This window comes from Olsenella sp. oral taxon 807 (genome assembly GCF_001189515.2).
Classification (GTDB): Bacteria; Actinomycetota; Coriobacteriia; order Coriobacteriales; family Atopobiaceae; genus Olsenella_F.
Window position 1 is genome coordinate 576,716 of sequence record NZ_CP012069.2, and the last position, 57,671, is coordinate 634,386.

Below are 57,671 nucleotides of genomic sequence, written 5' to 3' on the forward strand. Positions count from 1 at the left end.
GGAGCTTGTCGTCGAAGATGACAGGATCTTCGTGACGAACGCCCTGCTGGACGTCCTGCAGCTTGAGCCTGGGCCTGACTTCGACCCCCTGCGGCCCGTCTGGTACGGCGCCCTGGAGGACATCCTTGCCTATCTGCTCGATGACGCGGTCTCACGTGGGGTCTGCGAGGATGGTACTGCAAGTCGTGACCTCTTTGACACGCGGATCATGGGTTGCATCACGCCGCCACCAAGCATGGTGAGGTACCTGTTCGAGAAGTACCGTCTATTTTTTGGCACAAAAGCCACAGACTTCCTCTACAAGCTCGCGCAGGACTCAGACTACATCAGAACCTACCGCGTGCGCAAGAATCGCACGTGGGCGAGCGACACGCGCTATGGCAAGCTCGACATCACGATAAACCTCTCCAAGCCCGAGAAGGACCCGCGTGCCATTGCCGCAGCTCGCACGAAGAGCGGGGACTCATATCCCCCCTGCATGCTCTGTCGCGAGAACGAGGGCTATGCGGGTCGTCTGGACTATCCTGCCCGTCAGACCCTTCGCCTCGTGCCCGTTAGGCTTGCGTGGGAGCAGTGGTTCCTTCAGTACTCGCCCTACGCGTACTACCCGGAGCACTGCATCGTGCTCTCGAAGCGTCACGTGCCGATGAGCATCACGTCAAAGACCTTCATCCGGCTGCTCGACTTCGTCAGGACCTTTCCACACTACATCATCGGCTCCAATGCCGATCTGCCCATCGTGGGTGGGTCCATCCTTGCACACGATCACTTTCAGGGAGGGCGCTACCAGTTCGCGATGGCGCGGGCAAAGGTTAAAAGGCACATCGAGTTCCCCGACTTCACGGACGTGCGTGCGGCCATCATTGACTGGCCGCTCTCGGTTATTCGCCTGAGCAGCAAGCGGCAGTCTAGCCTGGAGGTCCTTGGCAACCGGATATTCGAGGCCTGGCGTGCCTACAGCGACGAGTCCGTGGGCGTGCTCGCCGCGTCTGGAGGCGAGCCGCACAACACCGTCACGCCCATAGCCCGCAGGCGCAGTAACCGCGAGTTCGAGCTTGACATCGTGCTGCGCAACAACCGCACGAGCCAGGAGCATCCGCTCGGCATCTTTCACCCGCACGCGGAGCTGCACCACATCAAGCGTGAGAACATAGGCCTCATAGAGGTGATGGGGTTGGCGGTGCTGCCTGCGCGCCTGCTCGACGAGATGGAGCGACTGCAGGAGGCCATCCGTGCGGGCGAGGACATGGAGGGCATTCCCGAGCTTGCGAGCCATGTGCCTTGGGCACACGAGATACTGGATCGCCACCCGGAGCTTGTGCCCGGTGTGGACACTGAGGTCGTGAGGCAGGTGATCCAAGACGAGATCGGTCAGGTCTTCGCTCGTGTCTTGGAGGACTGTGGCGTCTTCAAGGACGATGCGGCGGGAAATGCCGCCTTCGTACGCTTCGTGAGGAGTATGGGTGGAAGGGAGCTGACATGAGGGGCGTGAGTCTTGGGGGCTTGGAGCGCGTCTACGGCGATGACGCTGTGCGGGCGCAGGCGCGCTATGAGGCGCTTGCCAGGGGCTTTGTGGAACACTTCGGGGAGGCTGGCGCGGTCTCGTACTTCTCGGCCCCCGGTCGCAGCGAGATCATCGGCAACCACACCGACCACAACGGTGGGAAGATTCTGGCTGCGAGCATCACGATGGACAGCATCTGCGTCGCAGCGCCGACTAAGGGCTCGCTCGTGCGCATCGTGAGCGAGGGCTACGGAGAGCCGATTGTCGTGGACCTCGCGAGGCTGGACGCAATAGGTCCAGGCGCGGGTTCGACCCCGCTTGTCGCCGGTCTCATGGTCGCGCTGCGCGAGCGGGGCTGCCGACTTGGCGGCTTTGACGCGTACGTCTCGTCAGAGGTCATTCCCTCTGCGGGGGTGAGTTCCTCGGCATCGTTCGAGATGCTCGTTGGCGCGCTCGTGAGCGGGCTCTTCAACGGCGGCTCCCTTGATATTGCCACCATCGCGCGGGCGGGCCAGTTTGCCGAGAACCGCTACTGGAACAAGGCCTCCGGCCTCATGGACCAGATGGCCTGTGGGATGGGGGGCACGATACTGCTTGACTTCTCCTCGGGCGTGAGCTGCCGGAAGCTGGACTTCTCCTTTGATGACGTGGGCTGTGGCCTGGTGATCGTGAACACGGGTAGGGGCCACGCCGACCTCTCGGCGGAGTACTCGGCGATACCTGGCGAGATGCGTCTTGTGGCAGCGGCCCTTGGTGTAGACCTGCTCTGCCAGACCAGCGAGGAGCGTCTGCTCGCAGAGCTGCCCCGCATCCGGGACGAGCTGGGCTGCGATCGCGCCCTTTTGCGGGCCCTGCACTTCTTCGAAGAATGCGACCGTGTGGACGAGGCGGCCCGGGCGCTCGACGCAAAGGATGGACGCCGGGTGCTGGACCTCATTCGCGCCTCGGGCAACTCGTCATGGAAGTGGCTGCAGAACACCGTGGTGCCCGGCTCCTCAAAGGAACAGCCCATACCGCTAGCCCTTGCCCTCACGGAGACCTACCTCTCTCGCATTGGGGCAGGCGTCTGTCGCATCCATGGTGGCGGCTTCGCGGGCGTGCTCATGTGCGTCCTTCCCACGGAGGAGGTCACAGGCTACGTGGAGTTCATCTCTCGCTATGTCGGGCGGGGCAACGCGTACCCCTTGGGCATCCGTCAGGCAGGTGCGACGCAGGTCAGCTAGCCTTCGTTAACGCAGGGCTCCGACTTGCTGCGCAGGGCTCAAGGCGGGTGCGTGCGCCAAAGACAGTGCCAAGGACGCCGCCGGAGCGAGCCTCAACGTGTGGGTTTCGTAACGTCGATGAGCTGGGAGCCGTAGACGTTGAGGATCCTCGTGCCGCTGGGGTGGATGAGCTTACGCTCTATGCGCCCATAACTCATGTGTACGTGCCCGTGCAGTAGGTAGGAGGGCCTGTACTTGTCCATGAGCTCGTTGAAGGCCTCGAAGCCTCGGTGGGGAAGGTCATCGAGGTCCCCGTAGCCGCGTGCCGGCGCGTGCGTCACGAGGATGTCGAGGCCTCGGGCAAGCTGTCGGCGTAGGACGAACCTTCGCACACGCCTTCTCATCTGTGACTCGGTGTACATGTAGGTGCCGGTGCGGTAGCGCATGGAGCCGCCTGCCCCAAAGATGCGCAGTCCCTTGCCCTCCCAGAGCCTGCCATCGATGTTGATGCAGCCCTCGGGAGGTGCGCTCACGTAGGCCTCATCGTGGTTGCCGGGCACGTACAGAAGCGGCACACGCGCCATCGTGGCGACAAACTCAAGGTAGCGTGCGGATAAATCGCCGCAGGAGATGATCAGGTCGGCCTCGTCCAGGCGGTGGCGGTCCAGATGATCATAGAGCCAGGGCTCCTCGACGTCGGCTATTGCAAGTATTCTCATGCGGCCGTCCCATCCACGCCTGTTTTGCTCATGTTGCCCCCGTAGGCTTTCGGCGCGGCACGGCTTCAAGGGGTGCGTCAATGATGCCGCTCACGCGGACGATGGCCTTGCCGTCGTCTGTGAGCTCGTCGTAGGTAGGCAGACGTCCCTCGACGTTTGCGCAGAGCCAGCGCATACCCGCGATCTCTGTGTTGGCGAGGCAGGCGCCGTCTTTTCCCACGAGGCCTTCCTGGGTGCGTATGGGCCCCTCGAAGGGGCTGGTCACGTGCTCCACGATGGCCCTGCGAAGGAGTAGGGCCAGGCGGCGCGAGCCCGCCGGTAGCTTGTCTGCGAGCCGTATGTCCACCGCGCCCGAGTCCATGCCCCACCAGTAGTTGAGTGCCTGGTGGCGAACGGAGCCCCCCCGTTCCCAGAGGTCATCGATGAGGTAGCGGCTGACGAGCTCAAAGCAGCGGCCCCAGCCCCAGAGCGGATAGGCAAGCTGGCAGGTACCCTCGGCATCCTCGACCCACACGCCAAATGAGCGCAGAGCGCCACGTGGGTCGTAGTAGTCCTGACCCGAGATCACCCGAGCGCCCTCGGCGAGCATCTCCTTATGCCAGTCATGGCCCTTCAGGGACGACCACCGCAGGTGCACGCGGGCCTTTGGGTCAACCATCTGGGCTCCCAGCGCGAAGGCATTCACCTCCGAGAGGGTGCCGTAGAGGGGGTGGTTCGCCAGGTAGCCTATGTGATGGTTCTCTGCTACGCTTGCAGCGATGGCACCAAGGATGAACTTGGGTTCGTACATCTTCGAGTAGAGCGTTCGCACGCGTGCGCTCGTGAGGTTGATGGAGCAGTTTAGGAACTCCATCTGCGGGTGCGCCACGGCGGCGGCGAGCGTCATGCCCATCTGGCGTGGGGATGTGGTGATCACGAGGTCATCCTCGTCCAGCTCGGCGGCGGCTATGGCGGCGTCAAAACGCTCTTGGTTGCCCCGATCGTAGAAGGGCAGGGTCTCGACGTCGTCCCCCATCTGCTCTTCCAGATACCTGCGGCCATCGTCGTGGGAGCGCGTCCAGCCTGATGTCTCGGGATTTCCCTCAAAGAGGAAGGCGATGCGCAGGGGCCGCGCCTGCCTCGTGCGCTCCTGGTAGTTGCGCACGAGGCCCGTGATCACGCGCGTCGCCGCAGAGGTCTCCCTTTGCGGCTCCTCGACGAAGGTGACCTCAGATTCGCCCAGGCTCACGTCAAGCTCGCTCCAGATGGACGAGAGCCGTTCCTCCACCCGCTTGGGAGAGAGCTCACGCACCGCAGAGGCACCGAAGAGCTTGAGGTAGACAAGAAGCGCGTCACCCACGGCGAAGGATTGACCATCGTCCGTCATGGACTGTGCCACCTCGGTGAAGATGCCGAGAAACGTGCGGAGTGCGCGCACCTCGTCCTCGGGCCACGGGTGCGCGAGGTCACGTCCCAGAAGCTGTGCAAGAAGGCCGTACGATCCCGGACGCGAGAAGAAGAGGCCATAGAGCGGGCAGACCCTCCAGAAGTCCAGAAACTCGAAGTAAAGGCGGCTTTCCAGGTCGTCGCTGCGGTGTGGCAAGATGCGAGTGACCTCGGCCTGGATGGTCGGCATGTGAAGGAACTTCAGGACTGAGCAGCGCTTGTTTCCCTCAAGCACGTAGAATCGCTGGAGGTACTCATATACCTTGATGGGGTCCCGTATCCCCTCGTCGAGCTGCGACTGGAAGAGCGCCGACCATTTCTCGGCAAACTCGGAGTTACTATCTGCGAGCGGCATGAAGCTGCGGGAGAAGATGCTCTGGCGGCCGCGCGTGCGCGTGCCCATGATGAGCTCGCAGCGTATCTCCATGAGGCCGATCGGCAGCTCGTGCAAGGTGGCGATGTCATCGACCATGGCGTCGAGCGCCGGCAGATAGGGGTAGATCCCCCTGGCTATGTCATCCCTGACCTGCCTGCGCCCGAGGGCACGGGCCTTACGGTAGTGTTCTGACACCCCTGATCGCCTCCCTTGGGGCTGTGGGTTACCTCCCATGGGACTGTGGGCCAGGTACCTGCGCACGCCAGCGTCCCAGTTCTGTGGACGCCACAATCATGCGTGCCACCGGACCCAAGCATAGCACGCCTACGGGCGGCAAGGCCGGTGGAGCGCGCGAGGCCTCGCATTCCATCGAGACGCTGACATCTGAGTCTTCATAGGACACATGTGCCGACACCCCGCCCTGCAGACGCTGATATGATAGGCACAACGGGATCTGACATGTCACGCCCGCCTCAGCTGGGCCGAAGGGAGCGCACGTATATGAAGTTTGACAACAAGATCATGCTCATCACCTATGCCGATAGCTTGGGCAAGAACCTGCGCGAGCTCGACGAGGTTCTCGCGACGTACTTCGATCAAGCTGTGGGAGGGGTGCACATCCTGCCATTCTTCCCAAGCTCCGCAGATCGCGGTTTCGCACCGATGCGTTATGACATTGTGGATCCCGCGTTCGGCAGCTGGGATGATGTCAGGCGCATCGGACAGAGACGCTACCTCATGTTCGACTTCATGATCAACCACATCTCGCGCCACTCTCCCTACTTCGAGGACTTTTTGGCCAAGAAGGACGCCTCCGAGTTCTCGGATTTCTTCATCCGCTACAAGGACTTCTGGAGAAGGGAGGGCGGCTTTCCCACGCAGGAGGAGGTCGATGCCATCTACAAGCGCAAGCCACGGGCACCCTACGTGGAGGTGCCGTTCGCTGACGGCACGAGCGAGAAGCTCTGGTGTACCTTCGGTGAGGAGCAGATAGACATCAATGTGAAGAGCGAGCGCGCACAGCGCTTCTTCAAAGAGACGCTCGAGCATATGGCCAACAACAACGCATCGATCATACGCTTGGACGCCTTTGCTTACGCGGTCAAGAAGGCGGGTACGAGCTGCTTCTTCGTTCAGCCCGAGACGGGGAAGCTGCTTCAGGAGATGCAGAAGGTGATCGACCCCTTTGGGACGATGGTCCTGCCGGAGATTCATGAGCACTATACCATCCAGATGAAGGTAGCGCAGATGGGCTACTGGATCTATGACTTCGCGCTGCCGGTTCTCACCTTGCATGCGCTCTACTCCGGTGACGGGCGCTACCTCAAGCGTTGGATTGACATGAGTCCCAAGCACCAATTCACGACGCTTGACACCCACGACGGCCTGGGCATCGTGGATGTCAAGGACCTCCTGCCCGATGAGGCGGTGGACTTCACCAAGGAGAAGATGTTCTCCGAGGGAGCTAACGTCAAGAGGATCTATAACACCGAGGCCTACAACAACCTCGACATCTATCAGGTGAATACCACCTACTACTCAGCACTGGGCAATGATGATGACGCCTACCTGCTGGCCCGTGCCATCCAGTTCTTTGCCAAGGGCATTCCCATGGTGTACTACGTGGGACTGCTTGCAGGCGCCAATGACCTCGAGCTACTCGAGGCAACAAAGGAGGGGCGCAACATCAACCGCCACTACTACACGCTCGAGGAGATTGCACGCGAGGTCGAGCGGCCCGTGGTGCGCAGGCTCATCGAGCTCATGGAGCTCAGGAACGCCCACCCTGCCTTCGATGTCGAGGGTGAGTGCGAGGTTACCGTCGGCGAAGGCGGTGCGCTGACGATCCGCCGGACGAGTCCTGATGGCAGCGCCTGGGCGCAACTTGACGCTAGGCTCGCTGAGCACAGCTTCACGCTCACACACTCATAGGAGGAGTTGTGGGCGGGGTTTTGGTTGAGACTCACGGTTAGCGCGCACGCAGACTGCGCCTTTTGGTGACGCCGCGACCGCAGACTGCGCTTTTTCGTTATGCCCCACATGCAGAATGCGCTTTTTCGTAGAGTGCGCCTTTCCTCACCTGGGCAAACGTGGCGCCACCTCACGGAAAAGCGCATTCTGGTCCAGACGCCTCACGGAAAAGCGCATTCTGTCCTGATCGACTCACGGAAAGGCGCACTCTGCGATCCCCAGATCGCGCAAACTGCGCCTTTCCGTCACGCTGCGGCGCCCGGGAGGTGTCGGACAACCCCCCGCCAGGCTGCGGGGCACTATGGAAAGAGGCTCAACTGGGCAAATGCGCTCGAGCAACCCCCCCGCCAGCCTGCGGGGCGGGTTGTGCCAAGTAGCAGAAACGGGGACGACCACGTCTGTGACCGCCCCCGTCCGTCGTGCACCTCTACACGCCCGCTCAAATCGTGCGGGCTCGTTCAAACTACCGCTACGCGAGTCCAGACTCCGACGCGGGAAGTGCCTTTTTCCATAGCGAGATGATGAGGGTACCCACTACAGAACCGATAAGTACGGATGCAGCGTACATCAGGGGATTACCGATGACAGCAATGACCCAGATGCCGCCATGCGGGGCAGGCAGTGTGCAGCCAAAGAGCGCGGAAAGTCCGCCCGCGATAGCCGAGCCGATGATGCAGGACGGCAGCACGTGTCCGGGGTCGGCGGCGGCGTAGGGAATGGCGCCCTCAGAGATGAACGAGAGGCCCATGATGTAGTTTACGAGGCCAGCATCACGATTCGCCTTCGTCCACCTGTTCTTGAAGAAGGTTGTGGAGAGGGCGATGACCAGAGGAGGTACCATGCCGCCCGCCATGACGGAGGCCATGATGATCTGGCCAGTAGTCCCGCCGGGGGTGACGAGCGCCGCTGTGCCGAAGACGTAGGCAGCCTTGTTGAACGGACCACCCATGTCGATGGACATCATGCCACCGACGACGGCTCCCAGAAGCACGATATTGCCCGTACCCATGCCGTTCAGGAAGTCGGAAAGGCCGGTGTTGATGGCGCCAAAGAGCGGGTTCAGGACCAGCATCACGATGCCGATGGCCAAGATGCCCAGCAGCGGGTAGAGCAGGATGGGCTTGATGCCCTCAAGCGAGGCAGGGAGGTTGTCGCACATCCGCTCGATGCCCAGCATGAGGTAGCCTGCTGCGAAGCCTGCGAAGAGCGCGGCGATAAAGCCGCCCGAGATGGTGGTGGGCGGGGTGGCGGCGTTAATGTTGGCAAGATAGGCCAGGTCATAGCCCGTCTTCGCAAAGAGACCGCCGACGAAGCCAGGCGCAAGTCCCGGCCTGTCTGCAATGGACTCCGCGATGTAGGCCGCGAGGATGGGAAGCATCAGGCCAAAGGCCTCGCCGCCGATGGTCTTGAAGAGCGCGGCGGCCGGGATCGTCGAGCCATAGGTAGCGGTGCCTGCCGCCTTGATATCGACCAGGAAGGCGATGGCGGTGAGGATGCCGCCGCCGATAACGAAGGGCAGCATGTGGCTGACGCCGTTCATTAGGTGCTTGTAGAGAATATGTCCGACGGAGTCCTTCTCGCCCGATATCGCTGAGCTTGCTGTGGCGACAGAGCCTTCCTGTACGGGCGCCTCGCCGTTCAGGATGATGTTGATGAGCTTCTCGGGCTCTTGGATGCCTGCGGAGACGTTCGTGGAGTAGACCGGCTTACCCGCGAAGCGCTCGCGCTCGACGTTTTTGTCTGCCGCTATGATGATGCCCTTGGCGTGGGCGATCTCCTCGGCGGTGAGAACGTTCTTCGCGCCTGCGGAGCCCTGGGTCTCGGCCTTGAGCTTGATGCCCATCTCTGTGGCCTTCTTCTCTAAGGCCTCTGCTGCCATGTAGGTGTGCGCGATGCCGGTGGGGCAGGCCGTGATGGCAAGGACTTCGGGTAGGTCACTCTCCGCCTTGGGTGCCGCGTCCTTTTTGGCCTCCTGAGCCTTCTCGGCGTCACGCTCGGCCTCGCCCCGGTCAATGGTCGCGAGGAACTCCTCAGGCGTCTTCGCCGAGCGCAGGGCGTTAGCGAACTCCTCGTGCATCAGGAGCTGAGAGAGCTTTGCCAGCATCTCCAGATGCACGTTGTTCTGTCCCTCAGGTGCGGCGATCATGAAGGCGAGCGTCGCGGGTGCATCATCAGGTGCTTTCCAGTCAACGCCCTTGGCAAGCGTCATCGCGGCTAGGCCGGGCTTCTTGACGGCCTTCGTCTTGGCATGGGGTATCGCGATGCCATCTCCCACCGCTGTGGAGAACTCCCCCTCACGTGCAAGAATCGCCTTCTTGTACTCCACAGTGTCGGCGATGTTGCCCGAGGCATCCTGCAGGGCGACGAGCTGATCTATGGCGTCCATCTGATCGGACGGAACGGCATTGATCTTGATACCCTCGGGTCTCAACAGGTCGGTGATCTTCATGTACCCACCTTTCTCTTGTCCGCCTGCGTGACCGGCGGATGCCAGTTACCTTGTTGGGTCAAGTATGGCTCATTGTCTGTGCGTCCGAGCGGTCTTTTACGCGCACGGTCGGCCTGGTGGGTGTGCGGTGATCAGCGGCTGTTCTGTGGCATCTTGCGCAAGGTTCGAGTGGCAGATACCTGGATGAGAGGCAGATTCCTGGGTCCTGATTCAGGGGCTGGTGGTCAGCGCAGCACGCTTTCGGTTTTTCTGATCACTGGGTCTTAGGGCTCTTGGTCACGGAGGTGTCCGTAACTTTGGTGAGAGGGTCCGTTCCGCCCCGGACATATCGTTATGCTATCGTACTATGCAACTGTGGCCTTAATGCAGAGAGCAAGGAGTGTTCCAACATGTCCGAATACAAGTTCTGTCGCAGGTGCGGGACGCAACTCGGCCCTGACGACAACTTTTGCACGGCGTGTGGGGCACCCACAGATGAGGACTTCTTGGTAGCGGGGGATGGTCTGCCGGTTATGCCGGTGGGTCAGGTTGCGCCCGAGGCCCCCTTGCCCGAGGCCGCTGCTCCCGTACCAGGTGCGCTCGACGTGGCGGCCGCGAGCGGAGAGACCGTGTCATCCGACAATCCGACGGCTATCTGGGGTGGGGCAGACACGGCCGCGATCCCCGAGCCTATGGCCCCCTCTGTGTCGCCAGCCATGGGTTGGGGTCCGTCCCCAGAGCAATCCGGTGTTGCGCCCGATGCTGGCACCGTAGATACTCCCAGTGGTCCCCTTCCTGCCAGTGATGTCTTGGGTCCGTCAGACGTCTCAGGTGGCGCTGAAGCGTTCAACACAGATGGTATTGCTAGCGCGAGCGCCCAGCCATTCGCTTTCGTTCCCCCATACGGTGGGGGTGTTACCGGGGCATCCGATGCCGTTGCCCAGGCACCTGTGACAGCCACCTCGCCTTCGGATGCCGATATCTCTAGCGTGTCTGCTGATACTGATGATCGGTGGTTCGCTAAGGTACTTGACGTCGACGACGCGCCTGCAGCTTTCGCCTCAGCCTCCGGTGGCGACGCGCCCGCTGATGTGCCCGTCGACGCGCCCGCCCCGCCCGCTGATGCGCCCGTCGACGCGACTGTCCCGCCTGCAGCTTTCACCTCAGCTTCCGGTGATGACGCGACTGTTCCGCCCGCTGACGCGCCCGCCATCCCGCCCGCAGCTTTCGCCGCAGCCTCCGGTGGCGACGCGCCCGCCTCGCCCGTAGACGCGCCCGCCCCGCCTGCGGCTTTCGCCTCAGCCTCCGGTGGCGACGCGCCCGCCTCGCCCGTAGACGCGCCCGTAGACGCGCCCGCCCCGCCTGCGGCTTTCGCCTCAGCCTCCGGTGGCGAGGCGCCCGCAGTCTCCGGTGGTGCCCCTATTCCATACCTCGGCGTCTCTGAGCCAGATACGAATGCTCCTGCCTCGTCTGCCAATGCACCCATCATGCCGGTAGACTTGCGGCCGACGGGAGACTCCCCGATGCCGGGAGCTTCGACCGCAGCTACTGTCGATTCAGCTGCCACGAGGAGATCTCCCAAAAGAAAGGTGGCGGCGGGCATTGGAGTGGTCCTCCTTGTCGTCTTAGCGGTACTTGGATTTTTTGTGTACAAGCATTCGCGTGAGGAGGCCGCACGCGACGCAATCGTTGCCACGACGCAATCCATGGTTGCATGTGACGAGGGTCTCCAGCGTCTCGATAGCGTTGCCGAGCTCAACCACTCATACCTGCTCCCTGATAAGACCGACACGGCGAAAGCTGATAAGACCGACACGGCGAAACGCGGACTCGACGAGGCATCCTCCAGCTTGACTGACGCTCGCAGGAGCCTTGAGTCGGCGAAGTCTGATGGGTGGGCTCTTGATGATGACGCGAGGCATACCCTCGACGTGCTCCAGGATGGACTTGATGCCCGTAGAGGTATGATCGACGCCGGTAGCCAACTCGTTAACTCGCTGGCCGACGTCCAGTCGGCTGCAGAGGAGCTGGCTCACCTCATGGCAGATAGCTCGCTCTTCCTGGACTCATCCGATAATGCGGTGAACACCCTGAACAGCTCGTCGCGCTATATCGACCAGATCGACACTACGACTATGATAAACGACCTCGAGAGTGCCAAGAAGTACCAGGCCAGTATGTCGGATGACCTCAGGGCGGCGCGAGAGAAGCTCCCCTCGGCGAATCTCTCTAGCTATCAGACGACCGTCGAGAGGGCGAGCACCATGGTCACTGCGCTTCAAGATATCCTTGATGCCATACAGGCCCAGGATGCGGCGAAGGCCAATGATGCTGCCACGGCGCTCAATGCTGCGATCGATTCGTTCAACGACGCACGCAGGGGGTTGCCTTCGTTGGCTGAGGGTATTGAGTCTCTCGTCCCAGACAACGCGAAAGGCTATGCTAAGGACTATCGCGCTCAGCGCGAGCGGGTGGTTGAGACGCTCGCGGAGCTGGGAGGCAATCCACTGACGAGGGACGTTGTGAACGGCTCGAAGCTTCTCCAGGGAAGTCATGCCTGAGGGACTTACGCCTTTCCCGTGCTGTTGGGGCCTATCGGTGTGACACGGGATAGATCAAGCCCAACCGACTGAGGGCTACCGATCGTAGGGTCATAGCGGTGCGAGAGGAGCTTCCAGGAGTCGTTCGGTCTGGCTCTATGTTGCGCCTCCGCTTCCTTGGCGACAGGCCTCCACAAAGTGTCGAATGATCCTCTGCTGCCTGTCATCATGTCGCCACATGAGCTCGGGATGCCACTGGACGGCGCGGACAAAGCGCCTCTCGGGCATCTCGATGGCCTCGATGATCCCGTCATCAGAAACCGCTGCCCGCGCCAAACCATCAGCAAGCTTGCGAATGGCCTGGTGGTGCCTACTGTTGACGCCGATTGTCTCTTCGCCCAGCAGATGCTTGAGGTAACCGCCCTCAAGCAGGGTCACACGGTGTGACATGCGCTCGAGGGGCGGCTCCATGAAGTGAGGGCACCCTGTGTGGTACTGGCTGGGAAGGTCCTGGTAGAGCGTACCTCCCAAGGCGACGTTGATCGCCTGCATGCCACGGCAGATGCCAAAGACGGGCAGATCCCTGTCGATCGCACGTCTGATGAGGGAGATCTCGAACTGGTCAAGGTCATCGAAGGGTGGATTGACCTGGGGGAGAGGCTCTTCTCCGTAGGTCGCGGGATTTATGTCGACCCCTCCGGTGACAAGGATGCCGTTCACGAGGCCAAGCAGCTGGTCAATGTCGCGTGCGTCATCGGTCAAGGGCAGCATGAGGGGCAGGCCGCCGCAGGCTCTGAGGACGGAAAAGTATCCCGGTCTCACCCCGAGCACCCTTTCGTTGCCCTCATAGTGTGGCGTAACCCCGATGATTGGCTTCATGCGCGTCTGCTCCTGACTGTGTGCTGTCGTGAGATGACTGCCTGCGCGTCTAGCCTAGCGCGATCATTGGAGACTGGCGTGGAGGCTTATGAAATCGCTCAGAATCTATCACCTTGACGCCAGACGCTTGGGAATGCCATTGGCTTGGCCGTGCGTCGGTAATGACCCTGTAACAGCTTCCTTCCAAGACATGCGACTCTCTGGCCAGCCCATTCATGTCAAGAACCTGTCGACACAGATCTAAGTGTGTATAGCTAAGATTTTGGACTTTCCAGCGTTTGCGTGGTGAGCGGGTGGGTAGAACCTTCCTTGGTATACGTGCGGTGGGTGTGACGCCAGGCCACGTCGCTGCCTTTGAGGGAAAGGACCACATGACCTATGAAGCAATTCAAGACAGAGAGCAAGAAGCTGCTCGACCTCATGATCAACTCGATCTACACCAACAAGGAGATCTTCCTGCGTGAGCTCATCTCCAACGCCTCGGATGCCCTCGATAAGTTGAGCTTCGAAGCGATCAAGAACCCTGACCTTGGTGTCGACCAGTCCACGCTTGCTATCAGGCTGTCCTTTGACAAGGAGGCCCGCAGCGTTACGGTAAGCGACAACGGCATTGGCATGACCAAGGCGGAGCTCGACGAGAACCTCGGTACCATCGCCCACTCCGGCTCCGAGCAGTTTAGGGAGGCCAACGCGGACCGCCAGGGCGAGGACATCGACATCATCGGCCAGTTTGGCGTCGGCTTCTACTCGAGCTTCATGGTTGCGACCAAGGTGCGTGTCGTGAGTCGTGCGCTCGGGGCTGACGAGGCCTTCGTATGGGAGTCCGATGGCGTGAGAGGCTACAGCATCGAGCCTGCGGGGGAGGGGGAGCGGAGCGGCGCCGAGGAGCATGGCACCGACGTGATTCTCTTTCTCCGTGAGTCCAGCGAGAGCGACGACACTGACCAGTACCTCTCTGAGGGAGGGCTCAGAGACCTTGTGACGCGCTATTCAAACTACGTGCGCCATCCCATCCAGATGATGGTCACCAAGAGCCGCCAGAAGCCCAAACCAGAAGACGCGCCTGACGACTACAAGCCCGAGTATGAGGACTACCAAGAGCTCGATACCCTAAATTCCATGACTCCCATCTGGAAGAAGCGCCAGAGCGAGGTCAAGCAGGAGGACTACAACGAGTTCTATCAGTCGACCTTCCACGACTGGTCGGATCCAGCTCGCACCGTCAGCTTTCATGCCGAGGGCGCACTCTCGTATGACGCCCTGCTCTTCATTCCCAGTCGGCGCCCCTTCGACCTCTACAGTAAGGACTACGAGAAGGGCCTTGCGCTCTATAGTTCGAACGTCCTCATCCAAGAGAAGTGTGCGGACCTCGTGCCTGATTACTACAACTTCGTGCACGGCGTCGTGGACAGCCCGGACGTCTCGCTCAACATCTCCCGCGAGACCCTGCAACAGAACTCTCAGCTTCGCGCCATAGCCCGCCGCGTCGAGAAGAAGATTCACTCCGAGCTCGAGGATATGCGTGACAACGATCGAGAGTCCTACGAGACCTTCTTCGAGAACTTCGGGCGTGGGATCAAGTTCGGCATCTACAACTCCTATGGCATGAAGGCGGCTGATCTCGCAGACCTCCTGCTCTTCTGGTCGGCCCAAGAGGGCAAGCAGGTGACCTTCGCCGAATACGCAGACGCGATGCCTGAGGGGCAGGACAAGATCTACTTTGCCGCAGGGGACTCGCGCGAGCGCCTAGAGCAGGTGCCTGCCGTGCGCTCCGCGCTTGACCATGGCTTTGACGTGCTCCTGTGCACACAGGACGTGGACGAGTTCATGTTTCAGGTCATGCGAAGCTGGCACCAGGATGGCACTGAGGGCGACTCTGAGCACGAGGGTGCAAAGGAGCGCGACCTCGAGCTCGCGAACGTCGCAAACGCCGACCTCGACTTTGCGACCGATGACGAGAAGGCCGAAGCCGAGAAGGCCACGAGCGAGCACCAGGAACTCTTTGACGACTTGAAGGAGAGTCTCGGCGACAAGGTCACAAGTGTGAGGGTCGCGGCGGGACTCGGCGACGCCCCAGCGACGATAGCGTCCGAGGGACCCGTCTCCCTCGAGATGGAGCGTGTCATCAGCCAGGGTCCCGACGCCGACGCGGCAAGCGCACCCAAGGCCCAGCGCGTCCTGCAGCTCAACGCCACCCATCCAGTCTTTGCCAAGCTCGTTGCGGCTAAGGAGGCAGGTGACAAGGACCGCCTTGCGCTTCTGGGATCGATCCTCTACGATCAGGCGCTGCTTGTCGAGGGACTTCCCGTTGATGACCCCGTTGAGTTTGCGAGAAACGTCGCCAAGCTCATGTAGGGTGAGGGTGCCTGCTGTGGAATCCTGCCTTTTCCCGGTCGGTCTCGTTGCTACCGACGCAGCGATGGTGACGCTCACTGCTTGATCGCTCGCTGCTGATGTGAAAAGTAGGTTTCGAGAACTGGTGTGTATAGATATGTATATGTAGTTACGCTACATTTCTACCAGCGGTAGTAAAATATCCGTGAGAGTTGATGAGTGTCAAACAGAGTGATTGGATACAGCATGCGTAAGGTCAAGACTTTCGAGGGCAAGCGGCGCACTTACGATACCGAGAAATCGACTGAGGTTGCGAAGCGCACCATCGGTGAGTTCGGCGATTCTGCGGGCTACGAGGAGATTCTCTACCAGACTAAGCAGGGCCTGTACTTCGTGGTGGGTCTCGGTGGAGCGGACTCGCCATATCCCAGCGAGGACATCAAGCCCCTCACGAAGAGTGAGGCCGCAGACTTCGAGGCGTAGGTCTCGTGTCAATCGTTAGATTCGAGTTGCAGCAAAGGCCTTGAGGGGGGACCGGCAGCGCTGTTGTTGGTCCCTCTCTTTTTTGGCCCTTAGCTCGTTGACGTTTCGTTTGAGAGATACCCTCTGAGGTTGATGCGCTATTGCGCCAGACGTTCCTATGAGGAGAACATGTTCCTTTCGGCAAACTCTGCTTGAACCGTGCGGAACATGAGGTCGACGTCCTCGAGGCCGAGATGCGTCTCCTTTTGGTTGGCCTTGAGCGTACCGCGTCGCCGTGCCCAGTTCTCGAGCGTGGCGGGCTTCGAGTCGTGGGGGAGGGTCTTGTATTCGGGATCGATGCGTCGACAGATGTCGCGCGTGTCGATGGGAGTGATTCGACCTGCCTTGCGGGCCTCCGCGTAGCCATCGATCTGCATCATGAACCAGGAATCCTCGAAGGACGCGTTGTGTGCCATAAAGGGGTACATCTCGAGTGTCGCAAGGATGGCCCGCTGCATCTTGTTGTGCTGGCGCAGTGGCTTCTTACCTGCGAGATCGTCCCAGCTGATGTGATGCACGAAGGCAAGGGGAACACCCTTTTCCCGGTAGAGCTCAGGGATACCGCAATAGGAACTAAAGGGATGCTCGGGCTTTGCCGCCGGCGTAAGCCTCATGAATTCGATGCCTATGTTGATGATGTAGCCACGCGAGGGATCGCGATCGGTTGTCTCTATGTCAATGCCGCAAACGATGCCCGAGACGGGTGCCTCCACGTAGGCCACGCCAAGATCTTGGCCACTGGGACCTGCGACCTTTATGACCTCCTCCACACTGCGGTGCTGGAGGGCCGCCACACCACGGATCAGGTCATCACCGGAGAGTTTGCGCGAAAGGGTGGTTGGGGCGACGTCGCGCAGGCGCTCGACTCCATAGCTGTCACAGCTCGTACGATTGCGATCGGCAAGGTTGCGAACGAGGTCAAACGAAAAGGGCTCCTTGCCCGCAGGCGCGTTCGCCCACGCGTCCATCAGAAGGCCGATGGCCTCCTCGTTCTTCTCGCGCTCTGCGGTGAGCGTCTCGTCATCCGAGAGAAAGCCGGGAAAGACGAGGGCGTTCGCGTGTTCAAGTGCCTGGGAGAGGTTCATGTGGATACCCTTGTGGTCGTGTTTGCTTGTGACGCATCACAGAGCCGAGGCTCTTGATGTCAAGTGTAGCTGCATGGGGACTTCTTCGTCCGAGATACCCATCCGCCACGCCCTCACCACTCACGCCCTCACCACTCACGCCCTCACCACTTTGTGCCAGTCGGTCTGTGCAAAGCAGCGGATAATATCCCAGAATCCGCAGGCACTCACATAAAGGCGTTTGCCCAGTTGGGGCCAAAGCTATTGTGCCTCAGAACCTGCGGGGCATGGGTTAGGCTGCGGTGGTCGCGGTTACGGGAGCAGCAGTAGCTGCTGTGGGGTCCCAAACATCACCCAAGGCACGGTGGGCGTCGAGGATGGCCTCGCAAAACACGTTGCCGTGGGGTGTCGACGTCCGCCGTAGCCTACCGTCCTTGTAGGCGATGAGGCGGTGGCGTGGCACAGGGCGCCATGCGTTCCTCTCGTTCTCGCCCCCAAGCGGGAGGGTGGAGAAGATGATGCCCGATGCGCTCGCAGTGTCCCTCGTATCGCTGCCTACCTTTCCGGTGTTGCCTATACCTGCCTCCTCAGCTGTGACCTCGCGAGCATACAGCGTGACCTCAGAGGTGTTGGTATGCACGTAGGTGTACGCACCGTCATCCAAGATGAGGTTGAGCTTGTTGTGGTTACCGAGCTGGACTATCGCCCCGGCGAGCACGTCGAAAGTATCAATGAAGTCAAGCCTCCCACCCTGGCGCGCCGCCGCCTCGTCAATGACATCGATCAGGAAGAGTAGGATGCGCTCCGAGTCGGTCTGGCCCACCTCACGCTGCTCGTATCCCCAGAGCAGTCCCTCGTTAAAGAGAATGCCATTGTGGATAAGTGTCCAGCTGCGCCCCGTGACATCAGTCGCCAGGAAGGGATGGCAGTTGGCGACATCGAGCGTTCCGCAGGTAGCCTTGCGAATGTGTGCCTGTAGGTGACGGGCCTCCATAGGCCTCGACAAGAGCCGTGCTGCGAGTGCAGACTCGTATGCGGGAAGGGGCTCGCGCCAGAGGGTGACGCCATCGTCGCCCACCATGCCTTCGGCTGGCGTACGAAGAGAAACGCCCCAGCCGTGCGGATTCGCATGACTGTGTCCAAAAAATTCTGTAAGGTAGCGATTGACACGTACAGGAGTAGCCGAATTGACGGCAAAGAGCTCGCACATGGGAAGTCCGATCGACGACGGATTACAGGACGTAGGCACGTTCGCACATCCGACAACAGCATGTGTCACTGCTTATCATTGCGAATTGCATACGTCCACTTCCCTTCTACAAACGCCGCGCACCATTGAGCTTACTTCATCTGACGCGCTACGATTCTATCCATATGTATCTATCAATAAGCCGTAAAGCACATTACGTCTTCGTTACATTTTGTCGAGTAGACGCGTAGACGCCCCTACGTTGCCCGAAGGCTACAGGAGCCTCAAGGAACTCTCCCACGCTGGCATGCAGCCAATCCAGCGCTGGCATGCAGTAAAAAGGGGTAGCCCATCAAGGCCACCATGCGTCTTGGAGCGCCTTAGTGGACTGACGGGCTACCCGGTTCCCATGACCTGACGTGGGGTCGAAGGACGTTTGTCCTTTGTCTCTATTCGTCACCGAAGCTGATGCCCATGAACTTGGCCTCCCTGACGAGGTCGCTCTTGGGGTCTACATACTTGAGCTTGCCCGCTACCTCCTTGAGTGGGACGCGACACATCTTGTTGTTGACCTTGGCGACCATGAAGCCGTACGTGCCCTCGAGACAACCGCGGGCTGCCTCGACGCCGCACTGTACCGCAAAGATACGATCCTGGGCGTCAGGCGCGCCACCACGCTGGGTATGTCCGGGAACACCCACGCGAACCTCGCGCCCTGTGCGCTCGGCTATTTCGTTGGCAATGTCATAGGCAACGGAGTACTTGCGCTCCGCAACGATTTTCTTGTACTCCTTTTTGGGGAGTGCGGCTTCCTTCTTCGAGATAGCTCCCTCGGCTACGGCGACGATTGCGAAGCGGCCGCCCGCCGCCTCGCGCCGCTCGATGGCCTCGATAACGTTCTTCATCTCGTAGGGGATCTCGGGAAGCAAGATGACATCCGCGCCGCCCGCGACTCCCGCGTGAAGGGGGATCCATCCCACCCTGTGTCCCATGATCTCGATCACAAAGACACGACCGTGCGAGCTTGCCGTAGTTTTGATCTCATCAATGAAGGTGGTTGCGACGTCGATCGCGCTTGTGAAGCCAAAGGTGATGTCTGTGCCCCAGGTGTCGTTGTCGATGGTCTTAGGTAGGGCGATGACGTTGAGCCCCTCCTCGCGCAGGCGGTTTGCCGTCTTGGTTGAACCGTTGCCGCCGAGCATGAATAGGCAGTCGATTTGCAGCTTGTAGTAGGTCTGCTTCATGGCTGCGACCTTGTTGACACCGTCCGCCTCGGGTGTGTCGAGCAGCTTGAAGGGGGTGCGGCTCGTGCCGAGGATGGTACCGCCTTGGGTGTGGATGTTTGAGAAGTCCGCCCAGGTCATCTGCAGGAATTTGCTATGGATGAGGCCGTGGTAGCCGTCAAGAAAGCCGTAGATCTCAACGGGACCCTTGGATTGCCGGATGATGGTCTTCACGATGCCGCGCATGGTGGCGTTCAGGGCCTGGCAGTCTCCTCCGCTGGTCAGCAGTCCGATCCTGAGCATGGTGCTTCCTCTCCCCTAGGCGCCGGAGTGTGGCGGCGCGTTGCAGTCCATTTGATTCTGGCACAACTGAGCGACCATGCTGCCGTGGACTCTCCGTGTATCTGCAAGTGGTTGCTCGAGGTACGTTGACAGAGGCCTTGTGGGGTAGGGCAGTGAGGTGTCCAGCGATTGGCGCATGCGTAGCCCGCACGCAAGCTCTATGTTCGAGCATGAGGTTTGAGGACGTTGGCGTGCGCGACGCATCTGTCGCCTATGCTCCGTTGACATACATTGTCAAGCTGTTAATTCCCACCATGACACTTGACATTACTCGTTCCAGACCGTAGGGTAGCAATGTGCGTAAGGGGGTAGGACCCCTTGGCGATAGACAAGATGAGGAGGGGCGGCATATGCGTGAACCAATGATGGCATTGCAGGGTTGCACATGTTGTCGCGAGAAGTTCTTGCCCCTCTTGTCCTGTGTGGAGGGTGCCTGTCGCTGACGCGCGAAGTCGCTGTCCGTGTTCGGGACACCCATCAAAAACAGACAGTCGAGAGGGGACGCGTGAGCGTCCTTTTTTATTGTGCACGGGTTCGACCATCCGGCGTGGCTGTTGCCGGTATGGCGCCCGTCGCAGGGATCGCGGCGCCCGACTGGGCGGGCCTCACGGGCTTTCGCACAATCCTTTGGAGGATATCATGAGATACGCACATACAATTGAGGCAATCATCGGATCAACCCCACTTATCGATCTCTCTGCCATTGCGGGTGGCAAGGCTACCATCCTTGGAAAATACGAGGCAAGCAATCCTGGGGGTTCGGTGAAGGACCGCATCGTGCTCACCATGCTGGACGCTGCAGAGGCCGACGGCAGCCTCATGCCTGGTGGCACCGTGATCGAGCCTACATCTGGAAACACCGGTGTCGGTCTGGCGATGCTCGCAGCGAGGCGAGGGTACAAGGCAGTTCTCGTTATGCCCGAGACCATGTCCGTCGAGCGTCGCAAGCTTGCGGCGAGCTACGGGGCACAGATTGTCCTTACGCCAGGCGGCGAGGGCATGAGCGGTGCCGTCAGGCGCGCTGACGAGCTGAGGGACGAGACACCCGGCGCCATCGTTGTGGGTCAGTTCGTGAATCCGGCAAACCCACAGGCGCACTACGAGATGACCGGTCCCGAGATCTGGGCCGACACCGAGGGTGACGTGGACGTCCTCGTTGCTGGCGTGGGCACGGGCGGTACCATCTCCGGTGCAGGGAGATTCCTCAAGGAGAAGAGGCCCTCCGTTCGCGCCATCGCCGTCGAGCCCTCCGAGAGTCAGGTGCTGGCCGGCAAGCCCGCTGGGGCTCATCGCATCCAGGGCATCGGTGCGGGATTTGTTCCTGTGACCTATGATGCCAGTGTGGTAGACGAGGTCGTGCCCGTGACCTCCGAGCGTGCCATAGCCATGAGGCGACGCCTTGCAGAGGAGGTGGGTCTGCTCGTGGGCATCAGCTCGGGCGCTGCAGTCGAGGTTGCGAGGGTGTTGGCCGAGCGCCTCGACTACGCTGACACGACGATAGTGGCTGTGCTCCCCGACACCGGAGAGCGCTACCTCTCGATGGGGCTGTAGGTGAGTTTGATGCCTGCGATGATGGGCGTGGTGTCACCGCCCGAGAGGCACCCTCCTTTGTGGTCACGAGCGTGGGAAGACGTGCGGGCGGTGCTCAGGCGCGATCCGAGTGCGAGCTCTGCGCTTGACGTCGTACTCTTTGCGACGGGTCTCCACGTCGTTTGGGCCTACCGGTGGCAGCACTGGCTCTGGGAAAGGGGCCTGCGCCGTCTCGCGATCCTCTTTGCGCAGCGCACGCGTAGGCGCTATGGGATTGACATTCATCCGGCGGCCACCATCGGAAGGCGCTTTGTTATTGACCACGGCTTTGGTCTCGTGATAGGACAGACGTCTGTCATCGGTGACGATTGCATGGTCTATCAGGGAGTCACCCTCGGCATGACCGGCCATCACGGCGGCAGGCGCCACCCGACGCTCGGTGACGACGTGATGGTGGGCGCAGGGGCCATCGTCCTGGGCGATATTCATGTCGGCAGCCACAGCAAGGTTGGCGCAGGCGCGGTCGTGATCCACGACGTGCCCGAGGGCGTGACGGTAGCGGGCGTTCCCGCGCGCGTCATAGGCGATCGCTGTCGTGGGGGGTGCTGCGAACTGTCGCTCGTGCCGCCCGTCAATACGGATAGCGAGGATGTGCGCTGGTCCTGCGCGCTATAGCGCCGTCGCGGTCATCGGATGGTTATGGAGAGTTGTACGTATGTTTGATAGGGTGAGTCGCTTACGGTATGGTATTCGCTCGGGTGAGGCGGGGACGTACGCAGGAGTGTGAGTGCAGATGGATGGACAGAGTCGCAGCATTGTGCAGAGGCGCAGTTTTACGGATACCTTCTTCATCACGGCAATCCTGACGGTCGCGCTGTTGAGTGTGGGGCAAATCGTCGGTTCTGTGCTCATATCCCTTCTGCCACTGCCAGACTACGATCCGGTGGTGGAGACCGGACGCATGTATTACGTGTTTGTGGGGATTTGGCTGGTCTTTGCTGCCTACATGATGTTCACGCAGAAGAACCGACCGATACTGAGCTGGCTCGGTTCGAGGGCAGAGGGAAACCGGCCCTTGATGTTTGCGTTGGGGCTCCTCATCGGCTTTGTCCTGAACGGATTTTGTGCCCTGGTCGCTCTGCTTCATGGCGACATCCGTCTTTGCTTTGATGGCGTTGACCTTCTACCCACGGTGATCCTCTTTGTTGGCGTGCTTATACAGTCCTCTGCCGAGGAGCTGGCGTGCAGGGTGTTCATGTACCAGAGGCTTCGGGATGCCTATGCGCGCCCAGCCGTGGCCCTCGTGGGAAACCCCGCGCTGTTTGCGGTGCTTCACCTCATGAACAATGGCGTGACCGCCCTCTCGGTACTCAATATCTTTCTTGTGGGCCTCTTGTTCTCGATGTGTGTCTACTACTTCAACAGCTTTTGGATGGTGGCGGCGATACACACGTCGTGGAACTTTACACAGAACATACTGCTGGGGCTGCCAAACAGCGGTAGCGTCGCTCCCTTTTCCATCTTCAAGCTCGACGAGGGGGCAGCCGATAGCCTTGCATATAACGTGGGCTTTGGCATTGAGGGCACGGCGCTTGCGTGCGTGGTCTTGGTCGCTGCATGCGTCTGTGCCTATGTGGTCGGACAGAGGGTGGGCCGCCCTGCCGCAGGTGGTGTCGTGGGGGTCAGCGCGTGCGAGTCGACGGATGGGCAGGTCGCAGGCGAGCTGGCCGATGAGTGTGGGCAGAGTTCTTCTGGCGATGAGATTGGCTGAGCTCAGAGCGGGCTGTTGTCGTGTCATACGAGGCCCGTGTCGCCTATCAGCGGCTGCTTTACGATGACGCATGTTGTCGTGAAGAGCGTGGTGACCCTGCATGAAGCGGCGTATCTCATCGGCAGTAGACACCGTGTTCGGGTATCCTCTTTGGAGGAACGCATACACCAAGGAGTATCATGACGCAGCTGACACAACCCGAGCCGTCTCCTAACCGTCGTAGGAGGTCGAGGGGCCAAGCGTGGTCCATGTCGTCACCTCAGGCGGCGCAATCGAGCGGTCCATCGCAACCGATGGGTTCAGATTGGCAGGCGCAGGTCACACAGCAGTCGGGACCGTCTGGGCAGCCAGATTCGTTCCAGCAGTCTCCGCAGCCAGACCCGATTGATCTTCTTGCTGCTCAGTTCTCCGAGGGGCAATCGACTGGGTCCTTTAGAGGAGCGCCCGTCGGTTACGGAGCGCCCGCCAGCGGCGGTTACGGAGCGCCCGCTGGCTACGGCATGTCCGCCAACGCCGGCTATGGCGCACCAACCGGCCGCTACGGAGCACCCGCCAACAACGGCAGCTACGGCGCGCCCGCCAGCAACGGCGCACCAACCGGCGGCTACGGCACGCCCGCCAACGGTGGTTACGGGGCGCCCGCCAACAACGGCCGCTACAGCGCGCCCGCTGGCTACGGCATGTCCGCCAACGGCGGTAGTTACGGAACGCCCGCCGGCTACGGCGCGCCCTACGGCGCTGGTGCTCCCAGTGGATATGGCTTTACCGCACCCAATGGTTACGCTGGCGCGCCTGCGTCTACCAACAGATATGGCGCGACACGCGCCACGATGGGCTATGGCAGCTCCATGTCCTATGGGACCACGTACAGAGCGCCGCGTTACGGTGGACGTACCTGTGTCGCCGCCCTCATCTTGGGCTTCGTGGCAAGCTTTCACGGGGTTCTTCTCGGCGGTGGTCTCCTATATGGTTTGGGGCAGATATGGGGTCTATGGAAGACAACTGACGGATATCTTGTGACGATGCTTCCTCTCGAGTTGGGTGGAGTGATCGCTGCAGTCATCGCCTGCCATGCCTTGGGTGGGGCGAGCCTCATGAGACCACAACTTGCTTCCATTGTCGATACCTTTCACAGATTGCGCTGGCTTGTCGTGGTGTCTGGACTTGAGGTCGCGCTTCAGCTGCTTGCCTTTACGACGGGAGACTATTTTCTTAGCCCTAACTGGCCTCTCTACCTACTTCACATCTTGTTACTCTGTATGATGATCGGCATGTTCGAGGAGATAGTGTTTCGTGGGATCATCCTAAACGGACTTCTTGCCCCCTTGGGGGAGCGACGCGATGGAGTTCTGAAGGCGCTCCTCATCAGCTCGCTCCTTTTTGGTGCGGCGCATCTGATTGGGCAAGATACTGATTGGTCTGATAGGTTGCAAGCTACTCAAGCTATTCTCAAGGTCGCTCAGACCGGAGTCCTCGGTTTCGTGTTTGGTGTATGCGCCATACATCAGCGCAACCTTACGGGTGTGGCAGTCTTCCACGGGTTCACAGACTTTGTCCTCATGGTGCTTCCATACATGCTGAATGGGTCTGAGCAAGGTGAGGTGCAGTACGTTACAGCGGACAGTCAGGCCGCCATGACCACCATCGTAATGTACTCTGTGTTGATCGCCCTGTATATTCCGGCCCTCGTCACCGCAATGCGAACGCTTCGCCAAGAGCAGCTGCCTCAGTGCGGCGAGTTCATGGATCCCTGTTGGACGAGTGCGGCGTTTGGAGCAAGGACAGCCTTCGCATACAGCTAGTCACGTTCCCTCAGGTAGACATGACGTGCTGCCGCCCTCTATCGGTGCAGCTACCTCGTCGTGTCAACGGACCACAGGCCTCACGCCGCAGCGGACCTCACGCTGCGGCGGCATGATTTTGGGTTCGCGCTTGCCTGTCCATGATGACCTACCCGTCTACTACCAGTGAATATTAACCTTGTCACCCACATTCACAAGGTCAAAGAGTTCTGCCGCCTTCTCACGTGGGAGGTTGATGCAGCCATGGCTTCCGGCGTAGCTGTATATGCTGCCCCCAAAACGGCTGCGCCAGCTCGCGTCATGTAGGCCGTAGGCGTTGCCCAAAAACGGCATCCAGTAGTTCACATGGCTCTTATAGTCCGGTTTGTTGTCGTGGTTCTCGTCGGCACCGATGAGGGTCTGGTTGGTTGCCTTGTTGAGGATGGAATACTCGCCGGTGGGCGTACCATGCCTCTTGCTGGTGTTGCCCGAGACAAGGTAGCTGCGCCAGATGACCGTGCCATCACCGCCATAGAAGCGCGCGTACTGTGTCGAGAGGTTGATGTCGATATGGCGCCCACGCTCGCGCGCCCCCTCTGATTCGGCAGGCCTCTCGCCTGTGATGGCCAAGGGGATCTCAATGGTGTCTGCGGCACAACGATGCAGGTTGTCAGCAATGCTCGACGCTACGGACGTGCTGTCGACATCGTAATCGTGGACCTCATCGGAGCTAGCAACCTTATCGCTCAGGCTTTCGCTCGCCCAGTCGTCAATGGCGTCCACATCGACGTCAAGTTGCATGTCCTCGCCAACGCTGACCCATCGTGCGATCTGGTCTTTGGAGACGCGCGTTAGCTCCTGCCCTCCTTTGGTCAGGGGAATCTCAAGCGAGAGAACTCTGTTTGCGGCATCCCGCGCCGCGATGAGATCGGGACTATCGGATGTGAGTTGGGGCTTGACCAGTTGTGCCTCTCCCAGCTCGAGGCTCTGTCTGAGGCAGAGCGCACTTGTTTTGACGGTATCGATCGCGGATGTCGCATCTATCACACCACCGATGGTGGCGTCCCTGATCACAAAAGTCCCCATACCCTCGTCGTACGTGACGTAGGCGTCAGTCGGTTGGGCGGCAGTGGCGTTGACCGTGTCGATGGCTGCCTGCATGGTCGCTTGCAGCCGCGTGTCATCGAGTGAAACACCCGTACCCGTCTCAATCTGCTTGGGGGAGAGGAGTTCTAGGGGCCAGCGCTTAGGGTCGACCTCGGCTCTGGCGGCTGTGGCTCTTAGGGTTCCATCTGCCGTGAGCCCCACGTCACCTTCGGCGAGCGTGAGGTCGAGTCCGTTTCCCGTGATGTGGGAGCTCCAAGTCTCCGCGATTCGGTCGATCTTGGCTGCGAGCTCGTCTTGGCTTAGGTTGGAGGCATCCATGCCGTCGACGGTGGTTCCCGGCACGAAGTGGCTCGAGAAGTAGGCGCATCCCGCTCCATAGCAGGCAATGAGGAGTGCGAGGATGGTGGCAGCACCGATCGCGACGCGTTTGGCGATGTGACGGTTGGGCTCCTCATCGGGCTTGGCGTGTGTGGCCTTGGTATCGGATGGGGCATGGGTGGCCGTCTCGTGCGGTTTTGCGGCGTGTGCAGGGGTGGTGGTGCCTTTGGCATGTGACTCAGCCTTAGGCGTGGTCATTCGCGCGCTGTGCTGCCCTGCGTTACGTAACCGCTCGGTTGTCTGACGCGGCTTTGCGACGAGCGGATGGGGTCGATTAGTGTTGTTCGCATGGGCTGCCATTACGCTTTTTACTCCTGTCTCGCATTAGTATTTGTGGTATAAGGGCTGATGTGCCAACGCAGCGGCGCTTCGTTCAATTAGGTCGGACTGGATCATCGCATGGGAGAAGAGACATATGAGCACTCAATTCGAGAGCTTCGTCGGAATCATATCGCTGGCAAACAAGGAGATCAGTCGCATCAAGGGACAAGAGATGGGACGTATGGGCCTCAAAGGCAGCGACACCATGTGTTTATACTACCTCAAAAAGCACCCCGAGGGCATTACTTCCGCTGAACTTGCACGACTGATCGGGGTGGACAGAGCAGCTGTTTCGCGCATACTCGCGCACTTGGGGGAGCGCGGCCTCGTGAGGAGCGGGGGGACGAAGGGGTGCAGAGGCTATCGCGTGCCAATCCTTCTCACTGAGAGGGGCATGCTTGCGATGCGCGAGTCCGATGGCGTCATTGACAGTGTCGTAAATCATGCGATTGAAGGTGTGTCACCCGAAGATCGTGAGGCTATGTATCGTGCGCTTGATGCCATTGTCGACAACCTAGAGGGCATTGAGTAGGGAGGGTGGGGATGTGTGCGGGACCGCCGGGGGACTTGCGCCTCATTGCGCCTAAGGTCGCGCTACACTGGTCCTAGCTGACAACGGCTCTCTCGAAGGAGGATCAGCATGGCACTTAAGATCATCTGCGACTCGGCGGCTGATATCGGTCAGAGCGAAATGAACGGGGTGTTCGTTGCCCCTATGTCTGTGAGCTTTGGCAACGTCACCTATCAGGATGGTGTTGACCTCACACATGACCGCTTCTACGAGATGCTGGTTGAGTCGGACAGCCTGCCCACGACGGGTCAGGTTACGCCGTACGGTTTTACGCAGGTGCTTGAGTCTGCGTTGGGCGAGGGCGATGAGGCCGTTGTGATGACGGTATCCTCTAAGCTGTCGGGCACCTATCAGAGTGCGTGTGTGGCGGCAGGCGAGTATGGAGATCGTGTCCGTGTCATCGATACGCTTAATGTGAGTCTTGGCGAGCGCATTCTGGTTGAGCTGGCTAACCACCTGGTGGCTGCGGGTTCTGGCTTGGACGAGGTCGTCACGACAATCGAGGGCAGCCGGGGTGACGTGCAGATGGTCGCGCTGCTCGACACTCTTGAGTACCTGCGTAAGGGTGGACGTGTATCCGGGCTTGCCGGTGCGCTTGGAGCTATGCTCTCCATCAAGCCGGTATTAGCCTGCCAAAATGGCGAGATGATCCTCTTGGGAAAGGCGCGCGGATCCAAGAACGGACGTAACCTCCTAAGTGAGCAGATCGAAGCCGCAGGTGGGGTTGACTTCTCGCTGCCGCTTGCCGTCGGCTATTCCGGCATGAGTTCGGCCCTGCTCGACAAGTACATCCGCGATAGTCGCAGTCTTTGGGAGGATCATGTGGATGAGTTGCCGACGGTCTCCATTGGGGCGACTATCGGTACGCACGCCGGTCCCAACGGCATAGCGGTGGCGTTCTTCGCGAAGGGCAAGTAGGCGCTGGCGTGCGGTGGGCTGGTGCGGCCCGCCCGTCGGAACCTTCCGCCAGTCAGGCCCGCCAGGTCCCCGTTCGTCAGATCCCCCCGCCAGCCTGCGCCCGCCAGGTCCCCGTTCGCCAGATCCCCCCGCCAGCCTGCGGGGCACTAACCCAACGACGTTTGCCCAGTTGGCGAGAAAAAGAAGGTACCCGGGAATCTGGCGGGCGGTTCCGGTGGCGTCGGACGGCCGTGGAAGCGGAACCGGTTAGTGCCCGCCAGCCTGCGGGGCACTAACCCAACGGCGTTTGCCCAGTTGGCGAGAAAAAGAAGGTACCCGGGAATCTGGCGGGCGGTTCCGGTGGCGTCGGACGGCCGTGGAAGCGGAACCGGTTAGTGCCCGCCAGCCTGCGGGGCACTAACCCAACGGCGTTTGCCCAGTTGGCGAGAAAAAGAAGGTACCCGGGAATCTGGCGGGCGGTTCGGTCCGCCGTGGCGGGCGGTTCGGGTGGCGTCGGGCGGCCAAGAGAGAGGGGGGCGGTTGCAGACCGGTGGCTCATCTGCCTCACCTGCTTTTGTGCCGCGCTAACAGTTCCTGCAGCGTTCGTGCTCTGAGCGCCGTGAGCCGTGGATCCTCAAGAGCCGCTCTCTGCGTGTTGAACCGTCTGCCCACCAGTCGCTCAAGGCGGGCGATGAGTTGTGCCATGAGCAGATCGAGGGCATCAATTCCAGAAATGTCCTCGTTGGTCACTACAGGTACCTCAAGTCCAGCAACCAACAGGTCGCGGTCCCGTCGCCGATCGTCCACGTACTTCTTACGAACCTGTTGACGCAGCTGCTCGACGACCGCTGCCATGCGTGAACTTCCAGGATCTGCGCCAAGGCCAAGGGTCGCGCGCTCGAGTCCGACGAGGTTTAGATGGTCACTTCCATCGTAATTAAGAGCGAGAGGCGTGTCGTCAAACACGATGTCGGGTACACGGGACGAGCGAGTCATTGGAAGCCCGCCGCTCGACTGTATACGTGGATTCAAGGTTACGGGACCGAGTCCATAGCCGCCCTCCCCTGGCGAGAGCATGATCATCGTAGCAAGCACCGCCTCCTGAGGAGACCATGCATTGGGGCGAGAGAGGATAGTCGCGCGGGTCGCAAGGCGGGTTGCCCTGCTCTGTGGCAGCTGGAGGAGCTGGAGCAGTAGCACGTCCTTGTTTACAAAAGGCTTGATGCTGAAGTTAGCCTGTTCGCCTGCGATGCCAAAAGGTCCCAACGCATAGCTTCCCTCAAGCTCGGTTGCAAGGCTGATGAGTTGTGGCAGGGAGAGCCTTTCGGTAAGTTGCGTGAGCGTGAGGGCGGCATTACATACATATGTTGCTGGGGCTAGCTCAAGAAAGTACTGACCCTTTGGCCTCGGGCGAGAAACCCGTCCGCGCAGGATCTGTGTCTTGGGTCTTCCCGCCTTATCGCTGCAAAGCACCGTAAGACCACGCTTCATCCATGCGCCGGGTATCTCTTGAATGCCGATCGCCTGCATCCGCTTCTTGAGCTCAGCGGATGTCCACGGACGAGAGCGGCCAGTACACGTTGGATGGAACGTCTGGTCCTGTGGCGGCCCCTGCTTTGGGTGGCTGCGCCTCCAGGCACGAATGAGCGCAAGGGACGTGGTATGTGAGAATGTGATGTCCATACCTCATGCTACTTTTTCTGGCATGAAGAGAGAACCCGCAGCTAGACGCTTGTTTTGTGCAACATTCACGTGGGATGCAAACGGGGTATGTGAAACACCAGGATAGCTGTCGGGCGGGACTATCGTGGCGCACTACAAGGAGGCGATGTACCAGCGCACCTACAAAACATGATGCTTTGTGATGATATATGAGCACTTGCTGAGTGACAATCGGTAGACGGTATGAGATGAGGGGTGAACGGCAGCCTCCCGCCACGGCGACTCGCCCGAACCGCCACGGCGGTCCGAACCGCCGCCCGATGTGGCCCGAACCACCCGCCAGATTCCCGGGTACCTTCTTTTTCTCGCCAACTGGGCAAACGCCGCTGGGTTAGTGCCCCGCAGGCTGGCGGGCACTAACGCCCCCCACGCCCCCACCCCCCTCTGGGTGGCCCAATCTCTGCCGTCCGTCCGATTCGAGGAAATTTGCCTCTTGAGGACACCTGCGTTTCATGCGATGCTTGGAAAGGGAAGCTGGCCTCGTTCGGTTTCCATAGACCAGCTAAGTGAAAGGGTTATGCTATGAGACATATCACGCGTAGGGACTTCCTGGTAGCGACCGCAACCGCTGCCACGGCGATTGGGATGGCTGGCTGCTCCGGCTCGGGTGGGAAAGGTGGCTCTTCGGGCTCCGGTAGTGGTGAGGATCTATCCCGCGTCGCTTCCCAGGACCTCATCGACGCCGCCAAGAAGGATGGGGCTTTGGTGGTCTATGGGTCCTGTGAGGAGCAGCACCTTGCCAGATGCTGCGAGCACTTCCAGGAACTCTTTGGTATTAAGACCGACTTCCAGCGTCTCTCTACTGGCGAGGTCGAGTCCAAGGTCGAGGAGGAGAAAGGGAACCCCTCGGCGGATGTGTGGTTTGGCGGGACGACCGATCCCTACAACGTGGCCGTCACGAAGGGCATCTTGGAACCTTACCAGGCAAAGAACGCCTCGCACCTCATCTCTGACACGTTTCGCGATCCCGATGGCAACTGGTATGGTATCTACAAGGGAATCTTGGGCTTCTTCTACAACAAGGAGGATCTTGAGCGCAAGGGCCTCGAGGCACCCAAGGACTGGCCCGACCTCGTCGACGGGAAGTACAAGGGCCTCGTCTGGATGTCAAACTATAACACTGCAGGAACCGCCAAGCTCGTGCTGAACACCGTCATCCAGAAGTACGGTCTGGACAATGGCATCAAGTACCTCGTCGATCTCGACAAGAACGTCTCGGTGTACACAAAGTCGGGCTCTGGTCCCTCCAAGAACGTGGGCACCGGCGAGTGCGTCATCGGCATCGGCTTTCTGCATGACGCCGTCTATCAGATAGTGGACAACGGTTACGGCAACATCGGCCTGGCGATTCCATCCTCGGGAGCGTCCTATGAGGTCGGTGCCACGGCCATCTTCAAAGGGGCAAAGCACCAAGACGCAGCTAAGCTGTGGGTTGAGTACGCACTCTCCCCGCAGTGCGTGGATGAGGCTCAGAAGGTCGGTGCCTACCAGTTCCTCGTCATCGACGACGCTAAGCAGCCCGAGGTCGTGAATGAGTACGGTCTTGACCCCAACAACGTCATGGACTATAACTTCGCAGATGCCAAGGAGCACACCGAGGAATACGTGAAGGACATCATGGAGGCGCTCGCGAAGTCCGGCTCGAACACGGGCGATACGAGTCGCTTCCAGACCGAGTAGCCTCACAACAGCACGTCGGCTGGGGTTGCGCGTCCGCCTGCCACACGTGCCATGATCGTATATGGCCCAGGCCAGGCGGACGAGCTTCTTCTTGGCCTGGGCGCTTGGGGTGTGGCGCAAGATCAACACTGAGTGCAACTGAGTCTGAGGGCTCAAGAAGGAGGGGCTCGTGGCAAAGAGCCAAGGGGCGCGGCTTGATCGCAGCAAGCTGCTGGCCGACCCCATACTGGTGGCGACGATCGTGGTTTTGATCGCCTTCCTCACGCTGTTCATCCTCTATCCGCTCGCCATACTCATGGTGGACAGCGTCGTGGGCGAGCATGGTCCCACGCTCGACGTATTCGCTCGTGTGCTGGCCATGCCGACCTTTGACACGGCTATCACAAACACGCTGTCCTTAGGGCTGTTCGTGGGCGTGGCCGCCGCCCTCATCGGTCTGCTCTTCGCCTATGTTGAGGAGTACGTGCAGCTCAAGAGTCGCCTCATGAGTGGGCTTTTCAAGCTGGTCTCCCTGCTTCCGGTGGTCTCGCCGCCCTTCGTGCTGTCACTTTCGGTCATCATGCTCTTTGGCAAGGCAGGCATCATCACCCGTCATATGTTGGGTATCTACGACAACAACGTATACGGCTTCTGGGGCATAGCGCTTGTGCAGACGATGACCTTCTTCCCGGTGTGCTACATGATGTTCAAGGGCCTCCTGAAGAACATCGACCCCTCGCTCGAGGAGGCCGCGCGCGACATGGGTGCGTCGCGCTGGAAGGTGTTCACCTCCGTCACGCTGCCGCTCGTCCTGCCGGGCATTGGCAACGCCTTCCTCGTGACCTTTATCGAGTCCATCGCCGACTTTGCCAATCCCATGCTCATAGGTGGCTCCTTCGACACGCTGGCGACCTCCATTTACCTGCAGATCACCGGCGCCTATGACAAGCAGGGAGCTGCCGCGATGGCCGTGGTGCTCCTTCTCATCACGCTGGCGATGTTTGTCGTCCAAAAGTACGTGCTCGAGGCCCGCGCGACGGCGACGCTCACGGGCAAGGCGAGTCGTGCGCGCATGCTCATCACCGACAACTCCGTACGCATCCCGCTCTCGGTCCTCTGTGCCGCAGTTGCGCTGTTCGTCGTGCTCATGTACATATGCGTGCCCTTCGGCGCGCTGTTCAAGACCTGGGGCTACGACTTCACGCTCACGACCAAGTGGTTCCAGCAGATGTTCACCATGCACCACGGCTTCCAGGCGTTTCGTGATTCCTTCCTGCTCTCTCTCATTGCCGCACCCATTACGGCGCTGCTCTCCATGGTTATCTCATACCTCGTGGTCAAGCGCAGATTCCGTTCCCGCGGCTTCATCGAGGCCGTGTCGATGCTGGCCATGGCGGTTCCCGGAACCGTCTTGGGCGTGGGCTACATCAGGGGCTTCTCGGGAGGTATCTTCCATACGGGCGTTCTTCAGGGGCTCTACGGTACCGCTGCCATCCTGATCATCGTGTTCATCGTGAGGTCGCTGCCCACGGGCACGCGCTCGGGCATATCTGCCCTGCGCCAGATAGACAAGTCCATCGAGGAGTCCGCCTATGACATGGGCGCCAATTCCTTGCAGGTCTTCATGACCGTCACGCTGCCGCTCATCAAGGACTCGTTCCTCTCTGGCCTCGTGACCTCGTTCGTGCGCTCGATCACCGCTATCTCGGCGATCATCCTGCTTGTGACCCCACAGTTTTTGCTCATCACGGTACAGATCAACGAGTTCGCCGAGAAGGGCGCCTACGGCGTCGCGTGCGCCTTCGCGACGGTCCTCATCTGCATCACCTATGGTGCCGTGGCCCTTATGAACCTTGCCATCAGGCGCTTTGGCACAAGTGCGAGGCTTGAGTCCGCCAACGAGGAGGCATAGCATGTCCAAAGAGAAGAAGGGCGTTCGCCTGGAGCATATCTCGAAGATCTATCAGGACCCCAAGACCGGCAAGGACTTCTACGCTGTTCGTGACGCTACCATCGACATTGGACCGGGCGAGTTCGTGACGCTTCTGGGACCCTCCGGTTGCGGGAAGACCACCATCTTGCGTATGGTGGCGGGCTTCGAGAGCCCGGACGAGGGTGAGGTCTACTTGGGAGGGGAGGCCATCAACACACTCACGCCCAACAAGCGCGACACGGCCATGGTCTTTCAGAGCTACGCCCTGCTGCCACACTACAACATCTTTGACAATGTCGCCTACGGCCTCAGGCTGCGCAAGATGGACAAGGCGACCATCGAGCAGAAGGTGAGCCACATCTTGGAGCTCGTCGGCCTTGAGGGCATGGAGAGGCGCATGACCAACCAGCTTTCGGGGGGACAGCAGCAACGCGTCGCCCTCGCGCGTGCCTTGGTCATCGAGCCTGGCGTCCTGCTCTTCGACGAGCCCCTCTCGAACCTGGACGCCAAGTTGCGTGTGGACATGCGCAGTGAGATTCGCCGCATCCAACAGGAGGCTGGCATTACCGCCATCTACGTGACGCACGACCAGTCGGAGGCCATGGCCCTCTCGGATCGCATCATCGTAATGAAGAGGGGGCTCGTGGACCAGATTGGCAGTCCGAAGGAGGTCTACTACCACCCCCAAGACGAGTTCGTGGCTGACTTCATCGGTGAGTCCAACTTCCTGCACGGGACCCTTCAGAGCGTGTCTGGTAACTCTGGCGTCGCGCTCATCGAGGGGCAGAGCGTGCCTGTCGAGGGCGTCAACGGCAGGGCGACCGGTGATGAGGTGACGCTCGTGCTGCGTCCCGAGTCCGCGCATGTCGGTGAGGTGGGCGTGATGCCCTGCGAGGTCACGCTCTCGCGCTTCATGGGCCACTACCAGGACTACCAGCTGCGCTGCGGAAAGCATCTGGTGAAGGTCACCGAGTTCAATCCTAAGAATAGGCGCAGCTACGAGGTGGGAGAGCAGGCCTTCCTCTCCTTCGCGCCAGACGACGTCCATGTGCTGTAGAGCCATAGTCAAGACCAGCATGAGGAAGGGTGGAGAGTAGATGACAGCGAGAAACGCACGTTTTCTGACCAGGCGCGAGGCAGTGGGAGCGTCGCTCGGCCTTGCCCTATCGCTCGGGCTTGCGGCATGCTCGGGCCAGCAGGGTACACCCCAATCATCGGGGGGTTCGGCCGACCAGTCGGGTTCTGATGGGAAGGATAAGGCCACCACCATCAAGGTCGCCTCGCTCAAGGGTCCGACGTCTATCGGCATCGCCTCGCTCATGGACAAGGCCAACAAGGGCGAGACGCAGAACCACTACGACTTCAAGGTCGCAAGCTCGCCCGACGAGGTTATCCCCGAGGTTGCCAAGGGTGGCTTTGACATCGCGCTCGTCCCGTCCAACTCGGCGGCCGTCCTCTACAACAAGACCGACGCCGGCGTCTCGGTCATCGACATCAACACCCTCGGCGTCCTCTTTGTCGTCACGGCTAATGCCGACATCAGGGAGTTTGCCGACCTATCGGGCCATACCGTCTACCTCTCCGGCAAAGGTGCGAGTCCCGAGTACACCATGAGGAAGCTGCTCGACAAGGCAGGCATCGCCTCGTCCGTGACGTTGGAGTACAAGAGCGAGCATGCCGAGGTAGTGAGCATGCTCATGGGCGACGAGAGCGCGATCGGCATTCTTCCCCAACCCTTCGTGACCGTGGCCACGACCAAGAATGCCAAGCTCAAGGCATCCATCGATCTCACTGAGCTGTGGGGCAGGCTCAACGATGATGGGTCAAAGCTCGTCCAAGGCGTGACCATCGTGCAGAGGTCCTTCCTCAACGAGCATCCCGACGCCGTCCAAAGCTTTATCCGGGAGCATGCCGACTCCGTCCAAGCGGCGAACACCGACCCCAAGGCCGTGGCCCCGCTCGTGGTCTCGGCAGGTATCCTCGACAGCGAGGAGGTGGTCGAGAGAGCCATCCCAGGCTGTCACCTGGTCTGCATCACGGGAGACGAGATGAAGGCCGCCCTGCACGGCTACCTACAGGTGCTCTTTGACGCGGATGCGGCTTCCGTGGGCGGGGTGTTGCCCGCAGATGACTTCTACCACATAGGCTAGCCTTGGGGCAGAGGGCCAACCCTCCCACGCCTAGGCGTGCACGCGGCGTACGCAGGCTTGTCGCTGTTGCCATCTGGCTGGCACTGTGGCAACTTGCGAGCCTTGCCATGGGCAGCGAGCTTTTGCTGCCTGGGCCTGTGCGTACGCTGGTGGCGCTCGGCGGGGTCATCCGTTCCTCGCGCTTTGTGTCGACCGTCGGTATCACGGCGCTCAGGATCACCCTCGGATTTCTGCTCGGCTTTTCCTGCGCTGTTGTGCTGGGTATTGTCTCTCACGTATCGCGGACTATGCACGAGCTTGTCGCACCCGCCGTATCGACGCTCAAGAGCGTTCCCGTCGTCTGCATCATCGTGCTTCTGCTCATCTGGGTGGGAGCTACTTCCGTCTCGTGGATCGTGGTGTTCTTGGCGATCTTTCCCGCCCTCTACTTCTCGGTGGTCGAGGGACTCGAAAACGTTGATGCCAAGGTGGCAGGGATGCTCGAGCGCCTTCGCGTGAGCCGTCCAAGACGTCTTTTGGCGCTCGGGTGGCCCGAGGCGCTCCCGTACGTACGCGCTGCCTCCAAGAACGCCTGCGGTATGGCGTGGAAGGCAGGTATTGCCGCCGAGGTTGTGGGAACGCCCGCAGGAAGCGTTGGGGAGAGGATCTACCAGGCCAAGCTCCTGCTTGAGACCAGCGACGTCTTTGCTTGGACTATCATCGTGGTGCTTGCGGCGTTTCTCTGCGAGCGAGCGTTTCTCGCTGTGCTGGAACTGACAGGACCCCTGTCGCTTCGCGCGAGTGTCATGGGATTGGGGCGACGTCGGACGCGCGACGCAGCTGGTATCCCACAGGACGGACGTATAGAGCTGGATGACGTGACACTCGGCTACGAGGGCACCGTCGTCGCCGAGCATGTGAGCCTGCAGCTTGGCATGAGGTCACGGGTGCTTCTGGACGATGCCTCGGGGGCAGGTAAGACGACCCTGCTTCGCACCGTCCTCGGCGAGCTCTCGCCTCTTGGGGGATGCGTGCGGGCCTGCGAGCGGATATCCGCCGTCTGGCAGGAGGTGCGCCTGATCGAGGGGCTCGACGCCATCGACAACGTGCTCCTTGTCGCGGGGGCTACGATCGATCGCGGCAAGGCTCGGGCCCTTCTGGTTGAGCTTCTGCCCAAGGGCCTGCTCCACCTGCCTGTCCGGCAGCTCTCGGGAGGCCAGCGACGCCGTGTTGAGCTCGCACGCGCCTTGGCATATCGCTCTGAGGCCGTGCTCTTGGATGAGCCCTTCGCCTCACTTGACGAGAGCTCCCACAGGCGAGCGGCGGGCTTCGTCCTGAGGCATCTTGGCGGGAGGCCGCTGCTCGTGGCGTCGCATCTGCCAGAGGACGTAAAGCTGCTCGGTGCCAAGGTGTTCTCGCTGGGTCAACCACACGCCGTGTCGGAGGGCGCCGGGGCTTGACGAGGTGCCCAACCTGAGGTTTTGCCGCCGACAGCAGCCCCCTGTCCATCACTCCTGCTAAAGTGGTTATCATATATTCCGAGCAGAGGAGGTCCCGTGTCAGACGCAGTCGCCCCACCCGCCATCGATACCACACGCCCGCGCGAGCTCAGAGACGCCGTTCTTGGTGAGGCGGTGGGAGATGCGCTTGGCGTGCCCTTTGAGTTTCGCGAGCGCGATAGCTTCGAGTGCACGGGCATGACTGGCGGAGGCTCCCATGCACAACCGGCGGGCACTTGGTCGGATGACAGCGCGATGATGCTCGCGACCTGCGACTCCATCAAGACCTGCGGTCGCGTTGACGTGGATGACATGCGCCTGCGCTTCGAGGCGTGGCTTCGCATGGGATCTTACGCCATCGACGGCGTCTTCGATGTGGGGTGCACCACCTCGAGCGCACTTCAGGCCGGTCATGGCATGAAGGGGGAGTGGGACAACGGAAACGGCTCGCTCATGCGCATAGCTCCGCTCGCCTTCTGCGATGCCACCGACGACGAGGTGCGAGACGTCAGCGGCATCACGCATGCTCACCACGTGAGCTACGAGACCTGTGTCGAGTTCGTGCACGTGCTACGCGAGGCTATCGCCGATCCCGTCGCCCTGCACGCACGTCTTGTCGCCGAGCATGGCGAGACGCCCCGCAGGCGCATTCGCTCGGGCGGTTTCGTGCGCGACACCTATGAGGCAGCTCTTTGGTGCGTGGGTACGACGCAGAGCTATCGCGACTGCGTCCTTGCCGCCGTGAACCTCGGCGATGACACGGACACGACGGCTGCGGTGGCTGGTGCCCTTGCCGGTACGATCTACGGGGCGACCTCTATCCCCGAAGAGTGGTTGGACGTCTTGCGCGGCACAGAGATCATCGAGTCTTGCCTGTTCTAGCGAGTCCAAGACCCCAGCCCCCGTTCCCTTCTTTGTCTATGCCATATATCGAGAAAAAATATCCATTCAAGGCTTTGATGGTTCCTTCCTGCGTGCATCGGATACCATAGCTGTGAGATGATTGTTATGTCCTTGTTACGCCGCGTCAGGAAGGATGGCTGTCATGGCGATGCTGCACATGAGAAAGGTTTCGCTCACCGGGGGAGTTCATGTGTTGCCGCTGCGAAACGCCTACTTCCTCGATCTTGCGCGCCGTGTGCGCTTCTGTCCGGCCTGTGGTTCCATCACTAAGTGGGAGGGTACGCACTGCGATGACTATGCAGTGGAATCCTGTCCTACCTGCGGGTGGTTCAAGACGCGCAAGGTACCAGAGGGCCTCAGGACGCATGGCGTGAGGCTGCTTTCCAGCGAGGTTTCCCGGCATGGCGCGCGTCGGTCCCCTGCCTGTGATGGCATCCTTGAGTTCAGGCGACGCAACATCGCGTAGTGGGTGTTTGTGGCGCGCGTTTCGAGCTGTTCTTTACATAGAATTCCCCTCTTCAAATATTGGATACCCGTCTTGTCCATCCCTCTGCTAGGCCAATAGCACCTATGCCCAAAGGAAGTACCATGCCCTCCGAGCCCTGCCAGATACGTCATCGTCCCTTCAGGGATGGCGATTTCGACGCGGTGACCGATCTTTGCGTCCGCGCCTGGTATGGGGGTGTCGAGGGCATATACGATCGCATCGTCTTTGGTCGCGTCATGACGGTCGGCGCCTTGCGACGCTCTGGGGTAGCCCGCGTCGCCGTCACGGACGAGAGGGTCGTGGGTGCCTGCTTCGGGGGCATTTATCCGAACGAGAGGCTCGTGGTAAACGAGGAGTGGGATCAACGCTTCAAGGACACCATGGTGGTCGCTCGCAAGCGTGCCAAACTCGGAGGCATCAGGATTGAGGAACGACTGTTCAGCAAGCTGCGCATGTATACAGTTGCGGACGTGTTCATCTCGCGTGGGTACGCTACCGCGCAGTCCGAGTTCAATCTACTTGTCGTCCACCCGCAGTTCGCGGGGAGGGGCATCGGGAAGAGACTCTTTGACGACGCACTCGGCATCTTTGCGAGAGCTGGTGCCCAGGGTTGCTTTGCTGTTGTTGATGATGACTTTGACCTTAACTTTCTTAAGGCTCAGGGCCTCGGCATCATCGAGATGCGCCATGGCGCATCAGGTGATTCGGGCAAGAGAACCGTCTCGCTCCTTGCACGGCGACTGTGAGGTCGGCGTGTTCGCTCCTGGTCCTGCCCACCGCAGCTGACCTAACGTCTTTGCCATAGCTTCGCTCGTCGCCTGTTCTCCTTTCCGCCGGGCGCCCTTACAGGCAGCTTGCATGGTCGTTGCGCTATGCTAGATGCCCTGTCGGTGAACGAGAGCTACGGTGATATGCCCATGATGCACATAGATCATGCCATTCTGCACGCCTTCGACTTCGAGGGAGGGTCGGACTATCCGAGCGAGCGCGAGCTCGATCTGGGTAGTCGCAGCGTGAAGTCATACGTCCAGCGCAGCCTGCGCAAGCTCATCGCGTCTCCAGAGAGTCGCCATGGCGAGCTCTCGGACCAGAGTTCGTTTGGCGCTGCCCTCAAGGCCTACGTACGGGGGGATTCTGTCAGCTTCATAGAGCTCTCTCAGCAGCTGGCGCGCTTCATGTGGGAGGAACTCAGACGCTGCGATGACCTTGAGCAGTGTGACCTGCTCGTAGCGGACTTCACGGACACGGGCGACATGGGAAGGCGCGCTGATGGTGCGAGCAAAGAGCAGGGCGCGACGACTGTGGCCACCGCAACCCCGTCGAGGGACGCCGAGGATCTCTCGGAGCGCTTTCTTGCGGCGGCGCTGTTGCCTCGCAGGCAGGCCTTCGTGCATGAGCTGGGTCTCGACGATGCGGGTGTTGCCTCCAATGACATCCTGCGCCAAGACTCGACTCTACCCAGTCCCACGCAGAGGATTGACTCGTATCTGCTGGTGAATCTTAAGACAGGCAGCGTAGACTTCCATGACAAGGAGCGCAGGCAGGCAGGAAGTGCGCTGCAGCTCATCTCTGATCGCCTTTTAACCTGCAGCGCACAGGCCTCTACCAGGGAGGTTGTACAGGCGATAGGGCGCATCGTGGAAGAGGTCGCCGATGGGCACGGCATGAGTTCGGCCCAAGCCGTGGCGCAGGCCAAGCGTGTGGTCACATCGAGCGCCGAGCGGGATGAGCCTCTCTTGCCCTCAGAGGTAGGAAGGCAGGTGTTTACAGAGAGGCCCGAGCTCGCCGAACGCTACGAACAGGCCGTCCGCGACGAGCAACTGCCCGAGGAGATCCCCGTACGTCGCTCTGCGGCGAACCGGCTTGCCAAGAGCCATAGGATCAGGACAGACACGGGTATCGAGATCAGCTTTCCGAGCGAGTATGCGGCCGATGACACCTACATCGAGTTCATGGCCGATGCGCAGGGCAGGGTGTCGATCCTGATCAAGAATGTGGGCAGCATCGAGAACAGGTAGGCCAGAAAGGCCGCGATCGGGTGGGTATGCCCGTAGGGGCGCTCGTCGCGCGCCGGTTGCGCGCCTCAGGTCCTAAGCGCTCGCCCTCAGGCTTATGCCGCAGGTGAGGGATCGATGGCGCGTGCCTGCGCTCTGTGCAGTGCCCTGCTATCGCAGTTGAGCGTCTTGATGGCCGTCTCGGGCAGATAGACCGAGAGCTTGCCTGCACTCACCTTGAAGACCGCCGTACCGTCATCAGCAATGGACACGTCATCCTCCTCGCCGATGACGCAGCGCCAGGTCTCGCCGGCATGTTCGTTGCCAACTTCCATCGTGAGCTGTGACTCGCTACGATCGGTGAGGATGGCCGCCACGCCGCTTGCGTCGTGCTCGGCGTCACCTGCGCGTGTCCAGCCGATGACGTCGGGACTCGAGAGGAAGTCACGCTGCTCGCCGTATGCGAAGCGCCGGCGGATCTCCATCAGGAGCGGCAGCTCCGCGACGGCGGGTATGTTGCCCCCGTTAGGCATGCCATAGAGATCGCCGTAGAAGACGCAGGGATAGCCTGCCTCGCGAAGCAGGATGCAGGCATAGGCGCTCGGCTTGAACCAAGGCTCGACAAAGGACTGTAGGGCCTGGCCGGGTTGGGTGTCGTGGTTCTCGACGAAGGTCACGGTGTGGGTTGGGTCGGCGATGACGAGCGTGTTCTCGAAGAGCGTCGAGAGGTCCATGTCGCCGTTTGAGCAGGACGCTTGGTAGAGCTTGTAGTGGAGCGGTACGTCAAAGAGGCTCATGGGCTTGTCCTCACCAAGATAGGCCGTGAGCTCCTCCACATCGCTTGACCAGTACTCACCGACGGTAAAGAGCTCTTTGCCGCTATCCTCACGCATCCGGGCAAGCCAATCGCGGTAGAAGTTACGCTCTATGTGCTTCACGGCGTCCAGCCTGTAACCGTCGATGTTGCAGGCCGAGGTATACCACTGGCCCCAGCGTACGAGCTCGTCGAAGACAGGTTGATAGGTCACGTCCACGTCGTCGCCCATGAGGTAGTCGTAGTTTCCCCGCTCGCGCGTGACATTGGGGTCCCAGCGCTTGTCGGCGAAGCGAAAGATGGCGTTGCGACCTGTGGCGACGTCGTAGTCGCAGCCGTGAAAGCAGCTGTGGTCCCAGACGAAGTCGGAGTAGGTGCCGTTGCGCCCCGGGAAGGTGAAGCGCGTCCAGGCGGTGATGGTTTGCTCCTCGGAGCTGTCCTCATTGCGATTGGCGGGGTCGACCTCGACAGCCTGAACCTGTTCGGACTCGTCCGCGCCCATGCGATGGTTCAAGACGATGTCGGCAAGTACCTGGATACCTGCCTTCTTGAGCGCCCGTATGGCGGCCAGGTACTCCTTCTTGGTCCCATACTTAGTGGGAACGCTACCTTTTTGGTCAAACTCTCCGAGGTCGTAGGTGTCGTAGACGCCGTATCCCACATCATCCTTACCGGCTTGGCCCTTGTAGGCGGGCGGGAGCCAGATACTAGTGATGCCGACGGCCGCAAAGGCCTTGGCGTTCTTACGTAGGCGCTCCCAATGCTTACCGTCAGCAGGTAGGTGCCAGGAAAATCCCTGAAGCATGGTTCCGTTCATATGAGTTCACTGCCTCTCATGTGTCATGTTGTGCGAACGTGCTGCAGATGTCGTGCGATATGGAGGGTCAAGCCCAAAGAGGGTTCATGCCATACAGGCTCGACCCCCCGAACCGGCATGTCGTACACAGGAGTATAGGTCACGAAGATGTGGTTCTTCCGGAGGGAATGCAAGCGGTCGCAAAGAAGACCACTAGCATAGCCTATGAGCTGAGTTGACTGTCTCTTCGTCTTGTGCCGATGGGTCCTTAGCTATGATGTCCGCCAAGGTATGTCCATCAAGGAACTCGGCCGTCACGGCGCTGAGGTCTCGCCATATGTTGACGGTGGGGCAGTTCTCGATCTGGGGGCAGAGCTCGTCGCTGGTGCAGTCCAGGCAGGCGACTGGGGCGAGCGAGCCCTCAGCGGCCCGCAAGATCATGCCCAGCGTATACTCTTCTGGCTTTCGTGTGAGGCAATACCCACCGCTCTTGCCACGCCTGCTCTTGACATACCCCGCACGATGCATGAGAGACACAACATGGTCGAGGTACTTGCGCGAGATGCCCTGTCGCTTGGCGACGTCGCCGAGCGACACCCATCCATCATGGGACGCGAGGTCTCCCATGACACGCAGGGCATAGCGTCCCTTTGTAGAGAACATCCCGCCCATGGTTCAGCCCTCCTTTACGCTGGCACCCTCCGTCACGGGATCTGCTGCCTCAAGCATCTCCTCGAGCGTGCGCCATGCGAGCTCGGCGCACTTGACCCGCGCGGGCATATGTGAGATGTCCTTGAGCATGGCTGCGTCCTCTAGCACGTCGAGCCTGTCATCCTTCGTCTCTTCGCCGCGAACCATCTGGCCAAAGAGCTTGCAAAGCCCAATCGCCTCCGATGGCGTCTTTCCCACCATGAGGTCGCTCATCATGTCTGCCGATGCTTGGCTGATGGCACACCCGTGTCCTTCGTAGGAGGTCTCACCTATGGTGCCATCGTCAGCCATGCGCAGGTAAAATGTGAGCTCGTCGCCACACGATGGGTTTACGCCCTCGTGCGTGTGGGTGGCGTTTTCCATTCGGTACTTGTAGTCCGGGTACTGGACGTGGTCCATGAACTCGGCGTTGTAGAGGCCGGTCACTCCGGCAGGACGCTTATCCATTGAAGACACCCCAAACCAACTTGAGGGATTCGACCAGGCGGTCGATGTCAGACGTGTCATTGTAGAGCGCGACGCTTGCGCGGCAGGTGCTGCCCATTTGTACGCCTAGCCAGGCAAGGAGAGGCTGCGCGCAGTGGTGTCCCGCACGGATGCAGACGTTCGAACCGTCCAAGAGAGACGCGACGTCGTGCGGATGAACACCTCGCACGTTGAAGGCGACGGCACCGACATGGCGGCTGCCGTCCTTAGTTCCGATGATGTCAACGAAGTCGAGGGAGGCGAGGCTCTCGGTAAGGTAGCGGGCAAGTTCGCGCTCGCGGCGCTCGACTGCCTCCATGCCAAGGCCCTCTAGATAGCTGAGGGCTGCATCAAAGGCGTAGATACCCGCCGCATCCTGCGTACCCGCCTCAAACTTCTGTGGGACGGGCGCCCAGACGGCATCGGTCTCCGTCACGGAGTCTATCATCTCTCCACCGGTTAGGAAGGGCGCCATCAGCTCAAGGACATCGGCCGTGCCCCAGAGGACGCCCACGCCCATAGGACCCATCATCTTGTGGGCCGAGAAGGCGTAGAGGTCGCAGCCCATCTCGCGTACGCTGGACCTGACATGAGGCGCGCCTTGGGCACCATCGACCACCAGGTAGGCACCCATCTCGTGGGCGCGCCGCGCGACAGCTGCGATGTCATTTTGCGTGCCGAGGACGTTCGAGACTTGGGTCAGCGAGACGATCTTGGTCCGTGGCCCTACCTTGGCCTCAAGCTCGTCTTGCGAGATGTTGAAGTCATCGTCCAAGCGCAGGTAGACAAGACGAGCGCCTGTGGCTGCACAGACTTGTTGCCAGGGGATGAGGTTTGAGTGATGTTCCATGATCGATATCACGACCTCATCTCCGGGAGAGAGGATCGTGCGGCCGAGTGAGCTTGCCACCAGGTTTAGTGACTCGCTCGTGTTGCGCGTGAAGACGATCTGCTCCTTCTGTGGGTTGCCACCCTCATCCATGGCAGCTATGAAGCGTGCCACATGGGCACGCGTCCTCTCGATGGCGTCGGTCGCGTCGATCGAGAGGCGATAGAGACCGCGTAGGGGATTGGCGTTCATGGTCTCGTAGAAGGCCCTCTGCGCGTCAAGTACGGATGCAGGTCGCTGTGAGGTGGCGGCGCTGTCAAGAAAGACCATTTCGGGGTGTGCCGCAAGAAGGGGGAAGTCATCCCTACAGGGATTCTGTTCGATATCGCTCAGCTGGGCTTTGGTAGACATCGGATACCTACCCTTTCTCAGTCTCAAGGCCGAGGCCCTCCGTGATGTCGTTGGCGACCTCGTCTCCCAGCACTTGGGCCGCACGATCGAGCACGGCTGTGCGGGCGGCGGGGGTGACGGCATTGATGGCGGCGTCATCGAAGAGAGCCCGCACAAGCAGCTCGTCTACCTGTTTTTCGCTCAGGCCGCGCACGGCAAGATAGCTCACCTGGTCTTGGCTGATACCCCCTATGGTGGCGCCATGGTTTCCCTGGACGTCGTCCTCGTCGCACAGGATGACGGGAAGTGTCCTGTTCACAACGTCAGGCCCAAAACCCATGACGGTCTCGGCCTCGTTGCCCTTCGAGCCACTCGATCCGTGGATCAAGTCGATGGTCATCCGTAGGGTCTTTCTGGCCTGGTCACCAAGGAAGCCGCTCGTGAGCATCTCCTCGTAGGTGTTGAGGCCGCGCGCGTGGGCGACTTGGTTGACGTCAAGCTCCTCTTGGCCACAGACGTAGTAGCGACCAGAGAGGTCGATGCGAGAGTTGTCCCCCCTTAGGTCCGTGGCGATGCCCGCGACGACCTTCTTCCCACCGAGGAAGTACTGCCTCACGCTGGCGTGGGCCCCCTCGTCCAGTTCGATACCGATTCCATCCAGGTGCTGGTGGGAGTCGGTAGCGGCGACGATCTCTATGAGCTCGAACTCGGCGCCTCTCTTCGCGATGATGCGGGTGAGCGAGGCGGACGTCATCTTAGCAGAGTCGTTCGTCCCGTGTGAGCAGATCACGACGGTCCCTCTCGATCCCTCTCGAAATATGATGCCCGTGTCGTGGGCCTCGCCCTTGTCGCACGACACGTCGATGACGATGGGTTCGTCTCGCTCGGTGAGGGCGGGAACTTCGACGTAGCGCGACTCATCTGACGAGTTGCTGGCCCACGTCTCGGCGTCCTTGCCAATGGCGCAGTCGAGGCGATTAAAGAGCTTGGGGAGCCTGCCCAAGACGGCTCCCGTGCTTTTGGGGACGGGAACGGTGAGGGACGTGTCGTTGGCGTGAAGGTAGTTCCACGTCTGCATCGGCGGCACGTTGACGTGCTCGAGGGCTATGGTCGGGGCGGTTTCTTCGGCCATTATCCGATCGCTCCTTCCATCTCGAGCTTGATCAAGTTATTCATCTCGACGGCATACTCCATCGGGAGCTCCTTTGAGATCGGGTTGGCAAAGCCGTTGACGACGAGGGTCTTCGCCTCGGACTCCGAGCAGCCGCGGCTCATGAGGTAGAGGATGGTCTCGTCTGATATGCGACCGATGGTGGCCTCGTGGCCTATCTGGGCAGAGCGATTGCGGATGTCCATGAAGGGGATCGTGTCGGAGCGCCCGAGGTCGTCGAGCATGAGGGAGGTACACGAGACGGTCCCGTGCGCGTTGTCCGCATGCTTGTCGATGATCACCGCCGAGCGAAAGGTGTTGCCGCCGCCGTCCTTCGAGATGGACTTGGTGTCTACGGCCAAGGAGCAGTCCTTGCCCCTTACCGTCACCTTGCAGCCCGTGTCGAGGTCCTGCGTTGCACCCGAGAACGTGATCGAGGTGAACTCACACCTACTACGGTCTCCCTTCAGGATCGTGTGGGGATACAGGTAGGATATATGACTTCCGAAGGATCCCGACACCCACTCCACGCTGGAGTCGTGTCCCGCGACGGCGACCTTGGTGTTGAGGTTGTACATGTTCTTGGACCAGTTCTCTATGGTGGAGTAGCGGCAGCGTGCGTCATTGCCCACAAAGATTTCGACGGCGCCGGCATGGAGGTTCGCCACGTTATACTTAGGCGCCGAGCACCCCTCGATAAAGTGAAGGTCGCCTCCGTCCTCCACGATGATGAGCGTGTGCTCGAACTGCCCTGCCCCTGCCGCATTGAGGCGAAAGTAGCTCTGCAGGGGGAAGGGAAGGGTCACGCCCTTGGGGACGTAGACAAAGGAGCTTCCCGACCATACCGCGTAGTGCAGAGCCATAAACTTGTGGAGCGTGATGGGGATGAGCTTGCTAAAGTGCTCACGTATGACGCCCTCGTACTCGCCTCGCATCGCGTCCTCAATGGTGGTGTAAACGACACCTTGCTTGGCCACCTCGTCTCGCATGTTGTGGTAGACGATCTCGGAGTCGTATTGGGCCCCCACACCTGCCAGGCTCTTGCGCTCCGCCTCCGGGATGCCCAAGCGCTCAAAGGTGTTCTTGATGTCAGCGGGCACATCGTCCCAGCTGTTCGAGACCTTGGTCTTGGGGGCCACGTAGTTCGAGATGTGGTCCATGTCCAAGCTGGATGTGTCAGGACCCCAGTTGGTGGCCATGCGCATGTCATGGTAGCGCTCGAGCGCCTCGAGGCGCAAGTCGAGCATCCATGAGGGTTCGTTGTGCTTCGCGGAGATCATCCTCACGAGCTCGGGGGTGAGGCCGTCAGCATAGCGCTCGACGTTGTTCTCCGGCATCACGAAGTCATACATCGATCGGTCGACGTCTTCGACCTGCGTCCTCTTCCGTGGCATCGCTACTCGTCACCCCCGGGGAGGGAGTCCTCTTTCGCTCGAAGGATCGTCTCATAGCGTTCAAAGCCCTCACGGTCTATCTGCTCGATGAGCTGACCGGGTCCCTCGGCAACCATGTAGCCTCGGACTATGACGTGCGTGTGGTCAACGTCGAGCCTCTCAAGGATGCGGGTGTTATGTGTGATCATGAGGAGAGAGCCGTTGCATGACGTGAGGTAGACGCTGATGCCGCGCGATACGATGGCAAGGGCGTCGACATCGAGGCCCGAGTCCGTCTCGTCTAGGATGGCCAGCTTGGGACGGAGCAGCAGGAGCTGCAACATCTCGAGCTTCTTCTTCTCGCCGCCCGAGAAGCCCACGTTGAGCTCGCGGGTGAGAAAGCTCTCGTCGAGGTCGAGCTGTTCTGCGATCTCGCCGACGCGCTTGCGAAAGGTGCGGGCGTTCATCTTGAGCTCTGGGCGCATCTGGCAGATGGTTCGAAGAAAACTGTACAGAGGGACTCCCGGAACCTCGACGGGAGCCTGGTAGCTGAGGAAGATGCCAGCGAGCGAACGCTTGTCGGGACTGAGGTCGGTGATATCTGCCCCCTCGAAGAGGATGGAGCCGGAAGAGACCTCATAGCTTGGATCGCCCATGATGACGCGTCCGAGCGTCGACTTACCGGCACCGTTAGGACCCATGAGGACGTGTGTCTCTCCGGCGCCTACCGAAAGGTCGATGTCATGGAGGATAGGCTTCTCCTCGATGCCTGCGGAGAGACCGGAGATAGTGAGTAGCTTGTCGGGCATGGTTTCCTTTCCTGCGCACGACGCGACATGGTCACGCCTGCGAGCGAGTCAAATCCTACTTACGTGGTGGGATTTTACCCCGCTCGTTACCCTTCACTCAATGTCCATTGCCGCGTTGGTCAACGCTGGGTGGCCACAGAAAGGTAATCCTCATTGCCCTGCAGATGAGTGCGTTTGTACCTGAACGATGTGCTAGGCTGACACTGTCCGGCTTTCTCGGCAGCGCTTGCCGCTTTGGGCCGTGGTAGTCATCAAATACGAACGCGTGTATCGAATACAGAGGTAAACAGATGGGTACGACCTCCTTTCTCGAATTTGCCATCGTGTCGCTGGGGGTTCTTGTCACCATCGCGGCTCTTCTCCTGAAAAGCAGGAGATGATGCCTCGCGTGCCTTACGACACACGTAGGGCGAGGGCCGTCAGTCGATGGACTTGGCCAGAAACGCCCTCGTGCGTTCGTCCTGTGGGCTCTCGATGACCTGCTCGGGCGTGCCCTCCTCGACTATCTGGCCGTCAAGGAGGAGGACCACGCGGTCAGACACCTCGCGGGCGAAGCCCATCTCGTGGGTGACGATGCCCACGGCCATGCCGTCCTGTGCGAGCTCGCGTATCAGCGTGTGCATATCGGCTGTGAGCTTGGGGTCAAGCGCGGAGGTCGCCTCGTCGAAGTAGATGATGCGAGGGCGCATGCATAGGGCCCGGGCTATCGCCACCCGCTGCTGCTGTCCGCCAGAGAGCTCGTCGGGCACCTTGTCTGCATGCTCTGTGAGGCCGAGGCGCTCGATGAGCTCTGTTGCCTGTTTCTCGACGTCCTCGTGCGGACGTCCCTGCACGGTACACGGTGCGTCGGTCACGTTGCGCATGACGCTCCAGTGCGGAAAGAGGTTAAAGTTCTGGAAGACGATGCCAAAGCGCATGCGCGCCTGTTGCATCGCGGCCTCGTCGTAGCTGGCGGTGCCATCCTCGCCCGCCCTTGAGACCGCGATGTTCCCATAGGACAAGGCGCCTTTGTCAAAGCGGTCGAGCAGCGTGAGGCAGCGCAGCAGCGTTGACTTGCCCGCGCCGGAGGGTCCGATGATAGAGACGACCTCCCCTTTGTTGATGAGGAGGTCCACGTCTTTGAGGACGTCTTTGCCGTCAAATGACTTACAGCCTTTTTGCAGATAGACGGCGGGAAGCCCCATGAAGCTGGCAAAGCTCTCGTCGGGGCGGGGGAGGTCAAACTTTGGTTTGGCGTGCCTAATCATGGTAGTAAGCCATCCTCTTCTCGACAAGCCGCATCAACAGCTCGATGAGCAGGCAGGTAACCCAATAGATGAGCGCCGCTATGGCGAAGGGCAGCATGCTGCGTTGGGACGTGACGAGGGCCCTGCTCTGCGTGAACATCTCAGTGATGCCGATCGAAAAGGCAAGTGAGGTATCCTTGACGAGCGTCACGACCTCGTTGCCAATGGCAGGGAGTACGCGCTTTATGACCTGCGGCAGGATGATACGAAAGAAGGCCTGCCTCTTTGAGTAGCCCAGCACCTCCGCCGCCTCGTACTGGCCGAGCGGCATGCTCTGGATGCCCGAGCGATATATCTCTGCGAAGTAGGCGGAGTAGTTGATCACAAAGGCGATGAGCACGGCCACAAATATGTAGCTCGGGCCACTCTGAATGCCGAACACGTAGTATGGGACAAAGAAAACGGCAAACATCTGCAGCATGAGTGGGGTGCCGCGCAAGATAGAGATGACAAGCTGGCAGAGCAGCGAGAGCGGTTTGAACCGCGAGAGCCTGCCAAGTGCCACGATTATGCCCAGAGGCAGCGATCCGACGAGCGTGACCGCAAAGATCTGCAGAGACGTGACGTAACTCTGCAGAAGTATGCCGAACATGGTGGAAAGATCCACTCGTAACCCCTAACGTTGGATGTGGCAGGCCGTACAGACCTGATTGACCTTGTGTATGACAAAGATGGTGATCATAGGAGCAGAGGGAGCGAACAGTTTGAGGGACGAGTCGTCACCTGGCCCGTAGCGGCCGAGAGGTGCGGTGCTCGACCCGCGTCGGTTCGCGAGCGCGCCTATGCCTGTGACCTGGGAAGCACCCAGAGATCGTACGAGATCCCCTGGTCCGCGTACTTCTCGCAGAGCTCCTTGACCTTGCCGTCTGCGTCGAGTGCCTGGAGGTCCTTCTCGACGACGGCGGCGAGCGCCTTACCGGCTTCGGTGTTAGCGAAACCCACGCCGAAGTGCTCAGAGTTGAGGGACTCGTTCAGAATTGTGAAACTTCCTCCTCTGCCCCTCATGTTGTATGTGGCGACGGGATAGTCCACGGCGATGGCGTCGACAGAGCCGTTCTCGAGCATCATGAAGGCGGTATTGTACTCACCGATGGTCTGGAGCTGAGCGAAGGAAGCGCCAAGCTTCGCCTGGGCACCGTCGCCGGTCAGCAGGTTGTAGGCGGCAGAATCGGTCTGGGTGATGACGTTCTTGCCGCCAAGCTGTGAGAGCGCGCTGATGTTGGAGCCTGCGCGAACGACGATGACCTGGCGATTTTCCATGTAGGGATGAGTGAAGGCATAGCCGCCCTCGCGGCCCTCGATGGTGAAGCCGTTCCAGATGCAGACGATCTGCCCGCTGTTGAGGAGGGCGTCCTTGGCATCCCACGAGATAGGCTTGGGTGCGTAGGACCAGCCTTCCTTCTCGCATACGGCCTGAGCAAGATCGAGGTCAAAGCCCGTGAGCTGTCCGTTGTCACCGATGTAGCCGTAAGGGGGGAAGTCTTGGTCAAACCCTACGATAAAGGTGCCGTCGAAGCCGTCTATCGAGCTTGCCGGCGGGTTAGACGAAGTGGTGGTCTGTCCGCAGGCGGAAAGTCCTGACAGGAGTGGAGCGACACAGGCAAGTGTTGCGACTTTGATGAAGCTGCGGCGGTCCACGCCGCTCGGAAAACGTGCGTCCTGAGGATTCATGATGCCGGCTCCTTTGCGGTGGCGTGGCATGTCGTGTGACATGCAGGTCTCGATAGTGCTTCTTGTGCGTGTGTGGCGGCAGTCGAATACGACCAGAGATCAGCATAGACAGTTGGCGTGTGCGCATCAAGTGCGAAGACGTTACCGCTTAGTTTCGTCTCGCAACGTACCCATGGAGTTCGAGGGCAGCTGTCTTTGGCGAAGAGGGTGGTATCTGCCAGTCCGCAAGGGCTTTGGAAACCCACAAAAGTCGAACAGGCAACGTGCCCGCCTTCCCAATGGTGGTCTAACGAAGAGTTTTGCAATTGACCCTTGCATTGTTGTCCTCGTTTGGGCATGATAGTCAAGCGCGTTACGAGGTGGGCACATGGTGGGTGTAGCTCAGTTGGCAGAGCGACGGACCGTGGCTCCGTAGGTCGAGGGTTCGAGCCCCTCTACCCACCCCATTTGCGTGCAAGGGGACCGGTAGCTCAGCTGGTAGAGCAGGGGACTCTTAATCCCAAGGTCCAGGGTTCGAACCCCTGCCGGTCCACCAGAGACGGTCGCGGGCCAACGCCATAGTGCGTTGGCCCATTTTTTGTGTTCTTCAGGGGTTCGTGTGGGTTGGCGCCTCGGCGAAGATGCCAACCTGGCAGCGGCGCCACTCGCTCAGAGCCTGTCTTCTCGACCACGCGGGAGGGGCCAGAAAGGGGACGCCGCCGGCACGCCGTGGTGGCCCAGGCGCTCGTGCCACCTGACGCAGCTCGCGTCGCGATTCGTATCGCGACTCGCGTCGCAACAGTGTACACAAACGCCCCAATCCGGCGCGGAGAGGCCCGATCCTCCCATTTGTGTACACTATTGCGTCCTCGCGTCTGTCCACAACAGCGCAACAGCCCAACAGTGTACACAAATGCCCCAAAACGGCACCGAGAGGCCATTTTCGGCGATTTGTGTACACTATCGCGTCCTCGCATCTGTCCACAACAGCGCAACAGTGTACACAAATGCCCCGAAACGGCACCGAGAGGTCATTCTAGCCAATTTGTGTACACTCTTGCGTTGCGCTGTCTCATGCGCGTGCCACTCGCTGCCGCCGAGTGGCAGGCAGATCGTGCACTCGACGCCACCGTGTGGCACGAAAATCGGTATATGCGCAGTTGTCAGGAAATGTCGTGCCACTCGACGCCATCGAGTGGCACGACCATCGCGCACTCGGTGACAGCGAGTGGCACAACCGAGCTTCGCAAAGCCGGCGTCAACCAGGGTGCCTCGTCGTGGCGCCCTGGCTGACGGGAGGGGGCGTGCGGTCTGCGGGCGGGTCCGGCGCGTCAGCCTGAGAAGGCGCCACTGGCCTACTCGTGAAAGGTAACGACGCGAAGGGCATCGGCCGACCAGTTGTCGAGGCTCTTCGCGATTATCCCATTGCCCTGCCACATGGGATAGAATGATCTCAGGGAGACACGGGTCGAATCGGCCGATCAATTGCAGAGTCGGCTCAGGCTGCCCTGGGGGTTCTTTCATGGTTCTCTAAGCCTGGTTCACCCTGTCTTGTGGGGACATGGGCCTGCGGGGGAGAGACGTGACCGCACGGTCCGCGATCAAAGGAGCGTCGCATATGCATAACGTTCGTCAGCTGTGTCAGGACACATGGTGGGTCGGCGCGTCCGATCGCCGCATCGAGCTTTTTGAGAACAGCTATCCTGTGCCCGAGGGTATGGCCTACAACAACTACGTCATTCTGGATGACAAGACCTGCCTCGTTGACGGTATCGACTCTGCCGTTCGCGACAGGTTCATGGAGAACCTCGAGCAGGTGCTTGCGGGCAGGGACCTCGACTACATGGTGATCGACCACATGGAGCCTGACCACTGCGCCATCATCCCCGATCTTGTCGAGCGCTTCCCCAAGCTCAAGCTCGTCGCGAGCGCACAGGGCTTCAAGATCATGGGCCAGTTCTATGGCTTTGACATCGAGCCCCATAAGCTGCAGGTCAAGGAGGGAGACGTGCTCGAGCTTGGTCAGCACAGCCTGAGCTTCGTGGCCGCCCCGATGGTGCACTGGCCGGAGGTCATCATGACCTTCGACAAGCTGACAGGCACCCTCTTCTCTGCCGACGCCTTTGGTGCCTTTGGCGCGCTCGGCGGCAATCTCTTTGCGGATGAGGTCGAGTGGCGCTGTGACTATGCCGCTGAGGCGCGTCGCTACTACGCGAACATCGTGGGCAAGTACGGTCCGCAGACCCTTGCCGTCCTCAAGAAGATGGGGTCCCTCGACATACAGATGATCTGCCCTTTGCATGGGCACCTCTGGCGCAAGGACTTCGACGAGATCGTCGATCGCTACCAGAAGTGGGCGAGCTATACGCCAGAGCTTGACTCCGTTTGCGTATACTACGGCTCGGTCTATGGCAATACCGCCAACGCGGCAGAGATCCTCGCGGCGAAGCTTGCCGAGAGGGGCGTGCGCGACGTACGCGTGTACGACAGCTCCAAGACCGACACGTCCGAGCTGGTGTCTCGCGCGTTCCAGTACTCGACGCTGGTCTTTGCCGCCTCGACCTATAACTTGGAGGTCTTTGACAGCATGGACTACCTTGTGCAGGAACTGTCCCGGCACAACCTGCGCAACAGGACGGCCGCCATCATGGAGAACGGTAGCTGGTCCCCGCAGGCGGGCTCCATCCTCCAGAAGCGCCTCGGTCTTATGCCCAACATGACGATCCTCGAGCCGATGGTCAAGATCCGCTCTGCCGTGCGTGAGGAGAACCTGGGACAGATAGAGGAGCTTGCCGATGCCTTGGCCAAAAACCTTGGGAAGTAGGAGATAGGAGGCCCGCTCAGCTTTTCCCTCCCATCCTCTTAGGGTGAATGTGTGGGGTCCGTGTGGTAGCCACTCATTTTGAGGGAGGACGGGAGGGCTCCCTGCGGTTGGCCACGCCTGTGGCTCCCGCGCCCTGCTCGACGAGCCTGTCGGCCGTATCGAGCAGGTCGAGTCCGCGTTCGTGAAGCATGAGTGCGCGGCTGTGTCTCGTGAAGGACGCTGCACCATGCATGCTCGCGAGGCGCATGAACGCGGGGTCGACGGCGAGGTGCGTCGTGAAGACGAGCATCTCTTGACCGTCGCCAAAGCAGCCATCCAGGAAGTCGAGGACACGCTCGACCTCGCTCGATATCCTGCTTGCGCGAGCAGCGAGGCTAGACTCTTTCGTGTCGAGGACCTCTGAGCAGACGGCCCGAGCGTCCTTGGAACCCTTTGCACCGAGCTCCGTCGATTGGAGCAGGGTTCGGCGCAAAGCGTCAAGAAGCCTTGCCTCTCCCACAAGCTCACGCAGCCTCGCTTCGCTAGCTGTTCCCTTGGCGCGTGCCTCTTCGCTGTGCTCGCGCATCTTTTGGGCGCGCTCGTCTAGTCTGTGTGCCCACTCATGGCTGGCCTGTTCCCTGGCCTGTTCCGCAATGTCGTCTACGGTTTTCCGGGCGCCACGAAGCGCGCGTGTTGCCCCGTCGAGCTCGTGGACCTCATCGAGAAGGGCGTTCAGGAGGAGGTTCACGAGGGCTATTCGCTCGTCGAAGGACGCCTCCTTTGCGCGTCTGGATATCTCACCCTTCGCTGTACCCGCAAGGATGTCTTGTATCTTATAGTCGTCCTCATACTTGGAGAAGAGCTCGAGGTAGAGCGAGAAGTCCTCGGCGACCTCCCTGTCTTGGAGGTACTGAGAGACCAGGTTTTGGTTGACGGCAATCCCTTCGTGCCGACATGCCCGCATCATGCGTGAGAGGTCCTCCCAGCCGCGGGCTGTGACCATGCGTGCCCCATGTACGCCGGTCCGCACCTTGTAGAAGTTCTTGGGCTTGTTGGCAAGGTAGCTTGTGATGGCGGGGTGCACCGCCTGGGTCGTGGCGTAACTCATCCACGCGTCGAGGTTCGGCTCGATGTCTATACGCTTCAGTCGGTCTGTCATGGCAGGGTCAAACTCGCGGGCGGCTCGGTTGTATTCGGGCGGGTTGCCCGCGCAGACGATGACCCAGCCTGTAGGGAGGCGATGCGGCCCGAAGCTCTTGTACTGAAGAAATTGCAGCATGGACGGCATAAGCGTCTCTGAGGCGCAGTTGACCTCGTCCAGGAAGAGAATACCCTCGCGAACCTGTGAATCCTCGATGGCATCATGGACGGTGGCGATGATCTCACTCATGGTGTAGCGGCTTACGCGATAGGTCTTGCCACCGAAGCTGGCCTCAGCGATAAAGGGAAGGCCAAGTGCGCTCTGGCGGGTATGGTGCGTGATCGAGTACGAGACGAAGTTTATGCCCATGCGCTCCGCAATCTGGCCCACGATGGCCGTCTTGCCAATGCCGGGTGGGCCCATCATGAGGATCGGTCTCTGCATCTGGGGAGGGATGAGGTCGAGTCCGGCCTCGTCTTGCGCCAAGTAGGCCTTGATGGCGCCTTCTATCTGCACCGTCGCCTCAGCTATGTTCATGGGGCGTACTCCTTCCAGGTTTCTTTAGTATACCGACATGCTCTCGAACTCCCCTGGGTGTAGGGTGATCTGCATAGCCCAGGCGGGGACGAGCTCTGGTCGGTGGTCCTCGTCATAGAAGACGAAGGTGGTCTTGTAAGGTGGCATGCGCTCGGGGTAGATGCCCCAGCCATCGGTAAAGTAGATGAGTCCCCGCAGGTCATCGAACTCACCGTCTTCCATGAGCTTGCGTACGTGGCGAAAGGCGGGCCTAAAGTCCGTGCCTCCAAATCCTCGGAGCCTAATGTTGCGCCTCCAGTGGTCCAACTCTGCAAGTGAGCTGATTGTTGTGTCGCTCTGCACCTGGGCATCGGCCTGGATGATGTGGATATTGGTCCTCTCAAAGAAGCTCGACTCGCTCGTAAGCACGTCAAAGGTCGTGTTCACGAACTGTTGGACGACCTTGGGCGTGATGGAGCTCGAGGTGTCGATGACGATCGCGAAGTCTCGGATGCGCCTCTCGTCACGATACTCCAGAGGCTCTATGAGCGGGGTATCCTTGTAGAGCTCAAGACCGTAGGTATAGAAGATGTAGTCGAATTCGCTGTCAGAGAGCCGAAGCTGTTCGCCCGAGACGGCAAATTGCCTGAGAAACTCTCGGTAGTCGATCTGCTCGTGGGCACTGACGTCGAGCATTTTGACGAAGCTCTGCGCCTTGGTGCCATACCGTCTTGAGAGCGTCTCGAGGTCTGTGCGCATGGACTTCGCTGCCCTCAGCCAGCGCCTCTTGGAGTCGGATCCCTTCTGGGCAATAACCTCAGGAGGGCTGGGCTGCGCTGGTGATGCGGGGGTGTCTGCGCCAGCGTCGGTGGCGCCTCCGCTCGCCCTGTCGTTGACGGCCCGATCGTCCTTGGCGGGGGAGCCCTGGTGGTCAGAGGGCCCACTTTCGCAGGTCTTGGGGCGATCGTCGCCCCATCCGGCATGGCTCTGCGTGCGCGAGGCTTGCGCCGTTGTGCCCGCGTCATCACTCGTACCCTGCTGATCGTGCCCGACGTCGCCCGGATGGGCCTCGTCGTCGGAGGGGTACCAGCCAGCGTGGTCATCAGCGCCGAACAGCTCGGCCCACTCATCCCTCATGGGGGCATACGCGCCTCCAGCGAGGACGCGATAGAGCCGCTCGGCCGTGATCTCGCCGTGCAACTCGCCGCACAGGCGATCGAACACGGCTCGTTGCTGTCTGCCTCGCTCGCCCTCACGTGGTCCCAAGAGCTCGCACACGACCTTCTCGGCTGCGACGTCTGCAGCGAGGCTCCATGCCTCGCGTCCTACCGTGGTGCCCACGAAGGGGTGGAGCAAGAGGCAGTGCACGAGCGCGTGTGCCATGTCGTGGGCGGGGGCAGCGCGTCTTGTGACAAAGTCCTGTATGAGCTGGTCGACATTGAAGGAGAGCGTCTGGCCATCCACCGCCAGAGCGCTTGTGGCGCCACGTGTGGGGGCAAGGGTGAGAAGGGAAAACGGGCCCGCAAGAAAGGGGTTCTGTGAGACGATCTCGCTGCGCGCGAGCTCAACGATCTGGATCGCGAGCTGAGCTGCGCCGTCTACGCCGCGCTCGACTGCGTCCGCAGGATTGACCCCAGCCCTGTCGAGGGCGACGGTCCCCGCAGCCTCGCGACTGCCGTCTGTGGGGACAGCTGAGACTGGCCTGGGGGTGTCTTTGCCCTTTGTCCCCGCAGGGGGTAGAGCCTCTTGTGCGGTGCCTCCCGTGGCCGGCTTGCCAGGCTGCCTGCGCGTAGGAATGGCGGCCGTGGCATCGCCAAGACGAACCGAGGCTGCGGTGGGTACAGCGCCGTCGGCTTCTCGCACAGCCTCGAGTCGCGCAAGGAGCCAAGTTGCGACTTCGGCATGCCCTGCCACAGACGCTGCCTCCACGGCTGCGGGCAGGTTCGCGGTCGTAAACGTGTCGGGCCAGCTTGCGATGGCCTTGAGCTCCCCCATGAGGCCAGAGCGGGCAAGTACCAGCAACAGCGCCGCGTTGTCCTGCTCGGTCGCGGGCGAAAGAGTGGGCACCATGCGACAGATGAGCTCGGTGTCCTCCTGCAGCCACGAGAGCGCCCGCAACCTGCCCAGAAAGACATCAGGCATCTCGAGGCAGACGAAGGCCATGATGTCCGGGTCAGCCTTGGGTACGATGAGGTTGCCCATGATGAGACGGACGTTGCCATCACCAAGATCCCGTTCGCGATGTAGCTTGAGCAGGTGCTTCGCGAGCGCGAGGCAGGTCTGGGCCGTCTTTGGATCACGATCGCGCGCATGGCGCAGCGCATGCCAGGCCTTGACCACGCAGGCACGAAAGAGGTCATCGAAGACGACGGCATCAAAGAGGCCCTCGGAGGCAAGCGTGCCCACGAGCTTACAGCTGGCGCGTAGGCTTGTAGGGACTGCGTAGGGTTTGCCTATAATCTGCTCGGTTCCAGAGAAGTTGTCAAAGACCTCGGTGGAGACCGTGTGGTCCATGTTGTTGAGAAAGAGCGTCGGACT

Annotated in this window: 43 protein-coding genes and 2 tRNA genes (2 of these 45 running past the window's edge); 24 read left to right on the forward strand and 21 right to left on the reverse strand. The window is 60.5% G+C overall.

The features are described from left to right. A protein-coding gene (locus ADJ70_RS02470) for a UDP-glucose--hexose-1-phosphate uridylyltransferase (protein WP_050343194.1) crosses the window boundary here: on the forward strand, nt 1-1,483 show its 3' portion. Its footprint begins 95 nt before the window's first position; only the last 1,483 of its 1,578 coding nucleotides appear in the window; its start codon lies off the left edge, out of view; it ends in the stop codon at nt 1,481-1,483. Beyond that, nucleotides 1,480-2,727: a galactokinase family protein gene (locus tag ADJ70_RS02475; RefSeq protein WP_050343196.1), complete on the forward strand. Its 1,248-nt coding sequence runs from the start codon at nt 1,480-1,482 to the stop codon at nt 2,725-2,727. The genes ADJ70_RS02470 and ADJ70_RS02475 overlap by 4 nt, the downstream gene beginning before the upstream one ends. A 92-nt stretch (nt 2,728-2,819) precedes the next feature. Here the strand turns inward: ADJ70_RS02475 and ADJ70_RS02480 are convergent, their stop codons facing one another. Together ADJ70_RS02480 and ADJ70_RS02485 are read right to left on the reverse strand one after the other, a co-directional pair. Next, nucleotides 2,820-3,425, reverse strand: coding sequence for a metallophosphoesterase (locus ADJ70_RS02480; protein WP_050343198.1), 606 nt, complete (start codon nt 3,423-3,425; stop codon nt 2,820-2,822). A 28-nt stretch (nt 3,426-3,453) separates the two neighbouring features. Further along, nucleotides 3,454-5,421 (reverse strand): BMP family ABC transporter substrate-binding protein, encoded by a 1,968-nt coding sequence (locus ADJ70_RS02485; protein WP_050343200.1) that lies wholly within the window; start codon nt 5,419-5,421, stop codon nt 3,454-3,456. 306 nt (nt 5,422-5,727) lie between these two features. Here ADJ70_RS02485 and gtfA point away from each other — a divergent pair, with 306 nt between their 5' ends. After that, a complete protein-coding gene (gene gtfA / locus ADJ70_RS02490; RefSeq protein ID WP_050343202.1) occupies nt 5,728-7,158 on the forward strand; it encodes a sucrose phosphorylase in 1,431 nt (476 codons plus the stop codon). Nucleotides 7,159-7,666: 508 nt separating this feature from the next. Here gtfA and ADJ70_RS02495 read toward each other — a convergent pair. Then, entirely contained in the window at nt 7,667-9,646 is a 1,980-nt protein-coding gene (locus ADJ70_RS02495) for a fructose-specific PTS transporter subunit EIIC (protein WP_050343204.1), read from the reverse strand. A gap of 389 nt (nt 9,647-10,035) precedes the next feature. Here ADJ70_RS02495 and ADJ70_RS14450 point away from each other — a divergent pair, with 389 nt between their 5' ends. Then, complete coding sequence (locus tag ADJ70_RS14450; protein ID WP_157051367.1) at nt 10,036-12,186, forward strand: zinc ribbon domain-containing protein; 2,151 nt, start codon at nt 10,036-10,038, stop codon at nt 12,184-12,186. Nucleotides 12,187-12,321: 135 nt separating this feature from the next. On the opposite strand, the gene ADJ70_RS02505 is transcribed toward ADJ70_RS14450, so the two are convergent. Further along, nucleotides 12,322-13,044: a gamma-glutamyl-gamma-aminobutyrate hydrolase family protein gene (locus ADJ70_RS02505; protein ID WP_050343208.1), complete on the reverse strand. Its 723-nt coding sequence runs from the start codon at nt 13,042-13,044 to the stop codon at nt 12,322-12,324. A 378-nt stretch (nt 13,045-13,422) separates the two neighbouring features. Here ADJ70_RS02505 and htpG point away from each other — a divergent pair, with 378 nt between their 5' ends. Together htpG and ADJ70_RS02515 are read left to right on the forward strand one after the other, a co-directional pair. Continuing rightward, nucleotides 13,423-15,399, forward strand: a complete 1,977-nt coding sequence (gene htpG, locus ADJ70_RS02510; RefSeq protein ID WP_050343210.1) for a molecular chaperone HtpG — start codon at nt 13,423-13,425, stop codon at nt 15,397-15,399. 225 nt (nt 15,400-15,624) lie between these two features. Further along, nucleotides 15,625-15,861 carry a hypothetical protein gene (locus ADJ70_RS02515; protein ID WP_050343212.1) on the forward strand — a complete coding sequence of 79 codons (237 nt, stop codon included), beginning with the start codon at nt 15,625-15,627 and terminating at the stop codon, nt 15,859-15,861. A gap of 155 nt (nt 15,862-16,016) precedes the next feature. Here the strand turns inward: ADJ70_RS02515 and ADJ70_RS02520 are convergent, their stop codons facing one another. The 3 genes from ADJ70_RS02520 to ADJ70_RS02530 all read right to left on the reverse strand — a co-directional run bounded on the left by ADJ70_RS02520 (nt 16,017) and on the right by ADJ70_RS02530 (nt 19,679). After that, nucleotides 16,017-16,985, reverse strand: coding sequence for a DNA polymerase (locus tag ADJ70_RS02520; protein ID WP_050343213.1), 969 nt, complete (start codon nt 16,983-16,985; stop codon nt 16,017-16,019). Nucleotides 16,986-17,256: 271 nt separating this feature from the next. After that, a complete protein-coding gene (locus tag ADJ70_RS02525) occupies nt 17,257-18,174 on the reverse strand; it encodes a class II glutamine amidotransferase (protein WP_083444077.1) in 918 nt (305 codons plus the stop codon). Between the two features lie 428 nt (nt 18,175-18,602). Continuing rightward, nucleotides 18,603-19,679: a 6-phosphofructokinase gene (locus ADJ70_RS02530; RefSeq protein ID WP_050343217.1), complete on the reverse strand. Its 1,077-nt coding sequence runs from the start codon at nt 19,677-19,679 to the stop codon at nt 18,603-18,605. 678 nt (nt 19,680-20,357) lie between these two features. On the opposite strand from ADJ70_RS02530, the gene cysK reads away from it, so the two are divergent. The 4 genes from cysK to ADJ70_RS15540 all read left to right on the forward strand — a co-directional run bounded on the left by cysK (nt 20,358) and on the right by ADJ70_RS15540 (nt 24,821). Continuing rightward, a complete protein-coding gene (cysK, locus tag ADJ70_RS02535; RefSeq protein WP_083443757.1) occupies nt 20,358-21,269 on the forward strand; it encodes a cysteine synthase A in 912 nt (303 codons plus the stop codon). A gap of 9 nt (nt 21,270-21,278) precedes the next feature. Continuing rightward, entirely contained in the window at nt 21,279-21,923 is a 645-nt protein-coding gene (gene cysE, locus ADJ70_RS02540) for a serine O-acetyltransferase (protein WP_083443758.1), read from the forward strand. A 118-nt stretch (nt 21,924-22,041) separates the two neighbouring features. Then, nucleotides 22,042-23,019, forward strand: a complete 978-nt coding sequence (locus ADJ70_RS02545; RefSeq protein WP_216597302.1) for a CPBP family intramembrane glutamic endopeptidase — start codon at nt 22,042-22,044, stop codon at nt 23,017-23,019. Nucleotides 23,020-23,312: 293 nt separating this feature from the next. Next, nucleotides 23,313-24,821 (forward strand): type II CAAX prenyl endopeptidase Rce1 family protein, encoded by a 1,509-nt coding sequence (locus ADJ70_RS15540; RefSeq protein WP_172674429.1) that lies wholly within the window; start codon nt 23,313-23,315, stop codon nt 24,819-24,821. A gap of 159 nt (nt 24,822-24,980) precedes the next feature. Here ADJ70_RS15540 and ADJ70_RS02555 read toward each other — a convergent pair whose 3' ends face one another. After that, the gene (locus ADJ70_RS02555) at nt 24,981-26,483 is read right to left on the reverse strand and encodes a L,D-transpeptidase (RefSeq protein ID WP_050343222.1); all 1,503 of its coding nucleotides are present in this window, start codon (nt 26,481-26,483) and stop codon (nt 24,981-24,983) included. A gap of 217 nt (nt 26,484-26,700) precedes the next feature. Between ADJ70_RS02555 and ADJ70_RS02560 the strand changes: the two genes are divergently transcribed. Together ADJ70_RS02560 and ADJ70_RS02565 are read left to right on the forward strand one after the other, a co-directional pair. Continuing rightward, nucleotides 26,701-27,138, forward strand: coding sequence for a MarR family winged helix-turn-helix transcriptional regulator (locus ADJ70_RS02560; RefSeq protein WP_050343224.1), 438 nt, complete (start codon nt 26,701-26,703; stop codon nt 27,136-27,138). 108 nt (nt 27,139-27,246) lie between these two features. Continuing rightward, on the forward strand, nt 27,247-28,095 hold the full coding sequence (locus ADJ70_RS02565; RefSeq protein WP_050343226.1) for a DegV family protein: 849 nt from the start codon (nt 27,247-27,249) through the stop codon (nt 28,093-28,095). A 543-nt stretch (nt 28,096-28,638) separates the two neighbouring features. On the opposite strand, the gene ADJ70_RS02570 is transcribed toward ADJ70_RS02565, so the two are convergent. Beyond that, nucleotides 28,639-29,757, reverse strand: a complete 1,119-nt coding sequence (locus ADJ70_RS02570; RefSeq protein ID WP_050343228.1) for a hypothetical protein — start codon at nt 29,755-29,757, stop codon at nt 28,639-28,641. A 561-nt stretch (nt 29,758-30,318) separates the two neighbouring features. Here ADJ70_RS02570 and ADJ70_RS02575 point away from each other — a divergent pair. The 9 genes from ADJ70_RS02575 to ADJ70_RS02615 all read left to right on the forward strand — a co-directional run bounded on the left by ADJ70_RS02575 (nt 30,319) and on the right by ADJ70_RS02615 (nt 40,424). Continuing rightward, nucleotides 30,319-31,476: an ABC transporter substrate-binding protein gene (locus tag ADJ70_RS02575; protein ID WP_050343230.1), complete on the forward strand. Its 1,158-nt coding sequence runs from the start codon at nt 30,319-30,321 to the stop codon at nt 31,474-31,476. A 169-nt stretch (nt 31,477-31,645) separates the two neighbouring features. Beyond that, nucleotides 31,646-33,367 carry an iron ABC transporter permease gene (locus tag ADJ70_RS02580; RefSeq protein ID WP_050343232.1) on the forward strand — a complete coding sequence of 574 codons (1,722 nt, stop codon included), beginning with the start codon at nt 31,646-31,648 and terminating at the stop codon, nt 33,365-33,367. 1 nt (nt 33,368) lies between these two features. Further along, nucleotides 33,369-34,445 carry an ABC transporter ATP-binding protein gene (locus ADJ70_RS02585; protein ID WP_050343233.1) on the forward strand — a complete coding sequence of 359 codons (1,077 nt, stop codon included), beginning with the start codon at nt 33,369-33,371 and terminating at the stop codon, nt 34,443-34,445. A 40-nt stretch (nt 34,446-34,485) separates the two neighbouring features. After that, nucleotides 34,486-35,538, forward strand: a complete 1,053-nt coding sequence (locus tag ADJ70_RS02590; protein ID WP_050343236.1) for an ABC transporter substrate-binding protein — start codon at nt 34,486-34,488, stop codon at nt 35,536-35,538. A gap of 107 nt (nt 35,539-35,645) precedes the next feature. Next, nucleotides 35,646-36,977 (forward strand): ATP-binding cassette domain-containing protein, encoded by a 1,332-nt coding sequence (locus ADJ70_RS15545; RefSeq protein WP_050343237.1) that lies wholly within the window; start codon nt 35,646-35,648, stop codon nt 36,975-36,977. 96 nt (nt 36,978-37,073) lie between these two features. Then, complete coding sequence (locus ADJ70_RS02600) at nt 37,074-37,898, forward strand: ADP-ribosylglycohydrolase family protein (protein ID WP_253273214.1); 825 nt, start codon at nt 37,074-37,076, stop codon at nt 37,896-37,898. Nucleotides 37,899-38,061: 163 nt separating this feature from the next. After that, on the forward strand, nt 38,062-38,385 hold the full coding sequence (locus ADJ70_RS02605) for a hypothetical protein (protein WP_050343239.1): 324 nt from the start codon (nt 38,062-38,064) through the stop codon (nt 38,383-38,385). A gap of 122 nt (nt 38,386-38,507) precedes the next feature. After that, on the forward strand, nt 38,508-39,152 hold the full coding sequence (locus ADJ70_RS02610) for a GNAT family N-acetyltransferase (RefSeq protein ID WP_050343240.1): 645 nt from the start codon (nt 38,508-38,510) through the stop codon (nt 39,150-39,152). 126 nt (nt 39,153-39,278) lie between these two features. Further along, nucleotides 39,279-40,424 (forward strand): nucleoid-associated protein, encoded by a 1,146-nt coding sequence (locus tag ADJ70_RS02615; protein ID WP_253273215.1) that lies wholly within the window; start codon nt 39,279-39,281, stop codon nt 40,422-40,424. 92 nt (nt 40,425-40,516) lie between these two features. On the opposite strand, the gene ADJ70_RS02620 is transcribed toward ADJ70_RS02615, so the two are convergent. The 10 genes from ADJ70_RS02620 to ADJ70_RS02665 all read right to left on the reverse strand — a co-directional run bounded on the left by ADJ70_RS02620 (nt 40,517) and on the right by ADJ70_RS02665 (nt 50,694). Further along, nucleotides 40,517-42,019 carry an alpha-amylase gene (locus ADJ70_RS02620; RefSeq protein WP_216597303.1) on the reverse strand — a complete coding sequence of 501 codons (1,503 nt, stop codon included), beginning with the start codon at nt 42,017-42,019 and terminating at the stop codon, nt 40,517-40,519. A gap of 204 nt (nt 42,020-42,223) precedes the next feature. Continuing rightward, nucleotides 42,224-42,682, reverse strand: a complete 459-nt coding sequence (locus tag ADJ70_RS02625) for an Rrf2 family transcriptional regulator (protein ID WP_050343242.1) — start codon at nt 42,680-42,682, stop codon at nt 42,224-42,226. Nucleotides 42,683-42,685: 3 nt separating this feature from the next. After that, nucleotides 42,686-43,168 carry a Fe-S cluster assembly sulfur transfer protein SufU gene (sufU, locus tag ADJ70_RS02630; RefSeq protein WP_050343244.1) on the reverse strand — a complete coding sequence of 161 codons (483 nt, stop codon included), beginning with the start codon at nt 43,166-43,168 and terminating at the stop codon, nt 42,686-42,688. After that, complete coding sequence (locus ADJ70_RS02635; RefSeq protein WP_050343246.1) at nt 43,161-44,426, reverse strand: aminotransferase class V-fold PLP-dependent enzyme; 1,266 nt, start codon at nt 44,424-44,426, stop codon at nt 43,161-43,163. The genes sufU and ADJ70_RS02635 overlap by 8 nt, the downstream gene beginning before the upstream one ends. Nucleotides 44,427-44,433: 7 nt before the next feature. Then, on the reverse strand, nt 44,434-45,537 hold the full coding sequence (locus tag ADJ70_RS02640; RefSeq protein WP_050343248.1) for a SufD family Fe-S cluster assembly protein: 1,104 nt from the start codon (nt 45,535-45,537) through the stop codon (nt 44,434-44,436). Next, nucleotides 45,537-46,949, reverse strand: a complete 1,413-nt coding sequence (sufB, locus tag ADJ70_RS02645) for a Fe-S cluster assembly protein SufB (protein WP_050343251.1) — start codon at nt 46,947-46,949, stop codon at nt 45,537-45,539. Before sufB ends, ADJ70_RS02640 begins: the two co-directional genes overlap by 1 nt. 2 nt (nt 46,950-46,951) lie before the next feature. Further along, nucleotides 46,952-47,737, reverse strand: coding sequence for a Fe-S cluster assembly ATPase SufC (sufC, locus tag ADJ70_RS02650; protein WP_050343253.1), 786 nt, complete (start codon nt 47,735-47,737; stop codon nt 46,952-46,954). Nucleotides 47,738-48,156: 419 nt separating this feature from the next. Then, nucleotides 48,157-48,984, reverse strand: a complete 828-nt coding sequence (locus ADJ70_RS02655; protein ID WP_083443761.1) for an amino acid ABC transporter ATP-binding protein — start codon at nt 48,982-48,984, stop codon at nt 48,157-48,159. After that, nucleotides 48,977-49,630 (reverse strand): amino acid ABC transporter permease, encoded by a 654-nt coding sequence (locus ADJ70_RS02660; protein ID WP_050343255.1) that lies wholly within the window; start codon nt 49,628-49,630, stop codon nt 48,977-48,979. The genes ADJ70_RS02655 and ADJ70_RS02660 overlap by 8 nt, the downstream gene beginning before the upstream one ends. Before the next feature lie 173 nt (nt 49,631-49,803). Continuing rightward, nucleotides 49,804-50,694, reverse strand: a complete 891-nt coding sequence (locus ADJ70_RS02665; RefSeq protein ID WP_050343256.1) for a transporter substrate-binding domain-containing protein — start codon at nt 50,692-50,694, stop codon at nt 49,804-49,806. 370 nt (nt 50,695-51,064) lie between these two features. Here ADJ70_RS02665 and ADJ70_RS02670 point away from each other — a divergent pair. The 3 genes from ADJ70_RS02670 to ADJ70_RS02680 all read left to right on the forward strand — a co-directional run bounded on the left by ADJ70_RS02670 (nt 51,065) and on the right by ADJ70_RS02680 (nt 53,497). Next, a tRNA-His gene (locus ADJ70_RS02670) sits at nt 51,065-51,140 on the forward strand. Nucleotides 51,141-51,153: 13 nt separating this feature from the next. Continuing rightward, a tRNA-Lys gene (locus tag ADJ70_RS02675) sits at nt 51,154-51,229 on the forward strand. A gap of 1,062 nt (nt 51,230-52,291) precedes the next feature. Beyond that, nucleotides 52,292-53,497 (forward strand): FprA family A-type flavoprotein, encoded by a 1,206-nt coding sequence (locus ADJ70_RS02680; protein ID WP_050343259.1) that lies wholly within the window; start codon nt 52,292-52,294, stop codon nt 53,495-53,497. Between the two features lie 73 nt (nt 53,498-53,570). Here the strand turns inward: ADJ70_RS02680 and ADJ70_RS02685 are convergent, their stop codons facing one another. Continuing rightward, a complete protein-coding gene (locus ADJ70_RS02685; protein WP_050343262.1) occupies nt 53,571-55,154 on the reverse strand; it encodes an ATP-binding protein in 1,584 nt (527 codons plus the stop codon). Between the two features lie 24 nt (nt 55,155-55,178). Next, nucleotides 55,179-57,671: the 3' portion of a VWA-like domain-containing protein gene (locus ADJ70_RS02690; protein WP_157051370.1), read on the reverse strand. 402 nt of this gene lie beyond the right edge of the window; 2,493 of the gene's 2,895 nt are visible here — the last part of the coding sequence; its start codon lies off the right edge, out of view; the stop codon is at nt 55,179-55,181.

Coding starts and splice junctions, on each gene's coding strand:
- ADJ70_RS02530 (WP_050343217.1), bottom strand. CDS start 19,679: ATGCTCAGGATCGGACTGCTGACCAGCGGAGGAGACTGCCAGGCCCTG.
- ADJ70_RS02505 (WP_050343208.1), bottom strand. CDS start 13,044: ATGAAGCCAATCATCGGGGTTACGCCACACTATGAGGGCAACGAAAGG.
- ADJ70_RS02680 (WP_050343259.1), top strand. CDS start 52,292: ATGCATAACGTTCGTCAGCTGTGTCAGGACACATGGTGGGTCGGCGCG.
- ADJ70_RS02525 (WP_083444077.1), bottom strand. CDS start 18,174: ATGTGCGAGCTCTTTGCCGTCAATTCGGCTACTCCTGTACGTGTCAAT.
- ADJ70_RS02545 (WP_216597302.1), top strand. CDS start 22,042: ATGGATGGACAGAGTCGCAGCATTGTGCAGAGGCGCAGTTTTACGGAT.
- ADJ70_RS02570 (WP_050343228.1), bottom strand. CDS start 29,757: ATGGACATCACATTCTCACATACCACGTCCCTTGCGCTCATTCGTGCC.
- ADJ70_RS02565 (WP_050343226.1), top strand. CDS start 27,247: ATGGCACTTAAGATCATCTGCGACTCGGCGGCTGATATCGGTCAGAGC.
- sufU (WP_050343244.1), bottom strand. CDS start 43,168: ATGGATAAGCGTCCTGCCGGAGTGACCGGCCTCTACAACGCCGAGTTC.
- ADJ70_RS02575 (WP_050343230.1), top strand. CDS start 30,319: ATGAGACATATCACGCGTAGGGACTTCCTGGTAGCGACCGCAACCGCT.
- ADJ70_RS02520 (WP_050343213.1), bottom strand. CDS start 16,985: ATGAACCTCTCCCAGGCACTTGAACACGCGAACGCCCTCGTCTTTCCC.
- ADJ70_RS02475 (WP_050343196.1), top strand. CDS start 1,480: ATGAGGGGCGTGAGTCTTGGGGGCTTGGAGCGCGTCTACGGCGATGAC.
- sufB (WP_050343251.1), bottom strand. CDS start 46,949: ATGCCACGGAAGAGGACGCAGGTCGAAGACGTCGACCGATCGATGTAT.
- ADJ70_RS02515 (WP_050343212.1), top strand. CDS start 15,625: ATGCGTAAGGTCAAGACTTTCGAGGGCAAGCGGCGCACTTACGATACC.
- ADJ70_RS02495 (WP_050343204.1), bottom strand. CDS start 9,646: ATGAAGATCACCGACCTGTTGAGACCCGAGGGTATCAAGATCAATGCC.
- htpG (WP_050343210.1), top strand. CDS start 13,423: ATGAAGCAATTCAAGACAGAGAGCAAGAAGCTGCTCGACCTCATGATC.
- ADJ70_RS02555 (WP_050343222.1), bottom strand. CDS start 26,483: ATGACCACGCCTAAGGCTGAGTCACATGCCAAAGGCACCACCACCCCT.
- ADJ70_RS15545 (WP_050343237.1), top strand. CDS start 35,646: ATGGGCAGCGAGCTTTTGCTGCCTGGGCCTGTGCGTACGCTGGTGGCG.
- ADJ70_RS02685 (WP_050343262.1), bottom strand. CDS start 55,154: ATGAACATAGCTGAGGCGACGGTGCAGATAGAAGGCGCCATCAAGGCC.
- ADJ70_RS02560 (WP_050343224.1), top strand. CDS start 26,701: ATGAGCACTCAATTCGAGAGCTTCGTCGGAATCATATCGCTGGCAAAC.
- ADJ70_RS02640 (WP_050343248.1), bottom strand. CDS start 45,537: ATGGCCGAAGAAACCGCCCCGACCATAGCCCTCGAGCACGTCAACGTG.
- gtfA (WP_050343202.1), top strand. CDS start 5,728: ATGAAGTTTGACAACAAGATCATGCTCATCACCTATGCCGATAGCTTG.
- ADJ70_RS14450 (WP_157051367.1), top strand. CDS start 10,036: ATGTCCGAATACAAGTTCTGTCGCAGGTGCGGGACGCAACTCGGCCCT.
- ADJ70_RS02605 (WP_050343239.1), top strand. CDS start 38,062: ATGGCGATGCTGCACATGAGAAAGGTTTCGCTCACCGGGGGAGTTCAT.
- ADJ70_RS02635 (WP_050343246.1), bottom strand. CDS start 44,426: ATGTCTACCAAAGCCCAGCTGAGCGATATCGAACAGAATCCCTGTAGG.
- ADJ70_RS02585 (WP_050343233.1), top strand. CDS start 33,369: ATGTCCAAAGAGAAGAAGGGCGTTCGCCTGGAGCATATCTCGAAGATC.
- ADJ70_RS02620 (WP_216597303.1), bottom strand. CDS start 42,019: ATGCTTCAGGGATTTTCCTGGCACCTACCTGCTGACGGTAAGCATTGG.
- sufC (WP_050343253.1), bottom strand. CDS start 47,737: ATGCCCGACAAGCTACTCACTATCTCCGGTCTCTCCGCAGGCATCGAG.
- ADJ70_RS02625 (WP_050343242.1), bottom strand. CDS start 42,682: ATGGGCGGGATGTTCTCTACAAAGGGACGCTATGCCCTGCGTGTCATG.
- ADJ70_RS02610 (WP_050343240.1), top strand. CDS start 38,508: ATGCCCTCCGAGCCCTGCCAGATACGTCATCGTCCCTTCAGGGATGGC.
- cysE (WP_083443758.1), top strand. CDS start 21,279: ATGCCTGCGATGATGGGCGTGGTGTCACCGCCCGAGAGGCACCCTCCT.
- ADJ70_RS02615 (WP_253273215.1), top strand. CDS start 39,279: ATGCTAGATGCCCTGTCGGTGAACGAGAGCTACGGTGATATGCCCATG.
- ADJ70_RS02480 (WP_050343198.1), bottom strand. CDS start 3,425: ATGAGAATACTTGCAATAGCCGACGTCGAGGAGCCCTGGCTCTATGAT.
- ADJ70_RS02665 (WP_050343256.1), bottom strand. CDS start 50,694: ATGAATCCTCAGGACGCACGTTTTCCGAGCGGCGTGGACCGCCGCAGC.
- cysK (WP_083443757.1), top strand. CDS start 20,358: ATGAGATACGCACATACAATTGAGGCAATCATCGGATCAACCCCACTT.
- ADJ70_RS02590 (WP_050343236.1), top strand. CDS start 34,486: ATGACAGCGAGAAACGCACGTTTTCTGACCAGGCGCGAGGCAGTGGGA.
- ADJ70_RS15540 (WP_172674429.1), top strand. CDS start 23,313: ATGGGTTCAGATTGGCAGGCGCAGGTCACACAGCAGTCGGGACCGTCT.
- ADJ70_RS02655 (WP_083443761.1), bottom strand. CDS start 48,984: ATGATTAGGCACGCCAAACCAAAGTTTGACCTCCCCCGCCCCGACGAG.